The organism is Sinomonas terrae (assembly GCF_022539255.1).
Classification (GTDB): domain Bacteria; phylum Actinomycetota; class Actinomycetes; order Actinomycetales; family Micrococcaceae; genus Sinomonas; species Sinomonas terrae.
The window spans coordinates 2,220,761-2,275,451 of the sequence record NZ_JAKZBV010000001.1; the positions used below are offsets into that span (position 1 = coordinate 2,220,761).

The 54,691-nt window shown below is 68.8% G+C and carries 54 protein-coding genes, 1 tRNA gene, 1 pseudogene and 1 other annotated feature (2 of these 57 cut by a window edge); of the genes and pseudogenes, 18 read left to right on the plus strand and 38 right to left on the minus strand.

The features are described 5' to 3' along the window. The 15 genes from L0M17_RS10350 to L0M17_RS10420 all read right to left on the minus strand — a co-directional run. Positions 1 to 1,422: the 5' end (the start) of a DEAD/DEAH box helicase gene (locus L0M17_RS10350; RefSeq protein ID WP_241053886.1), read on the minus strand. It extends 1,512 nt beyond the left edge of the window; the window shows 1,422 of its 2,934 coding nt (coding positions 1-1,422); its start codon is at positions 1,420 to 1,422; its stop codon lies off the left edge, out of view. Between the two features lie 9 nt (positions 1,423 to 1,431). Beyond that, positions 1,432 to 2,226 (minus strand): twin-arginine translocase subunit TatC, encoded by a 795-nt coding sequence (gene tatC, locus L0M17_RS10355; protein ID WP_241053887.1) that lies wholly within the window; start codon positions 2,224 to 2,226, stop codon positions 1,432 to 1,434. Positions 2,227 to 2,270: 44 nt separating this feature from the next. After that, positions 2,271 to 2,579, minus strand: a complete 309-nt coding sequence (gene tatA / locus L0M17_RS22295) for a Sec-independent protein translocase subunit TatA (RefSeq protein WP_308196853.1) — start codon at positions 2,577 to 2,579, stop codon at positions 2,271 to 2,273. A 392-nt stretch (positions 2,580 to 2,971) separates the two neighbouring features. Further along, complete coding sequence (locus L0M17_RS10365) at positions 2,972 to 4,945, minus strand: helix-turn-helix transcriptional regulator (RefSeq protein ID WP_241053888.1); 1,974 nt, start codon at positions 4,943 to 4,945, stop codon at positions 2,972 to 2,974. 73 nt (positions 4,946 to 5,018) lie between these two features. After that, positions 5,019 to 5,414 (minus strand): FKBP-type peptidyl-prolyl cis-trans isomerase, encoded by a 396-nt coding sequence (locus tag L0M17_RS10370; protein WP_241053889.1) that lies wholly within the window; start codon positions 5,412 to 5,414, stop codon positions 5,019 to 5,021. A gap of 67 nt (positions 5,415 to 5,481) precedes the next feature. Further along, positions 5,482 to 6,417 carry an FKBP-type peptidyl-prolyl cis-trans isomerase gene (locus L0M17_RS10375; RefSeq protein WP_241053890.1) on the minus strand — a complete coding sequence of 312 codons (936 nt, stop codon included), beginning with the start codon at positions 6,415 to 6,417 and terminating at the stop codon, positions 5,482 to 5,484. A gap of 102 nt (positions 6,418 to 6,519) precedes the next feature. After that, positions 6,520 to 7,896, minus strand: coding sequence for a Pup--protein ligase (gene pafA / locus L0M17_RS10380; protein ID WP_241053891.1), 1,377 nt, complete (start codon positions 7,894 to 7,896; stop codon positions 6,520 to 6,522). Positions 7,897 to 7,939: 43 nt separating this feature from the next. Next, positions 7,940 to 8,638, minus strand: coding sequence for a proteasome subunit alpha (gene prcA, locus L0M17_RS10385; protein WP_241053892.1), 699 nt, complete (start codon positions 8,636 to 8,638; stop codon positions 7,940 to 7,942). Between the two features lies 1 nt (position 8,639). Next, positions 8,640 to 9,449, minus strand: a complete 810-nt coding sequence (gene prcB, locus L0M17_RS10390; protein WP_241053893.1) for a proteasome subunit beta — start codon at positions 9,447 to 9,449, stop codon at positions 8,640 to 8,642. 7 nt (positions 9,450 to 9,456) lie between these two features. Next, positions 9,457 to 9,660, minus strand: a complete 204-nt coding sequence (locus L0M17_RS10395) for a ubiquitin-like protein Pup (protein ID WP_043128138.1) — start codon at positions 9,658 to 9,660, stop codon at positions 9,457 to 9,459. 93 nt (positions 9,661 to 9,753) lie between these two features. Further along, complete coding sequence (dop, locus tag L0M17_RS10400) at positions 9,754 to 11,403, minus strand: depupylase/deamidase Dop (protein WP_241053895.1); 1,650 nt, start codon at positions 11,401 to 11,403, stop codon at positions 9,754 to 9,756. A 23-nt stretch (positions 11,404 to 11,426) separates the two neighbouring features. Further along, positions 11,427 to 13,178, minus strand: a complete 1,752-nt coding sequence (gene arc / locus L0M17_RS10405) for a proteasome ATPase (RefSeq protein WP_241056400.1) — start codon at positions 13,176 to 13,178, stop codon at positions 11,427 to 11,429. Between the two features lie 161 nt (positions 13,179 to 13,339). Next, a complete protein-coding gene (locus tag L0M17_RS10410; protein ID WP_241053896.1) occupies positions 13,340 to 14,356 on the minus strand; it encodes a tRNA (adenine-N1)-methyltransferase in 1,017 nt (338 codons plus the stop codon). A gap of 39 nt (positions 14,357 to 14,395) precedes the next feature. After that, a complete protein-coding gene (locus L0M17_RS10415; protein WP_241053897.1) occupies positions 14,396 to 15,565 on the minus strand; it encodes a site-2 protease family protein in 1,170 nt (389 codons plus the stop codon). Then, positions 15,562 to 16,308 carry an HAD family hydrolase gene (locus tag L0M17_RS10420; RefSeq protein WP_241053898.1) on the minus strand — a complete coding sequence of 249 codons (747 nt, stop codon included), beginning with the start codon at positions 16,306 to 16,308 and terminating at the stop codon, positions 15,562 to 15,564. Before L0M17_RS10420 ends, L0M17_RS10415 begins: the two co-directional genes overlap by 4 nt. A gap of 107 nt (positions 16,309 to 16,415) precedes the next feature. Between L0M17_RS10420 and L0M17_RS10425 the strand changes: the two genes are divergently transcribed. Continuing rightward, positions 16,416 to 17,315, plus strand: a complete 900-nt coding sequence (locus L0M17_RS10425; RefSeq protein ID WP_241053899.1) for a proteasome assembly chaperone family protein — start codon at positions 16,416 to 16,418, stop codon at positions 17,313 to 17,315. Positions 17,316 to 17,336: 21 nt separating this feature from the next. Here L0M17_RS10425 and mshC read toward each other — a convergent pair whose 3' ends face one another. Both mshC and L0M17_RS10435 read right to left on the minus strand, forming a co-directional pair. Next, positions 17,337 to 18,611 (minus strand): cysteine--1-D-myo-inosityl 2-amino-2-deoxy-alpha-D-glucopyranoside ligase, encoded by a 1,275-nt coding sequence (gene mshC / locus L0M17_RS10430; RefSeq protein ID WP_241053900.1) that lies wholly within the window; start codon positions 18,609 to 18,611, stop codon positions 17,337 to 17,339. Between the two features lie 53 nt (positions 18,612 to 18,664). After that, entirely contained in the window at positions 18,665 to 18,880 is a 216-nt protein-coding gene (locus tag L0M17_RS10435) for a hypothetical protein (protein ID WP_241053901.1), read from the minus strand. A 91-nt stretch (positions 18,881 to 18,971) separates the two neighbouring features. On the opposite strand from L0M17_RS10435, the gene L0M17_RS10440 reads away from it, so the two are divergent. Next, positions 18,972 to 19,199 (plus strand): DUF5703 family protein, encoded by a 228-nt coding sequence (locus L0M17_RS10440; RefSeq protein WP_043128125.1) that lies wholly within the window; start codon positions 18,972 to 18,974, stop codon positions 19,197 to 19,199. Here the strand turns inward: L0M17_RS10440 and L0M17_RS10445 are convergent. Together L0M17_RS10445 and L0M17_RS10450 are read right to left on the minus strand one after the other, a co-directional pair. After that, positions 19,196 to 20,362, minus strand: a complete 1,167-nt coding sequence (locus L0M17_RS10445) for an acyl-CoA dehydrogenase family protein (RefSeq protein ID WP_241056401.1) — start codon at positions 20,360 to 20,362, stop codon at positions 19,196 to 19,198. The two genes, L0M17_RS10440 and L0M17_RS10445, sit on opposite strands and share 4 nt — an antisense overlap. Positions 20,363 to 20,398: 36 nt before the next feature. Beyond that, entirely contained in the window at positions 20,399 to 21,721 is a 1,323-nt protein-coding gene (locus L0M17_RS10450; protein ID WP_241053903.1) for a M20/M25/M40 family metallo-hydrolase, read from the minus strand. A gap of 162 nt (positions 21,722 to 21,883) precedes the next feature. Between L0M17_RS10450 and L0M17_RS10455 the strand changes: the two genes are divergently transcribed. Continuing rightward, positions 21,884 to 21,967 (plus strand) — tRNA-Leu (locus L0M17_RS10455). Between the two features lie 78 nt (positions 21,968 to 22,045). Here the strand turns inward: L0M17_RS10455 and L0M17_RS10460 are convergent. Together L0M17_RS10460 and L0M17_RS10465 are read right to left on the minus strand one after the other, a co-directional pair. Next, positions 22,046 to 23,317 (minus strand): tyrosine-type recombinase/integrase, encoded by a 1,272-nt coding sequence (locus tag L0M17_RS10460; protein ID WP_241053904.1) that lies wholly within the window; start codon positions 23,315 to 23,317, stop codon positions 22,046 to 22,048. A 48-nt stretch (positions 23,318 to 23,365) separates the two neighbouring features. Beyond that, positions 23,366 to 23,926: a helix-turn-helix domain-containing protein gene (locus L0M17_RS10465; RefSeq protein ID WP_241053905.1), complete on the minus strand. Its 561-nt coding sequence runs from the start codon at positions 23,924 to 23,926 to the stop codon at positions 23,366 to 23,368. A gap of 107 nt (positions 23,927 to 24,033) precedes the next feature. On the opposite strand from L0M17_RS10465, the gene L0M17_RS10470 reads away from it, so the two are divergent. Next, entirely contained in the window at positions 24,034 to 24,261 is a 228-nt protein-coding gene (locus L0M17_RS10470) for a helix-turn-helix domain-containing protein (protein ID WP_241053906.1), read from the plus strand. Positions 24,262 to 24,519: 258 nt separating this feature from the next. Here L0M17_RS10470 and mobF read toward each other — a convergent pair whose 3' ends face one another. The 4 genes from mobF to L0M17_RS10490 all read right to left on the minus strand — a co-directional run bounded on the left by mobF (position 24,520) and on the right by L0M17_RS10490 (position 31,027). Then, positions 24,520 to 27,993: a MobF family relaxase gene (gene mobF / locus L0M17_RS10475; RefSeq protein ID WP_241056402.1), complete on the minus strand. Its 3,474-nt coding sequence runs from the start codon at positions 27,991 to 27,993 to the stop codon at positions 24,520 to 24,522. A gap of 705 nt (positions 27,994 to 28,698) precedes the next feature. After that, positions 28,699 to 30,078: an FAD-binding oxidoreductase gene (locus L0M17_RS10480; RefSeq protein WP_241053907.1), complete on the minus strand. Its 1,380-nt coding sequence runs from the start codon at positions 30,076 to 30,078 to the stop codon at positions 28,699 to 28,701. Between the two features lie 85 nt (positions 30,079 to 30,163). Then, on the minus strand, positions 30,164 to 30,589 hold the full coding sequence (locus tag L0M17_RS10485) for an ester cyclase (RefSeq protein WP_241053908.1): 426 nt from the start codon (positions 30,587 to 30,589) through the stop codon (positions 30,164 to 30,166). A gap of 270 nt (positions 30,590 to 30,859) precedes the next feature. Beyond that, positions 30,860 to 31,027 (minus strand): hypothetical protein, encoded by a 168-nt coding sequence (locus L0M17_RS10490; RefSeq protein WP_241053909.1) that lies wholly within the window; start codon positions 31,025 to 31,027, stop codon positions 30,860 to 30,862. A gap of 161 nt (positions 31,028 to 31,188) precedes the next feature. Here L0M17_RS10490 and L0M17_RS10495 point away from each other — a divergent pair, with 161 nt between their 5' ends. Then, a complete protein-coding gene (locus tag L0M17_RS10495; protein ID WP_241053910.1) occupies positions 31,189 to 31,656 on the plus strand; it encodes a heavy metal-responsive transcriptional regulator in 468 nt (155 codons plus the stop codon). Here the strand turns inward: L0M17_RS10495 and L0M17_RS10500 are convergent. Further along, positions 31,647 to 32,033 carry a heavy metal-responsive transcriptional regulator gene (locus L0M17_RS10500; RefSeq protein WP_241053911.1) on the minus strand — a complete coding sequence of 129 codons (387 nt, stop codon included), beginning with the start codon at positions 32,031 to 32,033 and terminating at the stop codon, positions 31,647 to 31,649. The genes L0M17_RS10495 and L0M17_RS10500 overlap by 10 nt on opposite strands. 142 nt (positions 32,034 to 32,175) lie before the next feature. Between L0M17_RS10500 and merA the strand changes: the two genes are divergently transcribed. The 5 genes from merA to L0M17_RS10525 all read left to right on the plus strand — a co-directional run bounded on the left by merA (position 32,176) and on the right by L0M17_RS10525 (position 36,916). Further along, positions 32,176 to 33,609, plus strand: a complete 1,434-nt coding sequence (merA, locus tag L0M17_RS10505) for a mercury(II) reductase (RefSeq protein WP_241056403.1) — start codon at positions 32,176 to 32,178, stop codon at positions 33,607 to 33,609. A gap of 184 nt (positions 33,610 to 33,793) precedes the next feature. Then, complete coding sequence (locus tag L0M17_RS10510) at positions 33,794 to 34,342, plus strand: carboxymuconolactone decarboxylase family protein (RefSeq protein ID WP_241053912.1); 549 nt, start codon at positions 33,794 to 33,796, stop codon at positions 34,340 to 34,342. A 36-nt stretch (positions 34,343 to 34,378) separates the two neighbouring features. Next, positions 34,379 to 35,053, plus strand: a complete 675-nt coding sequence (locus L0M17_RS10515) for a haloacid dehalogenase type II (protein ID WP_241053913.1) — start codon at positions 34,379 to 34,381, stop codon at positions 35,051 to 35,053. Positions 35,054 to 35,132: 79 nt separating this feature from the next. Continuing rightward, a complete protein-coding gene (locus L0M17_RS10520) occupies positions 35,133 to 35,279 on the plus strand; it encodes a hypothetical protein (RefSeq protein ID WP_241053914.1) in 147 nt (48 codons plus the stop codon). Continuing rightward, positions 35,279 to 36,916 carry a permease gene (locus L0M17_RS10525; RefSeq protein WP_241053915.1) on the plus strand — a complete coding sequence of 546 codons (1,638 nt, stop codon included), beginning with the start codon at positions 35,279 to 35,281 and terminating at the stop codon, positions 36,914 to 36,916. The genes L0M17_RS10520 and L0M17_RS10525 overlap by 1 nt, the downstream gene beginning before the upstream one ends. Before the next feature lie 28 nt (positions 36,917 to 36,944). Here the strand turns inward: L0M17_RS10525 and L0M17_RS10530 are convergent, their stop codons facing one another. From L0M17_RS10530 to L0M17_RS10575, 10 genes are all read right to left on the minus strand, one after another. After that, a complete protein-coding gene (locus L0M17_RS10530; RefSeq protein WP_241053916.1) occupies positions 36,945 to 38,315 on the minus strand; it encodes a cytochrome P450 in 1,371 nt (456 codons plus the stop codon). A gap of 58 nt (positions 38,316 to 38,373) precedes the next feature. After that, the gene (locus L0M17_RS10535; RefSeq protein ID WP_241053917.1) at positions 38,374 to 38,844 is read right to left on the minus strand and encodes a hypothetical protein; all 471 of its coding nucleotides are present in this window, start codon (positions 38,842 to 38,844) and stop codon (positions 38,374 to 38,376) included. A 92-nt stretch (positions 38,845 to 38,936) separates the two neighbouring features. Continuing rightward, positions 38,937 to 39,872: an ABC transporter substrate-binding protein gene (locus L0M17_RS10540; protein WP_241053918.1), complete on the minus strand. Its 936-nt coding sequence runs from the start codon at positions 39,870 to 39,872 to the stop codon at positions 38,937 to 38,939. Then, entirely contained in the window at positions 39,869 to 40,735 is an 867-nt protein-coding gene (locus L0M17_RS10545) for a class I SAM-dependent methyltransferase (RefSeq protein ID WP_241053919.1), read from the minus strand. Before L0M17_RS10545 ends, L0M17_RS10540 begins: the two co-directional genes overlap by 4 nt. Beyond that, complete coding sequence (locus L0M17_RS10550; RefSeq protein WP_241053920.1) at positions 40,732 to 42,342, minus strand: radical SAM protein; 1,611 nt, start codon at positions 42,340 to 42,342, stop codon at positions 40,732 to 40,734. Before L0M17_RS10550 ends, L0M17_RS10545 begins: the two co-directional genes overlap by 4 nt. Then, positions 42,339 to 42,734: a hypothetical protein gene (locus tag L0M17_RS10555; protein ID WP_241053921.1), complete on the minus strand. Its 396-nt coding sequence runs from the start codon at positions 42,732 to 42,734 to the stop codon at positions 42,339 to 42,341. Before L0M17_RS10555 ends, L0M17_RS10550 begins: the two co-directional genes overlap by 4 nt. Further along, positions 42,731 to 43,051, minus strand: a complete 321-nt coding sequence (locus L0M17_RS10560; RefSeq protein WP_241053922.1) for a DUF427 domain-containing protein — start codon at positions 43,049 to 43,051, stop codon at positions 42,731 to 42,733. Before L0M17_RS10560 ends, L0M17_RS10555 begins: the two co-directional genes overlap by 4 nt. Before the next feature lie 11 nt (positions 43,052 to 43,062). Next, positions 43,063 to 43,854, minus strand: coding sequence for a Crp/Fnr family transcriptional regulator (locus tag L0M17_RS10565; protein WP_241053924.1), 792 nt, complete (start codon positions 43,852 to 43,854; stop codon positions 43,063 to 43,065). Continuing rightward, positions 43,851 to 44,309 (minus strand): hypothetical protein, encoded by a 459-nt coding sequence (locus L0M17_RS10570; protein WP_241053926.1) that lies wholly within the window; start codon positions 44,307 to 44,309, stop codon positions 43,851 to 43,853. The genes L0M17_RS10565 and L0M17_RS10570 overlap by 4 nt, the downstream gene beginning before the upstream one ends. A gap of 103 nt (positions 44,310 to 44,412) precedes the next feature. Next, entirely contained in the window at positions 44,413 to 44,565 is a 153-nt protein-coding gene (locus L0M17_RS10575) for a hypothetical protein (RefSeq protein ID WP_241053927.1), read from the minus strand. 103 nt (positions 44,566 to 44,668) lie between these two features. Between L0M17_RS10575 and L0M17_RS10580 the strand changes: the two genes are divergently transcribed. After that, positions 44,669 to 45,888 (plus strand): IS3 family transposase gene (locus L0M17_RS10580; protein WP_241053928.1). Its coding sequence is split into 2 segments (ribosomal slippage): positions 44,669 to 44,948 and positions 44,948 to 45,888, totalling 1,221 coding nucleotides; the frame shifts between segments, so codons are not numbered across the junction. Beyond that, positions 44,947 to 45,060: a sequence feature (AL1L pseudoknot), on the plus strand. (Overlaps the previous gene by 114 nt.) Positions 45,889 to 45,921: 33 nt before the next feature. Here L0M17_RS10580 and L0M17_RS22915 read toward each other — a convergent pair. After that, positions 45,922 to 47,085: pseudogene (locus L0M17_RS22915) on the minus strand (dihydrolipoyl dehydrogenase family protein); the annotation flags it as partial. Positions 47,086 to 47,156: 71 nt separating this feature from the next. Here L0M17_RS22915 and L0M17_RS10590 point away from each other — a divergent pair. The 5 genes from L0M17_RS10590 (at position 47,157) to L0M17_RS10610 (ending at position 51,551) form a co-directional block, all read left to right on the plus strand. Continuing rightward, positions 47,157 to 47,810 carry a class I SAM-dependent methyltransferase gene (locus L0M17_RS10590; protein WP_241056404.1) on the plus strand — a complete coding sequence of 218 codons (654 nt, stop codon included), beginning with the start codon at positions 47,157 to 47,159 and terminating at the stop codon, positions 47,808 to 47,810. 133 nt (positions 47,811 to 47,943) lie between these two features. Further along, positions 47,944 to 48,321 (plus strand): DUF427 domain-containing protein, encoded by a 378-nt coding sequence (locus tag L0M17_RS10595; protein WP_241053929.1) that lies wholly within the window; start codon positions 47,944 to 47,946, stop codon positions 48,319 to 48,321. A gap of 47 nt (positions 48,322 to 48,368) precedes the next feature. Then, complete coding sequence (locus tag L0M17_RS10600; protein WP_241053930.1) at positions 48,369 to 49,724, plus strand: dihydrolipoyl dehydrogenase family protein; 1,356 nt, start codon at positions 48,369 to 48,371, stop codon at positions 49,722 to 49,724. 64 nt (positions 49,725 to 49,788) lie between these two features. Then, positions 49,789 to 50,676 (plus strand): prolipoprotein diacylglyceryl transferase, encoded by an 888-nt coding sequence (gene lgt / locus L0M17_RS10605; RefSeq protein WP_308196855.1) that lies wholly within the window; start codon positions 49,789 to 49,791, stop codon positions 50,674 to 50,676. An 86-nt stretch (positions 50,677 to 50,762) separates the two neighbouring features. Then, complete coding sequence (locus L0M17_RS10610; RefSeq protein WP_241053933.1) at positions 50,763 to 51,551, plus strand: DUF427 domain-containing protein; 789 nt, start codon at positions 50,763 to 50,765, stop codon at positions 51,549 to 51,551. Positions 51,552 to 51,865: 314 nt separating this feature from the next. On the opposite strand, the gene L0M17_RS10615 is transcribed toward L0M17_RS10610, so the two are convergent. Then, the gene (locus tag L0M17_RS10615) at positions 51,866 to 52,069 is read right to left on the minus strand and encodes a trehalase-like domain-containing protein (RefSeq protein ID WP_255731871.1); all 204 of its coding nucleotides are present in this window, start codon (positions 52,067 to 52,069) and stop codon (positions 51,866 to 51,868) included. Positions 52,070 to 52,541: 472 nt separating this feature from the next. On the opposite strand from L0M17_RS10615, the gene istA reads away from it, so the two are divergent. Then, on the plus strand, positions 52,542 to 54,065 hold the full coding sequence (istA, locus tag L0M17_RS10620; RefSeq protein WP_241053337.1) for an IS21 family transposase: 1,524 nt from the start codon (positions 52,542 to 52,544) through the stop codon (positions 54,063 to 54,065). A gap of 81 nt (positions 54,066 to 54,146) precedes the next feature. Further along, on the plus strand, positions 54,147 to 54,691 hold the 5' portion of the coding sequence (gene istB / locus L0M17_RS10625) for an IS21-like element helper ATPase IstB (RefSeq protein ID WP_255731779.1). It continues 241 nt past the right edge of the window; 545 of the gene's 786 nt are visible here — the first part of the coding sequence; it begins with the start codon at positions 54,147 to 54,149; the stop codon falls past the right edge of the window.

The window sequence follows — 54,691 nt, forward strand, 5'->3', positions numbered from 1 at the left end:
GAGCTGCGTGTACTCCCCCGCCGTGATATCGACGTGGGCCTCGCCGTTGAACTTCTCGAGCTTCTCGATAAGCACGCTGCGCGCTGGCATGTTGATTCCGAGGGCGAGGGTCTCGGTCGCGAAGACGGCTTTCACGAGTCCCGCTGCGAACAGCTTCTCGACGACCTCCTTGAAGGCTGGGAGAAGTCCGGCATGGTGCGCCGCGAGTCCCCTGAGGAGGCCCTCCCGCCACGACCAGAAGTTGAGGACCCCGAGGTCCGCGGGCGGCAGGTCCTTCGCCGACTCCTCGACGACCGTTGAGATCTCGGCCCTCTCTGCGGGCGTTGTGAGGTCGAGACCCGCGTCCACACACTGCTGCACAGCAGCGTCACAACCCGCGCGCGAGAAGATGAAATCGATACAGGGCAGAAGTCCTTGGCGCTCGAGGGCCTGGATCATCTGCGGCCGGCTAGCCCGAGTGCCTGCCGTCTGCATACCGGGTGCGCCCCGACCAGGGCCAGCCTTGACGCCGCGTTGGCGTTCCTCCCGCCGGTTGGCCCGCCCCCCGTGAGAAAACCGGGAGCGGTGTTGGGCGTGCACCTCTCGACGTGCAATCTCGACCAGCTCGGGGTTGACGGCGGTCAGTTCTCGGGGCTCTTCGGACGAGCCGAGCCCGACGGCCTCGGCGCCTTCCGCTGCGTCTCCCACGTGATCATGAACGTCGGCCAGATCTTCGAAGGACTGCCGGGTCGCGAAGAGGTCGACGAGTCGGCGGCCGACCATGACGTGCTGCCAGAGCGGCACGGGACGGTGCTCCGACACCACGATGTCGGTCTCGCCGCGGACCGTGTCGAGCCAAGCCCCGAACTCCTCGGCGTTCGAAACAGTCGCGCTGAGCGAAACGAGGCGCACGCCCCGCGGAAGGTGGATGATGACCTCTTCCCAGACGGCGCCTCGGAAACGGTCCGCGAGGTAGTGGACCTCGTCCATCACGACGTAGCCCAGCCCTTGCAGGGTCGACGAACCGGCGTACAGCATGTTGCGCAGCACTTCGGTCGTCATGACGACGACGGGTGCCTCGCCGTTGACGGTCACATCGCCGGTCAGCAGCCCGACTCGGTCCTGCCCGTAGGCTTCTGCGAGTTCGGTGTACTTCTGGTTCGAAAGCGCCTTGATCGGAGTCGTATAGAACGCCTTCAGGCCCTTGCGGAGAGCGAGATGGACGGCGAACTCGCCCACGACCGTCTTCCCCGCGCCGGTCGGGGCCGCGACGAGGACTCCCCTGCCAGCTTCAAGTGCTCGGCAGGCCTCCCGTTGAAAGGGATCGAGAGGGAACGGCAGCTCCGCCGAAAACGCCCCTAGCTCCGTCTTGGCGAAGGCCCGGCGCTCTGCATCAAGTGCAAAACGCTCAGCCGGGGTCAGGTTCTCGGGGGCGGTGGACATAGGTCCAGCCTAGAACTTGTCGAGGTCCTCGCGTGACGTCGGCGTATCGGCGATGGCCTCGGTCTCCTGCATGGCCTTGATCTGACGGCGGGCCTTCCTCTTGTCCTGAAGCAGGCAGAGGCCGATCGCCGCGAAGAACAGCGCGAGCAGGGGGACGGCGAGCATGAACATCGAGATGGCGTCAGCCCCGGGGGCAGCCACTGCCGCCAGCACGAAAACGAGCAAGACGGTGATGCGCCACGCTTTGAGAATGACCCGCCCCGGCAGGACGCCCGCCGCGTTGAGGCCCACGAGGACAACCGGCACGAGGAACGCGAGACCCAGGAAGAGGACCATATGGGTCACGAAGTCGATGTACTCACGCCCGTCGATGAGGTTGGAGAATCCCGACGGCGTGAACTGCGTGAGGGCGCGGACCACATTCGGTGTGACAATCCAGCCGATCCAGACACCCGCGAGGAAAAGGGGAACCGCAGCCCCCATGTAGCCGAGCGTGTAGCGGCGCTCCTTGACCGTGAGCCCAGGCATGATGAAGGCCCAGATCTGATAGATCCAGATCGGGCTCGAGATCACCAGCCCGATCTGGATTGCAAGCTGCAGCTTGAAGTCGAACGGTGAACCGACCGTCGAGAAGTTGACCCCAGAGATCCCGCCGGTCCGCTGCGCGATGTCGCGGACCGGCTGCTGAAGCGCTTCGAGAATCGGGTCATACAGGAACCAGCCGATGACAGCGCCGACGAGCACACCTGCTGCTGACTTGATGAGGCGGTTCTTGAGCTCCCGAAGGTGCTCCATGAGGGGCATTCGGCCTTCGGGGTTGGCCTTCCGCCCCTTGGGCGCGGCCACGCTCAGGCGCGCTGGGACGGGCCGGCGGTACCGCCGTCGCCCTCTTCAGCGCCCTTGGGCGGGATGACCTTGCCCTCCACGGGAGGCTCTCCAGCCTCAGGGGATTGGGGCGAAGCCGAGGACGAAGAAGTCGACGACGAGGACTGCGGTTGGTTGCCCTCGCTCCTCATCTCCTTGACCTCGGAGCGGAGGATCCGCATGGATTGGCCAAGGCTCCGGGCCATGGTCGGAAGCTTTGGCCCCGCGAACAGCAACAGCGCCACAACAATGATGATGACGATAGGCCATGGGCTATCGAAGAGTCGTCCCACAAGAAGTCCTTTCCTTCTTAACCAGTCTAGATGAGTCCTAGGTCACGGAGGGACTGCGCTTGCCCTCTCTCTGCGCGCCGCGCGACTCTCCGCGCCCGCCGCGCTTCGCGACGCTCCGCCCTGCCGTGTTCGTAGGCCCTGCGCACTTCGTCGGGTCGGGCAAAAACCCCGTCTCCCGCCACCTGACGGCCACCCTCAGTGCCGAGATCGGTGTGCGAGCGCGACTCGGTTGTTAGGGGCGCGACCACTTCCCCGAAAGCTGAACTGGCGTCACGGAAGACCCGGAGAGCCTTGCGGGCAAGCCAGAAGCCTGCCGCGGCGGCCGCAACAGCACTGAGGAAAAGCAAGGCCGCCCAGAGCAGGACCCAGAACCACCACGGCATGTGAAGAGCCTATCTGCTGAGAGCCGTTTGAAGCGCGCGGGTCAGCCAGGCGCGACTTCCTTCGACCGCCTCCTCTGGCCCCTCCAGGGCAACGGAGCCGCCGAACTGGGCAAGGAACCGCGGAAGCCAGTCGAGACTGGAGACTCGCATCCTCACCCGGCGGCTGCCGTCCTCGAGGTCTAAGCCGTCCTCGGCCGCGTATTCGTGCTCGACCCATAGCGCCTCCGGAGCAAGCCGCAGGGTTGCCTCGATGTCGGTGTCTCGGGGTTCGAACATCGGTTGCTGCGTGGGAGCCTCAAAGTCTGCAGGAAGTGGAATGGGAGCCGAGGGCTCGAGACTCACAATGCGGTCCACCCGGAAGACACGCCGCTCCTCTACCCGGTGGCAATAGGCGTCGACGTACCACCGATCGCCATCGGAACGGAGGCCCAGCGGATTCACGAGGCGCTGGGTGCGTTCGTCCTTCGTGGGGTTCAAGTAGTCGAGCCGTAGGGTGCGTCCTTCGGCAACCGCGGCACGTAGTTCAGGAAGAAGCTCGGCGTTGCGCTGGGGCTCGGTCTTGAGGTCGATTTCAGGAATCGAGCCCATGCCCTTCAGCGTCGCCGCACTCACCTTCTCGGCAAGGGAACGGATGGCTGGCTGCTCGTCCACCGAAGCCATCGGCAGGAGGGTCTGCAGCCCAAGCTGCAACGAGAGCGCCTCTTCGATGCTGAGCCGGCGGGGGCGCGCAAGCTCGGGAGCGTTTGCCAGGCTGACGACGCCGTCCCGCACCTGAACCTCGATGAAGTCCTGCCATCCCCCGAGGTCGGTGGGGCCCGAGAACTCGAGCGCAGTGAGTTCCTGGAGGAGCACGCGAGGAGTGACGCCATACCGAGCTGCAGCCTCGTCCACCCTAACTGGCCCCTGCATCAGGAACGGCACGAGGTCGACAATGCGGCTGAGGCGTTCGTCGGAGGTCATGGTCCGGCGTGCGGTGGGGGCCGGGGCAACGGGAGACGCTCCCTGCGTCCCCAGCGCCGAAAGGGCCCCCTCGAGGCGGCGTACGACGGCGTCAGCAAGCTCGCGAGGAGCCTCGACGATGAGAGCGTCCCCGAAGCCTGCAAGATAGTCCGCGGCAACGCTCAGGTCCTGATAGGGGTACTCGCCCACGTCCCAGCCCTCGGGGGCGTCTGGCGCAGGAAGCGGAGTCCACGCCATCCTGAGCTCGAGCGCGCGGCCCTCTGCGACGCGGAGACGGGCCCTCTGCACCGGTATCGCCATGAGCTCTTCGAGCTGTTCGTGCACCATCCCCGGGGGAGCTGGCTCGAAGGAACCATCGGCTCCGGCCAGAATCCGCCCCCGGATCCTCGAGAGGCGGAAGACGCGGGCTGCGTTTCGTGCCATATCGAATCCCACGAGATACCACTGTCCATAGCGCTGCCCTAGGCCCCACGGCTGGACGCGCCGCTCCTCCTCCCGCCCGGTGCTGGTCGCGTAGTACTGGAACCTGATCTCGGCCTGTCTGGAGGCGGCGTCGGCGAGGATTGCATAGCGGGGATCGGCGATGCGGACGCGCGGCTGCACGAGCGACGGGGGCGAGTCCGGCAGCGCACCTGCCGCTTCGAGCCGCCGGAGGGCGGCACGGGCTGGCGCGGCGGCGAGGGCGCCCTGACACGCAAGGCCAGCGAGGGCGAGCAGCGACTGCTCCTGCGGCGTGAACTCCAGCTCGGGGAGCCGGAAGAGCCGGGGATCGATCCGATAAAGCGAGGTCGTGGCCGAGCTGTCCTCACGTTCGTAGCCCTGGCGCTCGCTGATCTCCGCGCCGAGCGCCCGCAGATCAGCTTTGTCCCGTTCGAATTGACGTTCGACGGTCTCCCGGTCCCGCCCCGCACCGGGTGCCCACTCGTAGACGTCCCGGAGCAGCCGATCGCGGGAGATCCCACGCTCCGTGTGGAGGAGGGCGATCAGGAGGTTCAGGAGACGTTCGGTCTTCTTCTGGGACACATGTGCAGGCTACCCGGAACACGACACTGGCCGCGGACGGTTGAACGTCCGCGGCCAGTGTCGCCAGCAAGCGTCAGCGGATCCCGACGAGGTCCACGACGAAGATGAGCGCTTCGTTCGGGCCGATCGCTCCGCCCGCGCCGCGCGAGCCGTAGGCCAGATCGGACGGGATCTCGAGCCGGCGTCGGCCGCCGAGCTTCATCCCGAGGAGCCCCTGATCCCACCCCTGGATGACCTGCCCGACGCCAACTCGGAAGTCGAGTGGCGCCCCGCGGTTCCAGCTCGCGTCGAACTCCTCCCCCGTCGACCAGGCTACGCCCACGTAGTGAGCAGAGACCGTGTCGCCGGGTGCGACCTCGCGCCCGTCGCCCTCGACCAGGTCGACAATGTTGAGTTCGCTGGGCGCTGGGCCCTCAGGGAAGTCGATCTCCGGCTTCTGCCGGTCGTACTTGCGCTGTCCAAAGGACATGGCTGTTCCTCTCTCTGGGCGAAATCTCTCGGCGAATCTCTGAGCGGAAGTGGCTCGATGCGGAATCCTACTGGACGCCGAGAATATCGACGACGAAGACGAGGTCACCCTTCGCGCCGCCTTGGCCTTGTTCACCGTAGGCCTGCGCGGCGGGGATGACGAGTAGAACGCGGGATCCGACCGTCTTGCCAGCCAGTCCGTCTGTCCAGCCTTGGATCACCTGGCTCAGCGCGAAGGTCGCCGGCGTGCCGCGGTCATAGCTCGAGTCGAATTTGGTGCCATCCGACAGGTTCACGCCCACGTAATTCGCCACGATGGTGTCGCTCGACTGCACCACGGCCCCCTTGCCCTTAATGAGGTCCTGGGAGATGAGCTTGGTGGGCTTGGCGACGCCCTTGACGTCGATCTGCGGAACGCCCTTGGAATCGGTCGTAACCTTGGGGAGCCCCGGCGGAGGTGTGACGGTGTCGCCCTGCGGCCCCGAGAGCGGCGCCGGGACATCCTTGGCGTCGGTGACCTTGAGGATGAGGAGCGTGGTCGTTCCGTCGCCTCCCTGCTCTGCGCTCACGGGCGGCGTCGCGTACGCGAGGTAGGAGCCGATCTTCGAACCCACGAGCGCGTTGTAGAGCGTCGCATTCTGCTGCTGGAGACTGCTGTCGACAGGCACCTTCTCCGGCTGGCCCGATGAGAACGTGTCGCCGAGGACGCTGCCGTCAGTCCCCTTGAGGGCGAGGACATTCACGACGGCGGACTGGCCCGCCTTCACGGCGGCCCCCGTTCCCTGCTGAACCGTCTTCACGGTGAGGGACGAGACGGTGAGCGGCTTCTTGAAGTCGACCGTGGGAGCCTTGTCCGTGGGCGTGACTTTGAGTGAGCTGAGAGCGCTCACGTCGCCGGCATCCTGACTCGTCGGCTGCGTCGTGGGCTGGCTCGAGGAGCCTCCGGAACTGCACCCGGCAAGGAGCAGGGCGAGGGGCAGCAAGAGCGCAAAGAGTCGGCGCACTGATCAACTTCCTGTGGGGGTGTCCGCCACGTCCGTGGCGGCGGTCGGGGCCCTCTGGCCCCCTCTAGGGTAGCGGCTCTGCCTGTGAGGGGTCGGTGGCCCCTACCCGGCGAAAGGACGAAGCGTGTCGAGGAGCTCGTCGACCCTCGGATCCTCGTTTGCGAACGGGTCCTTGCACAGGATGGTGTGGTGGGCCCGGTCGTTGAGCTTGAGGTGCACCCAGTCCACCGTGTAGTCGGCCCCCGCGGCCTGCGCTGCCTGCACGAATCTTCCCCGAAGCCGCGCGCGCGTAGTCTGGGGCGGGGTGTCCATTGCCTCCTTGATGGCGGCATCGTCGACCAGTCGCGCCGCGCCTCCATGATGCTGCAGAAGGAAGAAGAGTCCGCGCTCCGGGCTGATGTCGTGATACGTCAGGTCAAGCTGGGCCACGCGTGCGGAATCGAGGTCGACGTCGTGGCGGGAGCAGTAGGAGTCGATCAGCTTCTTCTTGATGGCCCAATCCACTTCGGTGTCGATCTTCGACGTGTCACCCGTTTCGATGGCCGTGAGGGTGCGGTCCCAGAGGTCGAGGATGCGAGGCACATGCGGAGTATGCGCGCCGTAGTCCTGCACGAACTGGCTGACCTTCTCGAGATAGATGCGCTGCATGTCGATGGCGGTGACTTCTGAGCCATTGGCGAGACGGACGACGGCGCGTCCCGAGAGATCGTGGGAGATTTCCCGAATGCTGCGGATCGGATTCTCCATCCGCAGGTCCCGCATGATGATCCCGGACTCGATCATCCGCAGAACGAGATCGACCGTTCCCACCTTCATCATCGTCGTCGTCTCAGCCATAGTCGAATCACCGACAATGACGTGGAGCCGCCGGAAGTGCTCTGCGTCGGCATGTGGCTCGTCCCGCGTGTTGATGATGGGCCGCGACCGGGTCGTGGCCGAGGAGAGTCCCTCCCAGATGTGGTCGGCCCGCTGGGAGAAGGCGTAGATGGGCCCATGGGGAGTGCGCAGCACCTTCCCGGCCCCACACAGGAGTTGGCGCGTCACAAGGAACGGAATGAGGATCTCCGCGAGGCGCGAGAACTCGGTGCGTCGCGGGATGAGGTAGTTCTCGTGGCTCCCGTATGAATTGCCGGCCGTGTCCGTGTTGTTCTTGAACAGGTAGACACTGCCGTCGAAGCCTTCCTCGCGGAGACGCTTCTGGGCCTCGTCGATCAGGTCGACGAGGATCCGCTCCCCGGCCCGGTCGTGAGCCACGAGTTGGGCGACGTCATCGCATTCAGCCGTTGCGTACTCGGGGTGGGACCCTACGTCGAGATACAGCCGCGAGCCGTTGCCCAGAAAGACGTTGGACGAGCGTCCCCAGCTCACGACCTTGCGGAACAGATAACGCGCTACCTCTTCAGGAGCGAGCGGACGTCCCTGAGGGCTCGAATACGCGATGCCGAACTCAGTCTCGACACCGAAGATGCGGCGGTCCACGCGGCTCCTTTGAACTAGTTGCTGGTCCGGGTCGAGGCCGGCCTCAGGTCGATACGGCCAGGAGCTCGTCGAGCTCCTCGCCCGCAATCCGCCTGAAGGCTCGGCGAACGCCGCGCTCGGTCTCGGAGTGGCGGTCGAGGACCCCCACTTCAAGGCTCAGGGGTGCCTCGGCACGCTCCTCGCGGAGAGCCTTCGCGGCGAGCTGGATCGCCTCCGTGAACGAAGCGTCCGCGCTCCAGCCGGCGACGACGGATTCGGCAACACGGTCGGCGGCGCCGCCCATGACGACGAATCTCTTCTCATCGGCGATCGAGCCGTCAAAGGTGAGGCGGAAGAGGTGGTCCGTGCCGACGTCGTGCCCCACCTCTGCCACGGTGAGCTCGACCTCGAAGGGCTTCTGTTCGGCAGTGAAGACCGCCCCTAGACTCTGGGCATACACGCTCGCGAGGCCTCGTCCTGTCACGTCGACCCGGTCGTACGAATAGCCCCGAACGTCGGCGTACCGAACGCCCGCCTGCCGAAGGCTCTCGAACTCGTTGTACTTGCCCACGGCGGCGAAGGCGATCTTGTCGTAGATCTCCCCGATCTTGTGGAGCGACGGCGAGGGATTCTCCGCGACGAGGGCAATCCCCTCCCGGCAGCTCAGCACGACGACGGAGCGGCCCCGGCCGATGCCTTTCCGAGCAAAGTCGGCCCGGTCCTTCATCACCTGCTCGGGCGAGACATAGAACGGCTGGGTCATCTCAGGCCTCCCGTCCGGCGATGCTGCGCTGCTCGAAGATGTCGCCGGCGATCTGGCTCAGCTCGTGCTCGGAGGCCCGACGGTGCCCCGCGCGGGTGACGGTGTAGACAACCGGCCACAGCTGACGCAGGGGGTCAGGGCCCCCGGTGGCCGAATCGTCGTCGGCTGCGTCGAAGAGCGACTCGACGGCGATGCGCACCGCGTCCTCCTCTGCAAGGCCCGGCCGCCAGAGCTTCTTGAGCGCGCCACGCGCGAAGACTGATCCGGAGCCCACCGAATGATGCTCCGGCTCCTCGTACCGGCCGCCAGTGACGTCGTACGAGAAGAGCCGGCCCACGCCCTGTTCAAGGTCGAATCCAGCGAACAGCGGGACTACCGCGAGTCCCTGGAGGGCAAGGCCCAGATTCCCACGGATCATCGCACCGAGTCGGGTGGCCTTCCCCTCAAGGCTCAGCCGAGTGCCCTCGATCTTCTCGTAGTGCTCGAGTTCGACCTGGAAGAGCCGGACGATGTCGATCGCGAGGCCTGCCGTTCCCGCGATGCCGAGCACGGAATAGCGATCGGCGGGGAAGACCTTCTCGATGTGACGGCTCGCGATCATGCTCCCCATCGTCGCGCGCCGGTCCCCGGCCATGACGACTCCGCCGGCGAAGGCCATGGCGACGACGGTCGTGCCGTGCGGCGCGAGATGGGACGCGTCGGTGGGAAGGACCCTATTAGAGGGAAGCAAGTCGGGACGGGCTGAGGCAAGGTGCTCGGTGAAGGACGACGTCGACTGAGCGGCGACGCGTTCTGCGAGGAAATCGTTCATCCCGGGCCTACTGGCCGCCCTTCTGGACGAACCCACGCACGAACTCCTCGGCGTTGCTTTCGAGCACGCCGTCGATCTCGTCAAGAAGGTCGTCTACACCCTCCGTCGCTTCGGACGCCTGAGGGGCGGCAGGCGCGGGCGCGGGCGTGCCCGGGTCGACGTCCTCGTTCTCGTCCCGTGACTGGCTGCTCTTCTGCTCCTGACCGGCCATGGCCGCCTCCTTGCGTCGAGCCCGGCGCCCCTGCGACGGGCTGTGGAACCTATACTGTCACTCTTTCATGGCCGCGACCCGGCCGCGGGAACCTTATGTGTGGTGTTCCCCGAGCAGGGCATCGAGAAAGCCCTGGATGTCCTTGTGCCCCTCGAAGAGCGGCTCCGTGAGGGCACGCGTTCCGCGCAGCGGTTCGCGAGTCGGAACCCGTTGGAGCCGGTAGCTGCCGGGAGGTGAGAACACGACCGAATCCCAGCTTGCACTCGCGACGTTGGCCGGGAACCGCTGAATGCTCTTGCCGCGGAACCACGCGCGCGTGTCCGACGGCGGATCGATGGCCGCCCGCGCGATGTCGCGATCGTCGACGAGCCGCTCGAGGCTCCCCTTCGAGATGAGACGATAGGCGAGTCCCCGCTCGGGCCGCACATCAGACCACTGGATGTCGATGAGGCCCAAGCGAGCGTCGTTCCACCCCAGGCCATCACGTGCCCGGTAGCCCTCGAGCACCTTCTGCTTCGCCGCCCACTCGATATAGCCGGCCGCCGCGTCATGATCCGTTTCGAGATCGGTGAGCGCGCGCTCCCAAAGGCGAAGGACGGTGGCAGTGTGCCCGTCCCCACCGTGCTCGGCGGCCACGCCGGCATCCGCCGCGAGCTTCGCCGCAGCCTCGAGATACAGCCACTGAACCTCCAATCCCGTGAGGTGCCTGCCGTCAAGGAGGCGGACCGTCTCGCGGAGGTCGGTGTCGTGGCTCAGACGGTGCATGGCGCCGACGGGCTCGTGGACCTCGATCTCGGGTGCGACGCCCGCCTCGATGACGCTCAGGACCAGAGCTGTCGTGCCGAATTTAAGGTAGTTGGCGACGTGGCTGCAGTTCGCGTCGCCGACGATGACGTGCAGCCGGCGGTACTTGTCGGCCACAGCGTGCGGCTCATCCCGCGTGTTGATGATCGGGCGCCGCATCGTCGTCTCGAGCCCGACTTCGGCCTCGAAGAAGTCCGCCCGCTGGCTTACCTGATAACCGGGGGTCCGGCCGTCCTGACCCAACCCGACGCGGCCCGCCCCGCACACGAGCTGGCGCGTGACGAAGAAGGGGGTCAGCCCTCGGACTAGGTCGATGAACGGCACGGCTCGCGGCACGAGGTAGTTCTCATGTGAGCCGTACGATGCGCCCTTGCCGTCCGTGTTGTTCTTGTACAGGTTGATCGGTCCGCGTTCGGAATCTGCGCTCAGGGCACGGACCGCAGTCAGCACAACGGCATCCCCCGCCGAGTCCCACAGCACCGCGTCGAGGGGATTGGTCACCTCCGGGCTCGAGTACTCCGGATGCGCGTGATCGACGTAGAGCCGGGCTCCGTTGCCGAGCACAAGGTTCATGAGCGCCGGTTCTTGGTCCCCGTCGAGCTCGAGTTCCGCCGGACCGTGTGCGAGAGCAACGCCTTCCGCGGTCAGGACCGGCTCCAGATCCGTCAAGAGGTCCGGGTGGGCCTGGTTTCGCCGCACCGACCAGCCTCGGGCGTCCCGCAACGGAGATTCGTCGGTATAGTCCCAACCGGCCCCCGGCGAAGCGTGGAGCCGCTCCCGCGTGAGCTTCGCGTAGGCGGCAATGACCTGCGACGAGAGATACGTTGCATTGGCGCTGGGCGTCGCCGGCGCGTGGATTCCGTACTCCGTCTCCGAGCCCATGACGCGCAGGGCACCTCCCGCGGGAAGGGCCTCGGGTCCGTGCTCCGTGCTCGGCATGTCATTCCCCTTCGCGGCTGGGGTCACAGGTACTGGCCCGTGCTCTGCGTCGTCTCGATCGTGCGTCCGGGCTCACTTCCACCCTTGCCCTGGATGATCGTGCGGATGTACGTGATCCGCTCGCCCTTCTTGCCCGAAATCCGTGCCCAGTCGTCCGGATTGGTCGTGTTGGGCATGTCCTCGTGCTCGCGGAACTCGTCGGCCACGGCGCGGAGGAGGTGGTCCACTCGGATGCCCTTCGAACCAGTCATCAGGAGGTCCTTGATGGCGGACTTCTTCGCGCGGTCCACCACGTTCTGGATCACGGCCCCCGAGTTGAAGTCCTTGAAGTACAGGATTTCCGTGTCCCCGTTGGCGTAGGTGACCTCGAGGTACTCGTTCGCCTTGTCGGTCGAGTACATCGCCTCGACCGTCCGCTGGATCATCATGTTCACGGTCGCAGCCCGATCGCCGCCGTGCTCTGCAAGGTCAGCGGGATGGATCGGCAGCTCACCGGTGAGGTACTTCGAGAAGATGTCGGCCGCGGCCTCAGCGTCGGGACGCTGGATCTTGATCTTCACGTCGAGGCGCCCAGGACGCAGAATCGCAGGGTCGATCATGTCCTCGCGGTTGGACGCGCCGATCACGATCACGTTGTCGAGGCGCTCCACGCCGTCGATCTCGCTCAGCAGCTGTGGGACGATCGTCGTCTCGACGTCCGACGAGACACCTGTTCCACGCGTCCGGAACAGCGAGTCCATCTCGTCGAAGAACACCACGACCGGACTTCCGTCCGAGGCCTTCTCCCGTGCCCGGGAGAAGATGAGGCGGATATGCCGCTCGGTCTCGCCGACGTACTTGTCGAGGAGCTCGGGACCCTTGATGTTGAGGAAGTAGCTCTTGATGTCCTGGGTTCCTGCGCGCTCCATCGCCCGCGCCGCGAGGGAATTGGCCACAGCCTTGGCGATGAGGGTCTTGCCGCAGCCTGGAGGGCCGTAGAGGAGGATGCCCTTGGGCGCCTTGAGCCCGTGCTCCCGGTAGAGGCCCGGATGCAGGAACGGCAGCTCGACGGCGTCTCGGATCTGCTCGATCTGGGACGCGAGGCCGCCGATGTCGTCGTAGCTAATGTCCGGGACTTCCTCGAGCACGAGGTTCTCAACCTCGGAACGGGGCACCTTCTCAAGAGCGGTCTGTGTCCGGTTGTCCACGGACACGGCGTCGCCGACGCGCAGCTGTTCGAGCTGGAGTGGGCCTGACAGGCGCAGGACCCGCTCTTCGTCACCTCGCCCGATGACGAGGACGCGGTCGGCGCCGAGGAGCTCCTTGATCGTGACGAGTTCACCCGAGCGCTCGTAGCCGAGCCCTGCAACGACCTCGAACGCCTCGTTGAGGAGGACCTCCTGGCCCACACTCAGTTCGGAGAGCGAGACGAGCGGGCTCAGGCCCACCCGGATCTTCCGTCCGGCTGTCACAACGTCTGCACTTTCGTCGGTGACGGCGGCAGCCGACCCACCGGCGGGGCGACGGCGATTGAGTTGGACGATTGTTCCGTAGCTGTAGGGCGGCTGACCCTCGTGCTCGAGCGCCGACTTCAGGCGGACGATCTCGCCCTTGGCGGTCTGAAGCATCTCTGCCATGCGAGTGTTGTTCGACGTGGCCGCCGAGAGCTGCCGGTCCACCGTCCGGAGCTTGTCCCGGAGGACATTCACCTGACGCTCAAGAACGCTCAACTGCTCAGCGTGTGCTCGTGCGGTGGCGTCCTCACGACCCGTTCCGGTGCCGTCACGCTCTTCCATCACTCTCACACCCTCTCGTGCCTCGGAACATTCCGATACTTCGACACTAGCCCTCCTTAGCCGTGCGCAAACCGCTTTGAGCACCAGAGAAGCTAAGCGTTACATTCACGCAATGTTCGGGGCGAGAGAAAGGTTGCGCACGGGTAATTCACCCGCAGCAGTCAGGACTCCTCAGTCCTCCCCGCGCGCGCGTCACGGGCGGCGCGACGCAGCTTGCGATCCGACACCGGGCGTTCCCCCACCGACTCGGGCGTCCAGGCGTTGAGGTCCTCCTGCGCGAACTCGCCTTTGGCCCGCTTCCTGCGCACCAAGGGGGCGACACCGCCTGCAAGACGACGGGTCACCAGCAAGAATCCGGTGTGCCCCACCATGCGGTGCTCGGGGCGCACTGCGAGGCCCTCGAGGTGCCAGCCGCGCACCATGGACTCCCACGCATCGGGCTCGGTGAACCGCCCGTCTGCGCGGATGGCTTCGGCGGTCCGCGATAGCTGGGTTGCAGTGGCCACGTAGTTGATCCAGACGCCGCCAGGGGCCAGCACGGTGGCGACGGCGTCAAGGCATTCCCACGGGGCGAGCATGTCGAGCACGACCCTGTCGACTGTGCCCGGCTCCTCCGCCTTCACGACCTCGTCCTGGAAGTCGCCCAGCGAGATCCGCCAGGCCGGGTGCGGACCGCCGAAGATGGTCTCGACGTTCCCGCGCGCAATGTCCGCGAATTCCTGGCGACGCTCGAACGAGTGGAGGTAGCCGCCGTCGCCCACTGCGCGGAGAAGCGAAATCGAGAGCGCGCCGGAACCGACGCCCGCTTCGACAACGCGCGCCCCGGGAAAGATGTCTGCCATCGTGATGATCTGGCCGGCGTCCTTCGGATACACCACTGCCGCACCGCGCGGCATCGACAGCACGAAGTCCGAGAGGAGCGGGCGAAGAGCCTGATACTGATGTCCCGCCGTATTGGTCACGACAGAACCGTCGGGCTCGCCGATGATCACGTCGTGGTTGAGGAACCCCTTGTGCGTGTGGAACGCCCCGCCTGCCTCGAGGGTGATCGTGTTCATCCGGCCACGCTCGTCGGTGAGCTGGACGCGCTCGCCTACCCGGAAGGGGCCACGACGATTGACTGCGCCGGTCGGCTCGGGCACGAGCTCGGGCGAGATCGGGGTGCTGCTCTCGGTCATGGGTCCCTTCTTAGGTGTGGTGAGGTGAGCTGGGCAGGGCTAGCGTGCCGGGCGGCCCGAGATGGCGGAGACCACCGCGCGCTGGCTGAGCAGGCCGACGACCCGACCCCCCGCGTCGATGACGGCGTACTCAGTGCCCTGAAGCTGGGCGAGGTACTGCACCAGTTCCTGGCCGGCCGCGCTCTCGGGCACGTAGGCGCCCGGGGCGAGCGCGTATCCAACGGCAGTCACGGGCGTGCTCCCCCGGGCCTCGTCCGGCACGCGGGCGATGGCTGCGGGATCGACAACCCCCTGCGGTTTGCCGTCGGGTGCACAGAGGACGACGACGACGCCCTGGCCCGCGCCCGCCTGCACGGCTTCATCGACGGAGGCGAAGTTGGGCACGCCGACTGCGGGGACTGCCAGCCGGCCGGCCACGATGCTGGGAAGGCGGCTCCGGAAACCGGCGTTCCGAATCGAGGCCGAGGCGCCCTGCCACAGGAACGCGGCGACAAGGAGCGTGACCAGCGTGAACGAGATGTCGAGAGATTCGCCTTGGAGCCATGGGAGGACGAGACCGAAGAAGACAATGCCTGCCACGACAATCCGACCCGCCCAGCCTGCGGCGATTGTGCCCTTCTCCTGGGAACCGCTCACCTTCCAGACGACGCTCTCGACGAGGCGTCCGCCGTCGAGAGGGAGCCCCGGAAGCACGTTGAAGAGGCCGATGAGGAAATTGGCCCACATGAACGTATTGAGAAGAATCCCCGGCACCTCCGGCAGCCCCACCGACGTCACGAGAGGCCAAGCTCCCCCCGCAAGAATTAGGTTCGCGGCGGGTCCCGCTAGGGCGACGACGACGGAACGGCCAGGGGAGGCAGTGAAGGCCTCGAACTGTGTGTGGCCGCCCCACAGGTTCAACACGATCTTCTGGCTCGGCCAGCCAAATGCCCGCGCGCTGAGTGCGTGTGCCAGCTCGTGGACGAGCACTGACAGCAGCAGCAGGAAGGCGTAAGCGAGTGCTACAAGATAAGCGGCGTTGCCAAGCTGCGGTAACAGCCTCGGGCCGCCCACCACGACCGTGAACCCGGCGATCAGGAACCAGGAATAGGCAAGGAAGACGGGAACGCCCGCGATGCGACCCAGCCTGATACCGCCGCGCCCGCGGCTTTCGGAAGCATGACTGTGGCCGCCCCCGTCGTGCTGGGGACTTTGGCCGCCGGAGGTCATTCGCGCCCCTGACCGACGAAATCAGCCGAGTTCCGGACGAGGACTCCGGCCAGGTCCGCAGGCGTGTGCCCCACGAGCGTCTCCCACTGCTCCGCACCGAGGTGCGCCGGAACGGCAACGGCGCTCGGGACGACAATCGTGGTGAGGCCGGCGGCCTCGGCCGAAGACGCTCCGGGAGCGGAATCCTCGATGGCGACGCACTCGCTCGGGGCCAAGCCACCGACGTCGCTCGTGAGGCGTGCGAGGCCCTTGAGGTAGGGCTCCGGGTGCGGCTTGCCGTTCGCCACGGCGTCGCCAGTGACGACCGCGCGAAAAGTCCCAATCGGCAGGTGCTCGAGGATCTTCTCCACCATCGGCCGCTCGGACATCGTGACGAGGGCGCAGGCGATGCCCGCCTCGACCAGGGACGCGAGAAGCTCCTGCGCACCCGGCCGCCACGGGACGGCGTGGCCGAACTGTTCGATCACGCGCGCCGTCAGCCGATCGATGATCTCGCGCTTGTCCAGGGCCACCCCCGCTTCCTGGAGGATTCCCGCGGAAGTGGGAAGGGCCTGCCCGACCAAACGCATCGCCTGCTCGTGGCTCCATGTGCCGCCGAAAGCCCCGACCAGCTCCCCCTCGGCGACGATCCAATACGGCTCGGTGTCCACGAGCGTTCCGTCCATATCCCACAGGACGGCACGCAGCGGTGCTGTGTTGGCTTCGGCGTCGGGCTCGGCGTCGGTTTGGGCGGGAAGGCGCATATGGACCAGTCTACGTGGAGCGCAGGCCTGTCCTCCGTGCGCGAAACTTGCCCGCGACTGCCGCCACAGGCCCTGCGAAGCGGCTCGCTTGGTCATAGTCTGGAGCGATGAATGAGTTCGACGCCGACGCTCCGGCTCCCCATCCTGGCCTCTTTCCGGCGCCTGAAGAGGGCGAGCGGGTCACCGTCATGCTCGCGGCCTTCGAGGGTTGGAACGACGCCGGCGAGGCGGCGAGCGAGGCAATCCGGGCCATCAAGCGCCAGTTCGGTGCGCAGAAGGTCGGGGCCATCGACGCCGATGACTACTACGACTTCCAGTTCACGAGGCCCACCGTTCGGCGCTCCGGCTCGGGCCGTCGCCGCATCCGCTGGCCATCGACCCGAGTGTCGACGGCACGGCTCGAGGGCTACCCGATCAACCTCGTGTTCGTGCAGGGCACGGAGCCTTCCTATCGTTGGCGCGGGTTCACGGAAGACCTCATGGAGTATGTCGAGGATCTCGACGTTGACTACCTGATCGTCGTCGGCGCGCTCCTCGCCGATGTCCCGCACAGCCGGCCCATTCCGGTCACCGCCACGAGCGAGGCGGGCGACCTCCGGGAGCGGCTCAATCTCGAAGCCTCGCAGTACGAGGGACCGACAGGCATCGTAGGGGTGTTCGCCGACGCGGCGGACCACCACGGCATTCCGACGGTATCGCTCTGGGCGGCCGTCCCGCACTATGTCGCGCAGGCCCCCTCCCCCAAGGCTCAGCTTGCACTGATGCACCGCATCGAGGAGCTCATCCAGGTACCGCTCGAGACCAACGAGCTCGCCGAAGACGCGGAGGCCTGGGAGCGCGGCGTCAACGAGCTCGCAACTGAGGACCCTGAGATCGCTGCGTACATCCAGCAGCTCGAGGAGGCGAAGGACACCGCCGACCTGCCCGAGGCGACCGGAGAATCGATCGCGCGGGAGTTCGAGCGCTACCTCAAGCGTCGCGGCAAGGACGGTGGCGCGTCCAACTGAGCCAGGCGTCCAGCTGAGGCCTCAGAGGCGCACGCCCAGCAGCGCGTCGACGGCCGCGGCGACCAGCGCGCCGTCGGACGCTTCTCCTTCGCCGCTGGCGAGGGCGTCGTCCGCCCACTTGTCGACCGCTGCAAGGGCTCGAGGAGCGTCGAGATCATCTGCGAGGGCGCCACGGATCTCGGCGACGAGCAAGTCGGCCGAACCGCGTCCCGCGCGGGGAATCGCCTCGCGCCAGCGGCTCAACCGAGTCTTGGCGATTTCGAAGAGCTCCTCAGTCCATTCCCAGTCAGACCGGTAGTGGTTGGCCAGGATGGCCAAGCGAATGGCCTCCGGCGCCTCTCCGGCAGCCCGGAGCTTCGAGACGAGCACGAGATTGCCGAGCGACTTGCTCATCTTCTGCCCGTCGAGACCCACCATCCCTGTGTGGGCGAAGTGGCGCGCGAGTGGCACGCGGTGAAGGGACCAGGCATGGCCCGCGCCCATCTCATGGTGTGGGAACTGGAGATCCGAACCGCCGCCCTGAACGGTGAACGGCGCTGGAAGGAAGCGCTGGGCGATGACGGTGCACTCGATGTGCCAGCCCGGGCGGCCGCGGCCAAGAGTGCCCCCATCCCACCGTGGCTCCCCGAGCCGCGCCTCGCGCCACAGGATCGGATCCAACGGGCTGTGCTTGCCCGGACGCTCAGGATCTCCACCGCGCTCACCGAACACGTCGATCATCTCGGCGACCGTGAGGTGTGAGACCTGGCCGAGGCGCCAAGCCTCAGGCGTATCGGCGCGCCGCGTCGCCTCGGTGACGTCGTAGTAGATGTCGCCGTCCGGCTCGCCTTCCGCACCCGCGAGCTGATAGGCCAGCCCCTCCTCGAGGAGGCGCTCGATCTCAGGCACGATCCAGGGAATCGACTCGACGGCCCCGATGTAATGATCCGGGGGAAGGACGTTGAGGGCTTCCATGTCGCGTTGGAAGAGGGCGATCTGCTCCTTCGCAAGCGTCCGCCAGTCCACGCCCGTCGCATCAGCTCGCTCGAGCAGCGGGTCGTCGACGTCGGTCGTGTTCTGGACGTAGGCGACGGTGCTCCCAGCGTCGCGCCACACGCGGTCGAGGAGGTCGAAGGCAACGTAGGTCGCGGCGTGGCCCAGATGGGTGGCGTCGTAGGGCGTGATACCGCAGACGTACATCGACTGCTCGGCCTCTACCGGGAGCTCCGCCATCTCGTTCCGCGCCGAGTCCCACAGTCGAATCGCCCCGCTCTGGCCGGGGACGGACGGAACGGGAGCCTGACGCCAAGTCTTCACGCCCTCAAGCCTAGTGCCCCTCGCGATGCGGTCGGCACAGGGCGTATGCGCTCCTAGCCTTCGTCCCCGTCGTCGAGAAGGTCCATCGGCAAGTCCTCGCCGTAGGCGTCGTAGAGCGCGTCCGCGTAGGCCTCGAACGCATCGGCAATGGCGAAATAGGCAGCCTCGACGGCCGGATCGTCGTCACCACGCCGGGAGGCCGCGGCCACGAGGTGCTCCTCGAGTGCCGCCGTCAGCGAACCGAGGGCCACGCGTGGGTCGATGCTCATGGCCCCACGGTAATCTGAATGCGGGGGACCTGCCTAGACGGGCATTGCGCCCGGTCTAGGTCTTGGAACGGCACGTCAGAAAGCGAGGGCCATGAAGGAGATCCTCAGCTCGAGCCCGGCCCGCAGCGCCGCGCAAGGGAAGTACGAGTACCTCGTCCTATCGGTCAACCCCGGAGAATCGATCGCGGCCGCACGACAGCGGGTGCGCGAACACTCCGAATACGGCAAATGGGAACTCGAGCGGAGCCGGCTCTATATGGGCGGGGTGCGGCGCTATTGGCTGCGCCGCAAGGTGATGGTCGTCGAAAGGACGGCCTAGCTTCCTGCCGGATCCTCGATGGGACCGAGGAGGGCGGTCGCAACAGTTGCGTGCGCAGATTCGGGATCCGAGGGGTGGTAGAGCCCGGCAAGCACGTCCCTGTAGAGGCGCTGCAGCTCGCTTGACCGAAAGTAGCCGCCTCCGCCTCCCACCCGCATCGCGGCCTCGACCACCTGACGAGCGGTCTCCGTCGCCCGATGCTTGAGTCCGCTGAGGGCCGCGAACCAGGCGCTCCCCCGGTCTACGCATCCGTCTATGTCGTCCGCGATGCGCTCGAGCTGCGGCAGGACGCCGTCGAGCGCAATCGCGGCATCGGCGATCTGCCAGCGGATGTCCGGATCGTGCGAATACGGCCGGCCCCCATTCCTGAGGGATTTTCGCCGATGGGCCGCCTCGACGGCCAACTCGAGCGCGCGCTCTGCGATCCCCGTGTAGACCGCGGCGAGCAATGTCTCGAAGACGGCAAAGATCCCGAAGATGAGCAGGTCCGGATTGGGCCCCACAGGGAGGGTGCGGATGATCCGGTCGGCGGGCGCCAAAGCACCCTCGAGGATTGTGGTGCACGATTGGCTCGCGCGCATGCCCAGCGTGTCCCAGTCGTCCAGATGCCGCCACCCCGGCTGATCCCGCTGGATGAAGCCATAGACGAGCCGAGGCTCCGTCCCTGTCTCGTCCTTGCCGAAAGTGCCCATCCGGGTCCACACGGGGGCGAGGCTCGTGAACACCTTCACACCGGTGAAGGAGTAGGCGCCGTCTGGGAGCGGAGCGGCGGTTGTGACGGAATCGAGGAGCACTGAGTCGTTGCCGGCCTCGGAGATCCCGAACGCGAAGACTTCCCCGGCCGCCGCCTCTTCCAGGACGAAGTCGAGCGACGAATCCCCGCGGGCTTGGAAGACCCGCGCCACGCCCGTCCAGACGAGGTGCATGTTGATGCCGAGAGCTGTGGCAGGAGCTGCGGCAGCGAGGCGTCGCTGGAGGCGGACGACGTCGGCAAGGCTGGCTCCCAGCCCGCCGTCCTCCTTGGCGACGAACGCCCTGAGATATCCCGCGGCAGTCAGCTCCTCGAAGTCCTCGCGGAAGAACTCGTTGCGTTCGTCGTAGCCGGGCGCACGCGACCGGATGCGCTCGAGAAGCTCATCGGGAAGCACAGCGGACGGATCCAGGACCAAGCCAGGCTCCTCTCTGGAAGGGCCGTTCCGTCAGTAGGTGGTGAGCAGCCGCCGCAGGACACGGGCACCGAAGCGCAGCGACTCGGCGGGTACCCGCTCATCGACGCCATGGAACATCCCCGCGAAGTCGAGCCCAGCGGGAAGCTGGAGCGGCGCGAAGCCGTACCCGGTGATGCCGAGGCGGCTCAGCGACTTGTTGTCGGTCCCGCCCGAGAGCGTGTACGGCAGGACCCGAGCCCCCGGATCCTCGGCCTCGAGCGCGCTCACCATGGATTCGACGAGGGCGCCCTCGAAAGGCGTCTCGAGCGAGACGTCGTGGTGAACGAAGGCAAAGTCGATGCCCTCGCCCGCGAGCTCCTTGATCTTCTCAAGCACGAGCTCGTCCTGACCGGGGAGCGTCCGGACATCGATGCGCGCCTCGGCGCTCCCCGGAATGACGTTGTCCTTGTATCCGGCCTTGAGGACGGTGGGGTTCGAGGTGTTCTGGAGGGTGGCTCCCACGAACCGCGCGAACGTCCCGAGTTCCTTGAGGAGGATCTCGGGATTCTCCTGATCGAACTCGACCCCGGTCAGTTCGGTGACCCCTTCCAGGAAGCGGCGGGTGGTATCCGTGAGTTCGATGGGCCACTCGTGGGCCCCGATGCGGCTCACGGCGCGCGCGAGTCGCGTTACGGCGTTGTCCGTGTTCGTCTGGGAGCCGTGCCCTGCCCGTCCGCTCGCTGTGAGCTTGAGCCACGAGAGGCCCTTTTCCGCCGTCTGCAGCATGTAGGTCCGCTGGCCCCCGATCTCGGCAGAGAACCCGCCGACTTCGCTGATGGCCTCCTTGGCGCCCTCGAAGAGCTCCGGGCGGTTGTCCACCGCCCAACGTGCCCCGTAGGCGCCGCCCGCCTCCTCATCGGCAAACATGGCGATCACAAGGTCGCGCTTGGGACGCTCACCGGTCCGCTGCAGCTCCCGGACCACCGAGAGGACCATGGCATCCATGTCCTTCATGTCGACGGCGCCACGTCCCCAGATGAGACCGTCGCGGAGTTCGGCCGCGAAGGGGTCGACGCTCCAGTCCTCCTTCTGTGCAGGGACCACGTCGAGATGCCCGTGGACGACGAGCGCGCTCGCGCTCGGGTCGGTTCCTTCGATGCGGGCCACGACGGACGCGCGGCCGGGCGCCGACTCGAAGATCTCGGCCTCTAGGCCCACTTCCTCGAGAAGCTCGGCCGTGTACTCCGCCGCCGCGCGCTCCCCCGGGCCCGAACCGTCTCCGTAATTGCTGGTGTCATAGCGGATGAGGTTCTGGCAGATGTCGACCACTTCGTCCTCGGCGCGAAGCGACGTCTCAAGCGGGTGGTCAGACATGGGAGTTCCTCCTCGGCTGCGACGGATCGGTGAGGCCAGCCTATCCCTCGCCCTGACGGTCCTCGGGTGCCTCATCCGATTTCTCCAGGGGCAACAGATCGTGTACAGTCTTACTCGCTGCCCGGGAGGGAACCGCAGACGTGGACCTTCCGGTGATCACCTGCGCGGGTGGCGGAATGGCAGACGCGCTAGCTTGAGGTGCTAGTGCCCGATTAGGGCGTGGGGGTTCAAGTCCCCCTCCGCGCACGAAGGGGAAATGGCTCCTGACCTGGGATTACGTCCTTAGGTTGGGGGCCGTTTCCGCGTGAAGTGCTAGAAAAAGTGCTAAGCCCTGTCGAGGTACTGGGCGAAACGGTCTGCCGCGGCCTTCTGCATGGTCGGAGTGACGTGGCTGTAGATGTTCATCGTGGTCGTGATGGTCGAGTGCCCGAGGCGTTCCTGAACCACTTTGGGATGCTCGCCGAGTTCGAGCAGCAGGGTCGCGTGGGTATGACGGAGCCCCTTGATCGTGACGCGGGTGAGCGTGTCGTACTTCGCCGTGGCCCAGTCGAGACGGCGCGCCCAGCGGCTGGTCATCGCGTCCGGCGACCGCAATTTGCCGTCGTCGTCTCCGAAAACGTAGGCGTCGGCTTTCGCCAGTTCGAAGGCGAGTTCAGCGCGAGCGACCTTGTGCGCGGCGAGCACCTTGAGCGTTTCGGCATCGATGTCGATGACGCGGGCATTGCCGGTCTTGGTCGTCTTCGTCTCGGCCCAGTCCTCGGTATTGACGGCACGTCGGATGCTGATCCGCATGGTCTTCGTGTTGATGTCGTTCCATCGGAGCGCGAGGGCTTCGCTGCGTCTCATGCCGGTGTAGGCGATCAGCCGCCACAGTGGGAACAGCTCGTCATTCAGTTCGTCACGGTTCCAGGTGAGGAAGGTGTGAAGCTGTTCGCCGGTCCAGGTGACGATCTCGGGTTTCTGCGCCCGTACCTCGCTCGACGTGGGCGCTTTGACAGTGCGGCGCTTCTTCGTCGGGTTGACGGTCAGATGCCCATCCTCGATCGCGGCGTCGAGGATCGCGCCGAGCACCACGTGGATCTTGTGGACGCTGTTGGCTGAGAGCGGCTGGCCCTTGCCGAGCTTGTCGGCGCGGCCGTGCTTCTCCAGGTCGCGGTAGTGGCGGGCGATCCGTGTCGCAGTGAGCTTGTCGAGCCGAATCGTGCCGAGCTGCGGTTTGATGTGGTTGCGTATGATCTTCTTGTAGCCCTTGACGGTGGAGTCCGCGAGCTTGAGCCCTTCGGCCCACTCTTCCGCGTACACACCGAGGGCGGGAACCTTGCCAGAGAACTTCTCGTTCTGCGCACGCTGCTTGAGCGCGTCTTGCAAGGCGTCATTCGCTTCGGCGGTGTCCTTAAATCCGGAGCGGGTGAGGCGGCGCATCCCCTGCTCGGGGTACTCAGGATCTTTCAAGACGTAGATCTGGAACCGCCACCGCTTGCCCTGTGCCGTCTGGTACTCCTGGATTGAGCCCGGCCGTCGGGAGCGGGAGCGCCGCTGCCTCCTGGCCTCATTTCCGCCCGGATCATCCGGCGGTTCTCGTCGCCGTGATGTCATGGCCTGGCTCCTCCCTTTCGTCGTTGTGCTTCGGCGTTTGTGGGCGGGTCAATCGAGGTTGGGGATCGCCAGCGGGTCGAGTTGCACCAGCCTGCCGGTTGCGAGTTCCAGTCGGGCCCGTTGTGTCGCCAGGCGTTCCTCGTAGACCTCGCGCGGCGTGAGTCCGAGCTGGCCCTGGTCGTACTGGGCCAGTGCGTCTTCGAATCGCTTGACGTATGAGGAGGCGTTGAAGCGCTCTTCCTTCCAGTACCGCAGCAGGTCGTCGGGCGTGAGCTTCACCCGGCCGGCGACCCAGGCCTGGATCTCCTCAGGAAGGAACCTTGAGGAGACCCCCGTCACCTCGACGCCATCGCTTGGCGGGGTGAGGAGTGCCGCCGGGGTGGTGCGGAGCAGGTAGGCGATCGCGGTGAGGTCGTCCACATCCACGCGACGGTCGCCGTTTTCGATCTTGCTGATGCCCGAGGGCGAGATCTTCCGGCCCACCTCAGTGAGCTTCACGGACATGGTGCGCAAGTCCATGCCGATGCTCTGCCGCGCTGCGCGAATATTGGTCGCGACGTGCATGTTCGTGATCCCCGCGGGATTGCCCCGCACCCTCTCGTTCTCCATATTGAGAACATACAACGCGATAATTGACAACACAAGCGGCGAAGCTTACCGTGTTGAGAACACCGCTCCTCGGGGGCTCAGCGGCAGACGAAGGCGAAGGTGGAGTGATGAGACAGGGCACACTCGGCATCGACGACCTCCGTGCACGCCGGAGCCTCGTCATCAGCCGCAAGGAAGCCGCAGAAGCGCTCGGAGTGGATCCCCGTACTATCACGGTCGGAATCCAGGACGGCACGATTCCCTCGGTCAAGCTCGGCCGCAGAATCGTGATTCCGCGCGAGAAGTTCCTCAGCCTCTTCGAATCGGCCGACGGTGCCCCGCGCGATCACGAATAGCTCAACCACCCGCAGGATTCTGGGGCAACGCCGATCTGCACAGGCCCACCGGCGAGCCTGCGTCCGGCTGGCAAACTCGAGGTGTCACCCGCGACCGTTAGCCCTGGAGTGAGAACTCGACGCCGCTGCCCGAACGCCGCTCCCCGGCTCCCCCGACCTCGGCGCTACCGGCATTGCCGGCCCACCGCGTTGCAGTGGTCGCGGGCCGCACGAAGCCTCTGACTTGCGCGCACAGCCATTGGGACGGCACCGGTGGGATCAGAGGCTGCTCAGAGGGCCTTGCCGCTTTGAGGTGCCTCCCTTTCGCATCCGTTCAGCTTCCCGGTGCTGGAAGTCTTCGCGCACCTGCTCGGTGGCCTCTCGACGCTGCGCCTCCCGCACCGCTGCTGCGTCGTGTTGCGCTTGAACCCGGGCGGCAGCCTGATCGGGCGGCAAGGCCCGGAGGGCGGCGATCTGGTCGCGAGCCTGCTCTGCGGTAGTCGTCCACTTTGCGGCTTTGCTGCGGGCATTGGTGAGTTCGTACCGGACCGGGTCGCGACGGACTTGCTCGGGTCCGTAGAGCTTGGCGAGGAGGGTCCGCCGCTCGTCCCGGTGCCGTCTGATCATCTCCTGCTGCTTCCGCGTCGCGACGGCAAGTGCCTGCTCGGACTGGACGACTCGCGGGTCGCTTGCGGTTGCTCGATCCGCCACCTGCGCCGTCCATGCTTCGGTGGCCTGCCCGATGTTCGGTGTTTTGCCCCAGCGTTCGCGTAGCCGTGCCTGTGCCCGCTCTGCTCGGTCAGTTGCCGTGCGGTGTGCGCGGCGGGCCTTCGGCTTCCTTAGCCGGGAAGCGGCACGGAGCTGCGCGCTCGTCTCGGCGACACTGCTCACTGCGTCGTCATGATCGTGCCTGTCAGCTTCCGCGGCGGCAAGGATCGGAGCCTGGACCTCGAATCGCACCTGCTCGACGTGCTCACGCAACGCCTCGACTTCTGACGCTGCCTCATCCGTCTCGGCCCGGTGCACTTCAGCCTGTGCACCGAGGTGCTCTGCGATCATCAGCCACCGTGCCGCGCGCCGTTCGGCGTCCTGGGCTTGCTTCGCGAGCGCAGCGATCTCCGCGTTCACGAGCTTCACAGGCCCGTCATCGACCAGACCGGTGATCTCCTCGGCGGCACGTGTGGTGGCGTCGGTGAGGCCGCGGTCGGCGCGGTCACGCTTCATCGCTTGAGTGAACTGCTCACGCGCATCGGCCACGCTCTCGGCGACGACATGCAGCAGGTTCTCTTTGCGGCCCCTGGTCATGCCGACGTACACCGCTGCGGCGCTGGTCATGTCGGTGAGGACAGTGTGTGACCTCGCGACGGTTGAACCTTGGACACCATAGGCGGTTGTGGCGTAACACAGGTGCACGTGCTCGCTCACGTATTCGGCGGGAAGCCGCACCGACTGCTCGGCTCTGTGTTCATGACTCGCCTCATGCACCCACAGCGCCCCATCTGCCTCGGTGCGCTGGACGATCCAGGTCTGACGGTTCGCAACCCCAAGGCTTGCGTCGTTGCGCCGCGTCTGCACCCTGTCGCCACGCCCGATCGGCAGGCCATCGCTGCCAATGACGGTCACGACGTCGTCGATCAGGCCACGGTTCACTCGTTCCTCCCGGATGCGGGCGTTCAGCGCGCGGGCATCGTCGTTCGAGCTGACCGTGATCGCTTCATCGTCGCGGAAGGCGTCGGCGACATGCACGCGCATGCCGTCGCCGGCGTGGAGGCGTACCAAACCGAGGGCCTGCAACTGGTCGAACACCCGCCCGGGGTCCGCCCCGGCGCGCATGTCGAGAGTCAGGTCCGCGTAGTCGGGGTCAGTGAAGCGGTGCACCTCGGCCATGTCGAAGACCTGGCCCCGGAGTTGTGCGGCGATATCGAGCACGCCGCCGCGCCCGACCGCGGCCAGCTGCGCCCGGTCTCCCACGAGCGCGACCGTCGCCCCGCTCTCGGCACAGACTGTGAGCAGCGCGACGGCGGTGTCCTGGTCGAGCATCCCCGCCTCATCCACCACCACGCGTTCACTGGCCGCGAGTCGCGCCCATTGGGGCGGGCCGGCGTAGGCGTGTCCGGTGTCCGGGTCGAGGTCGCCCAGGCCGAGGCGGGTCCAGACGCCGTCTCGGTTCCACCGCCATCCATGGGCATGCACGAGCGCCGCAACGGACTCGGCAGGCACCCCGAGTTCTTGGTGGGCGACGTCGGCGGCCTTCCTCGTCGGAGCCACCACCAGCACGCCGCGCCCTGCTGCCTGGCTTGCTCGGATCGCGGTGGAGAGCATCGTTGTCTTCCCGGCGCCCGCGGCCCCCTCCACGACAACGAGGGGGTCGGCGGAGGCGACCGCGGCGGCAGCGACGAGTTGTCCGCTATCGAGCTGCAGCTCGAGCGCGGCGGCGTGCGCGGCCACGTCCGGATGCTCCGCCTCGTCATCGGGCACGCGGGCGGTGAGGAGGTCGCGGAGGTTTGTCTCTGCCCGGAGAACGCCTACCGAGGTGAGGTGCGCGACATGCTCCGGTGTGGGGCTGCCGGGCGGGAGGATCGAGAAGCAGTCCTCCATCGCCAGGGCGGTCGCAACCGTGATGAAGTCCCGCAACCTGTCGGGGGTTGCACGGACCCCGTACTCGGTCACGATCCGGGTGACGTGCTCCTGCACCGTGTGTCGGGGCCATGCCGACGCTCCAGCAGCGCACCTGTCCAGGGCACGCGAGGCGACCACCTGCGCCCGCAGATCATCCACCGACACCGGCTCCCGGGGCGCCGGCCGGCGCAGAGTATCGGGGGCGTAGCCGGCGTCGCGGAGTTCGGCTTGCCAGGCGTGTTCTTCGCGGAGCGTTGTCGGCTTCTTCGCCGGACGTCCCAGCGCCCACGCCTGCGCCACCAGTCGAGCTGACACCACCGGCCCCGCCGTTTCGCCCGGATGCACGGCCTCCCACTTCGATTCGAGACGGGCGAGGTTGCGGGCGACCTGCTCCCCGCGCTTGCTCATCACCGAATTGAACGGCTCCAGCTCGACCACCTCCCCCGTCCGTGGGTCGAGCGTCAGCCGGTGACGGTCCAGCGCCTCGGCCAGCTGTGGGTGTGCCGCGATGACGGCCGTGCCGAGAGCGCGGATCGCTCCCTGCTGCCTGAACAGCGCTCCAGTGTCCAAGGCGCGCCACTTCCCGGCCGCCCACACGCGGGTGCCGATCTGGAAATGGATATGTCGGTGCGGGTCACCCGCCCGCGAGGTCCGATGCGTGACGGCGACCGTCTGCAACGACTCGACCGGAACCACCTCCTGAAGGCCGCGGGGGCCCGCCCTGGTCACCGAATGGGTGGCGAGCCAACGTTGGATCTCGGCCGCGGCGTCATGCTGCGCCGCATCGAGCGCGGCCGACACCTCCGGGTGGAGTGCGGCAGCGATCGACAGACTCTTCGGCGCGTTCACGACCATCTCCGCGAACCGGGGGGAACCGCGACGCGCCTCGCCCGGCAGCCGCGGGGTGCCCATGGACTCCCCGGTGAGTGGATGCGTCCAGTCCACCCACTCCGCGTACACCTCCGGTGCCAGGCTCGCCTCGCCAGCCACAGCACCGCTGCCGTCGAGCTGGACGAACTGAGCCACGGCCGAGTCCGCCCCGAGGTAGTAGTCATCAGCGCGGGAACGATCCGCCTCCACATACCGGCGCGCGTCAGCTCCGTTTCCGCGGAACAGGATCACGCCGCCATGCATCACATCACCATGTTTCTTATAGCGAGTATGGTGTATCTACCATGGTAGCATACGTCCATTCAATCGTGAATGGGTACGGCGAGCTGCGAAGGTGGATCCTCCTTGTACCGTCCCAGCTATCCTCCGTCTTCACAGCCCTTGCCCCACATGCCTAGAAAGGACTCCGAGACGAAGTCGCGTTCTCGGACGGGGTCACGCTAAGTAGCCGGAAGTTGAGGTGGCGCGACGTCATCCGAGCGTGCTGCCAGGATCGCGTGCCCTCATCCCTAACCTTGCAGGAGGCCGTTCAGCAATTGGTGCTCGATGTTGCAGACCCGGGGTCGGCCCATACCAGCCGAACGACATCGGGCGCGAGTTCTTTCCGCGTATCCACCGCGGCCACCGCAGACTTCTCGATCAGCTCGTCCACGCCCACGTCGCGGATCCCTCGCCGGGCGAACAGCTCCTAGGCGACCGTGAGAATCCTCTCCCGCGCCCCTGGGCAGGGAGGGGTCGCGCGCTTCGGGCATGTGCTGGATTTCCACGCGCGCACCATAGCCGCCAGCGGCGGCGGACCCGGCGCAGCCGTGCTCTCAGCACTCGCCGTCCTGATGGCCCGATCCTGCGCGGTGACGATGCGTCCAATCGCGGATCCAGGGCTGAATTCCGAAAGAGCCATACTGCCCAATTCCTCACGAGCGCCGCGCGGACGGAGCAAGGGCGGGGTCATGTCTGCTCGGCTGGTGAGGGTTTGATGTTCTGGTTCGATTGGAAGACGTTGTGGGGGTCGTATTTGGCTTTGATTTGGGTGAGGCGGTCGTAGCGGCTGCCGTAGGCTGCGCGGATCCGGGCTTCGCCCTCGTCGTTGTGGAGGAAGTTCACGTAGACCCCGCCGGTGGCATGGGGCTCCATCGCGGCGAAGTAGTCCCTGCACCAGGCGATATCGGGGTGGGTCGGGCCTCCGGCGGGCCAGGCGGCGTTGATGTTCATCGCGTGCGCCGCGTCGCGCCCGCTGGCCGCGGAGCTGTCCTGGGAGCGTGAGGCGATGGCGCCGCCCATGTGGAACAGCAGCGTGTAGGAGGCCGGGGAGCTCTTGGCCCACGAATGCTCGAGCAGGACCTCGATTGCGGCGTCGGTGAGCGGGGGCAGGTAGTGCGATTTCCAGTAGTAGCCCCAGTGATGGGGGACCCCGGCGTCGAACATGGCCTGGTGCTCGACGTACGGTTTGTAGCGGACGAGGTCGGCGGCGGGCGGGCCGAAGGCGCGCAGCGGCCGCAGCAGCTCCTCGCCCTCCCGGGGGTCGCCGACGAAGAAGGGGATCACCAGCAGTATGTCGGTGCCTCGCAGGTGTTCCGGGACCCAGTCGAACGGCGGAGCCGTGCGGAGGTTCAGGTAGACGGAGAGCTCGTCCAGGGCTTCGGCGATGAATTCGCGGTAGAAGGCGAGGACCTCCGGCGCCTGCTCGGCGCGGAACAGGATGGGGCCTGCCAGGACGTGGGTGCCGAGGCGGTGGGCCTGGAAGCGGAATTCGGTCGCGATACCGAAGTTGCCGCCGCCCCCTTGGACGGCCCAGAAGAGATCGGGGTTCTCGTCCTCGGATGCGTGGACTCGGCTGCCGTCGGCCAGGAGCATCGCGACGGAGAGCAGGTTGTCCGAGGTCAGCCCCCACCGTCGGCTCAGCCAGCCGAAGCCGCCGCCCAGGGTCAGCCCGGCCACCCCGGTATGGGTGACGATCCCGGCCGGCATGGCCAGACCGTGCTTCTGGGTCGCGGCGTCGACGTCGCCCCACAGGGCGCCGGGCTGCACCCGGGCGCTCGTGCTGTCCGGGTCGACGACCACGCCCCTGAGGGCCGAGAAGTCGATGACGACCCCGCCCTCGGCCAGCGCCGAACCGGAGACGTTGTGGCCGCCTCCGCGCACGGAGAGCGGCAGCTTCCGGCTCAGCGCGTATTTCAGCGTGGCGGACGCGTCCTCCTCGTCGAGGCAGCGCGCGATCAGGGCCGGGCGCCGATCGATGGCCCCGTTCCAGATCCGCCGGGATGCCGAATACCCTTCATCCCCGGGCCTTAGCAATTCGCCCTGAAAGCCCGGTACGTCACTGTTCATGTCGGCATGATCAGAGGAAGCACCCATTCTGTCCATACGTGGCCGCCTAGAGTTCGACCCTCCGGCGGTAGCGACAGGGTCCGGGTCAGCCGTTCGGGTCGGGAATCTTCATGCTGGCGCCCAACTGCTGCAGTAGTCCGAACATGTCGATCAGCGCCCAGCCCTCCACTCGGTGGCCGTCGACCACCTTGTCGATGGCGATCCCACCAAAGCTGACTCGGCGGCCGGTGGGGGCGATCCCGCGGAACGCGCCTCGGTGCACACCGGTCGCGGTCCACTGCGTCGTGACGAAATCGCCGTCGGCGAGCATCTGGTCGACGACCATGGTGAAATCCGCGAACGCCTCACGGAATGATGCGATGCGGGCGAGGAACTCGTCCCGGTTCTCCTCGCCGAACGGCGTATGGTTCACGAACTCAGGGGCGAGATGCTCCCGCGCCTGATCGAATCGGCCGTTGTTCCAAGCGTCCTCGATGAAATGCCGGGTGCCGGCCTTGCCGTCTTCGCCCATGATCGCCCCCTCGCTCGGCTCGCTGAAACGATAGCCGGGCGGGAGGAGCCAACGCTACAGCCAAAGTGCCGGCTTGATCGCTACGCAGACTCTGGAGACCGTCAACGCACCATGCGAGTTGGGCCTCGTGGGCCAGTTTGCACTCACGCCCGACCGGCTCAGGCCCGGATGGAGCAGGGCGTCAAAAGGTTGGGCCGAGGGTCTTTCTACTTCGAAGCAAGACGATAGGGTGCGGGCTGCCGGGGCTGAGCGAGGAGCGGCGGCAGTCTTTCAGCCCGCTGCAGCCGTTTCGGCTTCGACCTTCTGCATGGTCATTCCGCAGCAGCAGGTGGGGCTGCGGTCGCCTCCCTTTCCCGGGGCTGCTCCCTTGGTGACGGTCAGCTCGCAGCCGCACTCGGGGTCGGGGCAGCGGTAGATGTCTCCCGCGTGGAATGCCATGGCCGATCCTCTCGTCGTCGCTTGTTCTTGATGCCCTTCCAGACTGGCCCCTGCCCTTGGGTCCGGGTCAAGGGGTCCTGGCCATTGGCCCCCAAGTCTTGAGGCTGCCCTTGGGGCAGGGTTGACACTGGAAGTCGGAGAGGGAGTTCTGGGAGGTGCGCATGCTGGTCGAGGAGGTCGCTGGCTATACGGTCGGGGAGGCGGCGCGGAGGGCCGGGGTGAGCCGGAAGGCGATCCGGGTGTATGAGGCGAGGGGGCTGCTCCTTGAGCCGGCGCGTACCTCGGGGGGCTACAGGCTGTTCACGGACGAGGATGTGGCAGTTCTGCAGTTCATCCGCCGGGCGAAGTCGCTGGGGCTGAGCCTGTCGGAGATCGCCGAGGTCCTGGACCTCCAGCGCGGGGGCGCCCAGCCGTGCGGGCTGGTGATCGGGCTCCTGGATGCTCATCTGGCCCAGATCGAGCGCACCCTGGCCGAGCTCGGGGCGCTGCGCGAGTCGCTGCTGGCAGCCCGCGACACCGCCCAGGCGTCGCTCCAGTCGGGGCAGGAGGCGGTCTTCTGCCGCATCATCGAGGGCCCGTGGGACCGTGAAGGTGGAGGCGCCGGGAACCTGCGGGCAGGTCAGAGGTAGCTGCAGATCTCCCCGGAGTCGCAGCCTTGCGCCCCGGACGCGGATGCCTCGAACTGTTCGGCGAGGGTGCTGCGGAGGTCCTGGAGCTCGGCGATGCGGGCATCGATGGCATCGAGCTGTTCGGCGAGCCGGTCGCGGACATGGGCGCATGGCCTGGCCCCGGCGTCGTGCACGGCCAGCAGCGCACCGGCCTGCTCGAGGCTGAGGCCTGCGGCGCGGGACCGCCGGATGAAGGCTGCCCGCCGCACGGCGCTCTCGGGATAGTCGCGGTAGCCCGCTGGCGTCCTTCCGATGCCGGGCAGGAGTCCGATGTCCTCGTAGAACCGGAGGGTCTTGTCGGTGGTGCCCGCGGCGGCCGCTGCCTCTGAGATGCGCATCGTGGTTCCTTCCCTGTCGGCCGTTCTGGAAGTTCCAACCGTCTGGGCCGCCCGGGTATGCCCGCCTTGACCTTCCAGCGGCTGGAAGGCGGAGAGTCGTGGACGAAGGCAGCATAGCGAAGGGGAGGAGACGAACGTGCCGATTGCCGAGGAGTACGACCTTGTTGTCGTCGGGTCGGGAAGCGCCGGGTTCGCCGCTGCGATCCGGGCCACGACCATGGGGTTGCGGGTGGCGATGGCCGAGAGTGCCACTGTGGGCGGCACCTGCGTGAATACCGGGTGCGTCCCGTCCAAGGCCCTCCTGGCAGCCGCACAGGCCCGCCACGCGGCCGCCGACGCCGGCAGATTCCCGGGCCTGGCACCAGCCCCGGTCGGCCTGGACATGCCGGCTCTGGTGGCGGGCAAGGACGCCCTGGTGGGGTGGATGCGGCAGCAGAAGTACCTGGACCTGGCCGATGACTACGGCTGGGACATCCACCGCGGCCGGGCTGTTTTCTCCGGCGTCGCGGACGATCCGGTCCTTGACGTGGCCGACGGGGACCGGGAGGCGGTGCGACTGCGCGGGCGGCACTACCTGGTCGCCACCGGATCCGCCCCGTGGGTGCCAGAGCTGCCCGGGCTCGCCGAGGCCGGGTACCTGACCTCGCAGACCGCGATGGAGCTGGAGGAGGTGCCCGAGTCACTCCTGATCGTCGGCGGCGGGTACGTCGCGGTCGAGCAGGCCCAGCTGTTCGCCCGGCTCGGCTCCAGGGTCACCGTGCTGGCCCGCTCCCGCCTGCTCTCCGGCGAGGAGCCCGAGGTCTCCATGGCGCTGGCCTCCGTCTTCCATGAGGAGGGCATCACGGTGGCCCGGCGCGCCGTCCCCACCGCGGTCCGAACCGAACCGGACACCGGGGAGGCGGTCGTCACGGCCGCCGTCGCCGGCGGCGCAGCCCAGGACTTCCGGGCACAGCGGGTGCTGATGGCGACCGGACGCCGCCCCGTCACCGAAGGACTGGGCCTTCCCGGGATCGGCGTCGCCACCGGCGACCGGGGCGAGGTCCTGGTCGACCCCGGCCTGCGGACCACGAACCCCCGGGTCTGGGGTGCCGGGGACGTCACCGGGCACCGCGAGTTCGTCAACGTCGCCGCCGCCCACGGCGCCCTGGCCGTGGAGAACGCCTTCGCCGCGGCCGGTCTGGAGGTCGACTATTCGCAGCTGCCGCGGGTGGCGTTCACGAGCCCCGCCGTGGGAGCGGTCGGGCTGACCGACCGGCAGGCCAACGGCGCGGGCCACGCTTGCGAGTGCCGGGTGCTGCCCCTGGAGTTCGTGCCCAGGGCGCTCGTGAACCGGGACACCCGGGGGTTCATCAAGATCGTGGCCGAGGAGGGCACCGGGAGGATCCTGGGCATCACCGCCGTCGCCCAGGACGCCGGCGAGCTTGCCGCGGCCGGCGTGCATCTGATCGCCTCGGGCACCACGGTCCACGAGCTCGCCTCCCGGTGGGCGCCCTACCTGACGATGGCCGAGGGGCTGAAGATCGCCGCCCAGTCCTACACGGCCGACGTCTCCCGCCTCTCCTGCTGCGCCGTGTGAGCCGCAGCGGGGCCGGGTACCGGCCCCTTGGATGTTCTGTGCGCAGGCACACAGAACGCGGCCCCACCGGCCCGTAGCGTTGGAAGACCGCCCGAAGGGCATCGACAAGACAGAGACCGTGCGGCGCGCAGACCGGAACCGACCCTGGCGCCGCCGACGAAGAACGAGAAGAAGGAGCCTCACCATGCCCCGCATCCCCGCCCACACACTCGACACTGTCCCCGACGCTTCCCGCGAGCACGCCGAGCGCCTCGAGAGGAGGATGGGCCGGCTCATGAACATCCACGCCGAGATGGCCCACTCCCCCGTGGTGATCGGCGCCTACCAGGGCATGCAGAAGGCCATCGCGGAGCACGGCACGTTCGACGCCCGAACCCGCGAGGCGATCGCCCTGGCCGTGGGCAACCAGAACGGCTGCGACTACTGCCAGGCCGCCCACACGCTCTCGGCACGCAAGGCCGGGCTCGCCGACGAGCAGATCCTGGCCCTGCGCGCCGGGGAGGTCGGCTTCGATGCCCGGCTCGCGGCCCTGACCGAGGTCGCCCGCGCCGCCGCCGCGGATACCGGCAACGTCCCCGAGCCGGTATGGCAGGCGGCGCTGGATGCCGGGTGGACGGACACCGAGCTGGCCGAGGCCTTCGCCCACATCGCAGTCAACCTGTTCACGAACTACTTCAACCACTACGCCCACACCGAGCTCGACGTCCCAGCCGCCGAGCCCCTCACGGCCTGAACGGCAGACCCGGCCCCACCACGAGGAGGAACAGCCATGGCACGAGCACCCGAAGTGATCGTCTTCGACGTCAACGAGACCCTCTCCGACATGTCCCCGATGGGGGGCCGGTTCGCCGAGGCCGGAGCCCCGGCCGATCTGGCCAGGCTCTGGTTCGCGACCCTGCTCAGGGACGGGTTCGCCCTGGCCGCTGCCGGAGACGCGGCCCCCTTCGGCGAGATCGGGGCCGAGGTCCTCACCGGCCTACTGGATTCGTCAGGGGTGCCCGACCCGGAGGGCACCGCCCGGCGACTGGCCACCTCGGTGGCGGAGCTTCCCCTGCACCCGGACGTCACCGACGGGATCCGCGCGCTGCGGGCGGCCGGGAACCGGCTCGTGACCCTGACCAACGGATCCGCCCAGGTCGCCCAGAAGCTCTTCGACGCCGCCGGGATCCGGGACGAGTTCGAGGCGCTGCTCTCCGTCGAGGACGCCCCCGCGTGGAAGCCCCACCCCTCCTCCTACCGGTACGCCGCCCAGCGGTGCGGGACCCGGGAGGAGGACATGCTCCTGGTCGCGGTGCACCCCTGGGACATCCACGGAGCCGCACGGGCGGGCCTGCGCACCGCCTGGGTCAACCGCATCGGGGGCGCCTACCCTTCCTACCTCGCCCGCCCCGAGCTCACCGTGGCCTCGCTGACCCACCTCGCCACGGAGCTCGCTGCAGGCTGACCGGGACTTGACTTGGCCCCGAGGGCCAGGTCCTAACGTACTGGGGTCCGGGGAAACGTCCCGGACGGAGGGAGGCGAAATGCGCACGGGCAAGACCTGCAGCATCGGACAGCAGGACAGAGAGATCCCGGGCTGCGGCAGCGGACCCCTGCAGCGGTGGGGCTTTGCGCTCCGCGAGCTGCGCCGTGCCCTCCTTGCTCGCAGCGGAGAAAGGGAGCAGCGCTGATGGCGTTCTTGGACACGGCCTGGCGGAGCGTGCTGGAGGGATTCTTCATGTTCTGGGGGACGCTGTGGGCGCTCGTGCTGGGCTTCACGCTCTCCGGGGCGGTGCAGGCCTTCGTCTCCCGCCGGGAGATGCAGAAGGCGATGGGCGACCACCGCCCCGCCACGGTGGTGCGCACGGGCCTGCTGGGCGCGGCGTCCTCGAGCTGCTCCTACGCCGCCGCTGCACTGGCGAAGTCGCTGTTCCAGCGCGGGGCCGACTTCACCACCTCGATGGTGTTCATGCTCGCCTCGACGAACCTGGTCGTCGAGCTCGGTCTCGTGCTGTGGCTGCTTGCCGGGTGGCAGTTCGCCCTCGCCGAGTTCGTCGGAGGGGCGATCATGATCGCCCTTTTCGTCCTGATCGCCCCCCGCGTCTTCCCCGCCTCCGAGCTGGAGGCGGCACGGGCCCGCCTCGCGGAGCGCGCCGCCGCCCAGGGCAGCCCCGATGAGGCCGACGAGGCCGAGCGGCACGGCAAGGGGCTGTGGGCGAGGATGCGGTCAGTGTCCGGGTGGGCGGACGCCGCCGGGTACGCGGTCTCGGACGCGACCATGCTCCGCCGCGAGCTGCTCATCGGCTACCTCGTCGCCGGGATCCTGGCCGTCGCCGTACCGCCTGCTGTCTACTCGGCGCTGTTCTTCCCCGGCCATGGGCTCCTCACCGACGCCTGGGACGCCCTCGTCGGCCCGCTCGTGGCGTTCGCCAGCTTCGTCTGCTCGATCGGCAACGTCCCGTTGGCTGCGGCCCTGTACAGGGGCGGGCTCGGCTTCGGCGGCACGGTCGCCTTCGTTTTCGCCGACCTGATCGCCTTCCCGCTGGTCGCCGTCTACGCCAAGCTCTATGGCCGGCGCATCGCCGTGCGAGTCTTCCTGTCCTTCTGGGCGGTGATGAGCGCCGCGGGCCTGGCCACCGACCTGCTCTTCCGCGGCCTCGGCATCGCTGCCCCGGCCCGCCCCGCCGAGATCGTCCCGGCCCGGTTCGAGTGGAACTACACGGCCTGGCTGAACCTGGCCGCGATCGCCGCAGCAGTGGTGCTCTACTGGCTCTACCGCGGGCGGGACCGTTTCGGCACCGCCGGGCGGTACGCGAAGGACCCCGTGTGCGGGATGCAGGTCGAGAAGGCCCACGCCCCCGCCACCCACACCCATGCCGGGCACATGTACTGGTTCTGTTCGGACCGCTGCCACGAGAAGTTCACCGCAGACCCGGACCACTACGCCGCAGAACCCGGCAGCGAGCCCATGGGCACCGAGGACGCCTCGCCGCCGATCGCGGTGGACCCGGTGTGCGGGATGCGTGTGGACCCCGGGAACCCCGGCGGGGGAACCCTCGCCCACGACGGCACTGAATACGCCTTTTGCTCGCCCGGGTGCAGGGAGGCCTTCGCCAGGGACCCCCAGGCCTACCTCGGTGCCGACGGCGGCAGCCCCAGCCATGGGGGCCCGGCCGTCCGCGATCCGGTGTGCGGGATGGAAGTCGACTCCGAGCACGCAGCGGCCCGTTGCCAGCACGAGGGACGGGAGCATCTCTTCTGCTCCACCGGCTGCCGTGACGCCTTCGCCGCTCGGCCGCACGAATTCTCCCAAGGGCACAGGGGCTGAATCCGGGGCGGCGTCCGCAGGGCACTGCTCAGGGCGGGGAGCCCTGCCCAGGGCGTCCGCCGCGCGCGGCCGTGTGCATTGGGGCCCTCCGGCGCCGGATGACGGCGGCGCTTCCCCGCGACGGGACCAAGACCGTGCCCAGGAGTCTCGCCGTCTCGACGCAGGGCGAGGCCGGCGAGAGGGTGACTGCGCTGACCACCTCGGTGAGCACGGCCTCCATCTGCACTGCCGCGAGCTCTGCGCCGAGGCAGTGGCGGCGCCCGCCGCCGAAGGGGACCCAGTTCCGTCCTCCCCGGTGGCGGGCGCCGAGGAAGCGGTCTGGCCGGAAGGCGTCTGGGGCGTCCACCCGCCCGTCGTTGTCGTGGACCAGCAGGGGCGCGACCACGACCAGCGTCCCGGCGGGGACGCGGAAGCCTGCGAGCTCCATCGGCGTGGTGAGCTCTCGGACCGCATCTAGGACGGGCGGACGCCAGCGCAGCACCTCCCGCACGAACGCGTCGAGGTGACGGGAGTCCTGCCCGTCAACGGAGCCGGCGAGGAGCCGGGCGGCTCCCGGGTGGCGGGCGAGGCGCTCGAGCGCCCAGCCCAGTGCTGCGGCTGTGGTCTCGTAGCCTGCCAGCAGCAGGGCGGTCAGTTCGTCGTTCATCGCCTCCTGGCCGATGCGGGACCCGCTGTCCCGCTCGTGCCCGATGAGCAGCGAAAGCACGTCGCTGCCTCCAAGGGGCTCCGCCGAACGGCGGGCATCGATGATCGGTGCGAGGATGGCGTCCACCCGGGACTGGCGGCGCCGCGAGCGGCGCGAGAGCCAGGAGCGCACTGCGCCGTCGCCCACCGGCGACATCCAGGTCCGTGCCAGGGCGGATGGGCCGTTCATGCCGGTAATCGCACGATGCAGCCTCTGGACCGTCTCGGAGTCATCGATGCCCAGGACGGCGGTGGCCATCGTGGCGAAGACCACCTCCTGCATGCGGGGAAGCAGCGCAATCGGCCTTCCCTCTGCCCAGGTCCGGATCTCCCGCCTGGCGTTCTCGGCGGCGAGGGTCCGGAGCCGCTCCAGGCTCTCTCCGTGGAATGCCGGTCCCAGGAGGCGCCGGCGGTCCTGATGGGCGCTGCCGTCCTGCCGCAGGACGCAGGCGGGTCCGAGTACGGGCAGCACCCGCCCGGTCGCGGTGCCGGCCTCAGCCGCGCGCGGGTCGCTGAGGAGGGCCTGCCGCGCCGTCGAAGGATCGCCGAGGACCAGGATCGGCCCGACGGCCGGGAGCCTGACCGTGAAGGCGTCCCCGTGCCGCCTGGCCCACCTCCGCAGCTGCCCGACGGGGTCGTACCAGAGCAGCACGTCCTGAATGAGCGCCGGCAGCCGGACGGCCGGGACCCTGCCGATGGATTGCGGTCGGCCCATGGGGAGGTGTCTCCGGACTCCGTTCAGGGCGCCGGCGCCCGCGCGCAGGCAGGGCACCCTAGGGTTCCAGTGCGCGCAGGACGGCGTCGGCGGCGATCGCGTAGCCCAGGTGCGGAAGGATGTCGCTGGCCCAGTCGGCCGCGGACCAGGTCCTGGGATCGGTGACCTTCAGCACGGTCATCGGCGCGTTGGCCGCGAGCAGGACCACACCGGTGGTTGCCGCGATCCCCACTGCCCTTCCGGGCCTCCAGCCGAGGGCACGGGCGCCGGCGGCCAGGACGCCGGTGCCGACGCCCGCCGCGAGGCCCAGGAGCGGCCCGATCCCGGCGGCCCTGTTCTGCTGCTGCTCTTCGTCGCCGGGGATGTGCATGCCCACTGCACGGGCGAGGCGCCGGGCGGACTCCTCCGGGGTGCTGCTGGCGGGCCTGGCCCTGACGGCCATGTCCAGGTAGGTGATCGCGTTCAACACGGTGGTGCCGGCCGCCCCGGCCGCGGCCCCTGCAGCGACGGTCCGCAGGATGGCGTTCATCGTCTTCTCCTCTCGCCTGAAGGCCCACACAGCCGCGCCCCCGCGGTGATCGGGCCCGTCTCCCCAGGACCCAAATGGCTGCCCCGGACTCCTCAGCCGGCGAGCCCCTTCTCCTTCAGCCACGCGTCCGCGGCAGCCTTCGGGTCCTGCTTGGCGCTGCCCGAGACCTCCTCGTTGAGCTTGACGAGGTCCGCCGTGGTCAGCGTCGCCTGGACCTTGTCCAGCACGCCCTTCGCCTTGTCGTTGACCCGGTCGGTGCGCACGAGGGGCACGACCTGCTGGGCGGCGAAGTCGTTCTGCGGATCCTCGAGCGTCACGAGGTGGTTCTGGGAGGTGAGCGGCGAGGTCGTGAACACGTCCGCGGCCTGGATCTGGTTGTCCAAAAGCGCCTTGATGGTCACGGGGCCGCCGCCATCGCTGAGAGGGACGAACTGCTTCGGCGTGCAGCCGTACTTGGCCTTGAGCCCGGGCAGGCCCTGCGGGCGGTCCTTCGCCTCGGGCGGCATGCCGAGGGCGATCTGGTCGCAGACCTTCCCGAGGTCGGCCAGCGTCTTGAGGCTGTACTTGTCCGCAGTGGCCTGGGTGACCACGATGGAGTCCTTGTCCTCCGCGTTGGCGGCATCCAGGACGGCGAGCCCCTTGGGGGTCACGGCGGGGAGCGCCTGCATGACGTCCGCCGCGCTCACGGCGGTGGCGTTCTTGTCGAAGTAGCGCAGGAGGTTGCCCGAGTAGTCCGGGACGAGGTCGATGGAGCCGTCCTGGAGCGCCTTGACGTACACCTCGCGGGAGCCGATCCCGGTCTTCGTGGTCGCCTGCACGCCGGCGCCGTTGAGCGCCCCGGCGTAGACGTCGGCGAGGATCTCGCTCTCGGTGAAGTTGGCCGAGCCCACCACGATCGGGCCGCCCGCGACGGCCTGGCCGGAGGCGGGGGCCGTGGAGAGGGGGCTGCTCGACCCGCCGCACGCGGACAGGACGAGGGCTGCAACGGGCACGGCCGCGAGGGCGGCTAGGCGTGTAGAGATGGTCACGGGCGGGTTCCTCCTGCGGTCGGGCGGCTGGGCTGGGTCGTGCTCGTCTGGGGTTTGCGGGCGGTGATGAGGCTGTAGCCGATCGTGCCGGAGCTGATCTCGGCCCGCACTGTGCGGGCGTACGGGCGCACGGCCGCGGGTTCGATGCCGGCCGAGGCGAGTGCGTCCGGGGCCGCCATGGCCAGGACGGCGAGGCGGGCCTCGATCTGGTCGAGCATCCGGGCGATGGCGGGGCTCTGGTCCTCTGGGCGGTCGGCGGCGAGCCCTGCCGCTTCGAGCAGCCCGGCGTAGCCTTCGGGGCTTCGGGCGTCGGCGATGCAGGCGACCCATGCGGCCATCCCGGTCAGGGGCTCGGGGAGGCGGCCCCCGCGGACGGTGACGTCGGTGATCCCGGCTTTGCCTCCGGGGACGAGGACGCGGGCGAATTCGGCTGCGGCGCGGGACTTGTCCGGGAAGGTGCAGAGGGCGCACTCGCATACGAGCGCGTCGAACGATCCGTCCTCGAACGGGAGGTCCTCGGCGTCCGCGACCGAGAAGGTCGCCAGATGGCCCAGGCCTTCCCGGGCTGCTGCCGACCTCGCCTGCTCGACCTGCCGGGCACCGAGGTCGATCCCGGCCACGGTGCAGCCGAACTCCCTGGCGAGCAGCAGCGCCGTCGTTCCCTGCCCGGAGGCGACGTCCAGCACCCGGGTCCCGGGTCCGAGGCCCAGGGCGCGGGCGAGGCGGCGGGTGAGCGCCGCGCCGCCGGGGTGGTAGCTCGGCCCCAGCAGCAGCGCGACCGCGTCGGCGCCGTACCCGGCGGCGCAGCAGGCCTTCGCGGCCTCCGGGTCGGCGGCGGGCAGCTGCCCGCCGGGGGTCGTCATCGGCGCACCGCCGGCATCCCCAGGTTCGTCTGGGACGGGTGGCTCCCTGTCCCCGCTCCGTCGGCTGAGGGCCGTCCGCCGTCGGCGGCGGTCTTGGACCCGTACGGTGTCGGGGCGAGGAGGTGCTGGATGCCGGCGGCGTTGGGGGCGACGTCGGCGACCGCGACACCGGACATCTGGGAGCGGACCTGTTCGCGGTAGCCGACCGAGTTGTAGGCGCAGAACGGGATGAGCCTCCCGTCGGGGGTGATCTCCTCGACGCAGCACTTCATGAGCTGCTTGACGTTGAGGGTGTAGGGGTCCTGAAAGTCCTGGACGACGATCATGAACGCCTTCTCTCCCAGGTCCTGGGCGGCGGCGGGGAGGTCGATGCCGCAGCTGGCGCATTCGAGCTCCGCGGCCGTGGTCGCCAGGCTCCGGGCGGTGGTGTCGGAGCCCATGCCGGCCGACGCGCTCCAGAGGGCCTCGAGCGCGGCGCGGACATCGGGGTCGGGCAGGACCCGGTTGGTGACGTAGTCCATGTACTCGTCGAGGTCGATCAGCCGCGGGATCGGCACCACGTTGGTCCCCTCCTCGGTCCTGTCCACCAGGAGGTAGGTGATGGAGCGGCAGGTCGGGAAGCAGCACGGGACGGGGAAGAAGTCCTCGGGGACGAACCAGTCCGAGCACTGCTCGGCCACGAGCCGGATCACGTCCGGGTTGGTGAGCCGGTTCAGCGGGTCGAACTCGTGGTGGCGCCCGGAGTGGGTGACCGGCTGGAAGGCGACCGAGCGGACCGCGGGGTGCTCGATGCCGAACCGGACGATGTCCCCGACCTCGTGCTCGTTCAGCCCCCGTTCGACGGCCGCGACCAGGGTGACCGGGAGTCCTGCCTCGGCGCAGTTGTCCAGGGCGCGGCGCTTGCGCTCTAGGAGGTTCTTCCCCCGCAGGGCGAGATGGGTCTGCTCGTCGAATCCGTCGAACTGCAGGTAGACGCTCACGGTCTTCCCGGGCCTGCGGTTGCGCTCCCCGAGCGCGGCGACGAAAGCCTTGTCTGTGGCGAGGCGGATCCCGTTGGTGTTCAGGGTGACGGTGCGGATGGGACGCTCCTGGGCGAGGTCGATGAAGGCCAGGATGTCCCTGTGGATGGTCGGCTCCCCGCCGGAGAGCATGACGACCTCGGGCTCGCCCTCGGCGGCGACGAACGCGTCCAGCATGGTGGCGCACTGCTCCCGGGTGATCGAGTAGCCGTCGGGCTGGTGGCCGGAGTCCGCGAAGCAGATGGGGCAGTCGAGGTTGCAGCCGGTGTTGACCTCGATGATGCCCAGGCAGGCGTGCTGCTTGTGCGCCGGGCACAGGCCGCAGTCGCTGGGGCAGCCCTCGGCGACCTCGGTCTGCGTGGTCAGGGGCAGGGTGCCGGGCTTGTTGTACTTGCCCGAGGAGAGGTAGGCCTCGGCGTCGCTGTAGACGAGCGCCTCGAACTCGCCGTGCTCCCGGCAGCGCTTGCGGAGGTAGACCTTCCCCTCGCGGATGTTGACCTCGGCGTCCAGAACGGTCTTGCAGACCGGGCAGATGCTCTTGGTGTACTCGACGAAGACTTCGCTGCGGGTCGTGCGTTCGATGCTCATGAGGCGAGGTTTCCTAACCAGGTCGTGATCCAGTACAGGGCGGTGTAGGTGGCCAGGCCCGCGGCGAGGGCGGCGGCGATGCCCTTCCATGCGGCGCGGACCCCCGTTCGGGTGCAGGCCCGGCGGCGGCGGAGGATCCACCAGACCAGGCCCGCGGTCACGGCGAGGCCGGCGATGCGGAAGGCCCAGCTCCAGCTGTCATAGAGGTCCGTAGCGAGCGCGAAGGCCGTGGCTGCGCTCATCGCGCCGGCCAGGGCCAGGACCGTGGGACCGACGCAGCACAGGATCGCGGCCACGCCGCCGGCTACCCCTGCCCACCACAGCCCCTTCCCCGGCGAGGGGGCGCGGGCGACGACGCGCTCGGCGGCGTCCGCCGCTCGGGGCCCGCTCACCTGGCGTCTTCCCGGACGGTGATCCCGGTGCCCTGCTCGAAGGCGACCATGCCCTTGATCCGGCGGGCCAGCGGGGAGGGCTTCGGGTAGGACCACGCGGCGTTGGGCAGGCGGATGCCGTCGACGGTGGCGTGGTGGTAGCGGGCGATGCCCTTCCAGAAGCACAGGGTCCGCAGTCGGCTGTCCGAGAGGACGCCGGACCGGAGGGAGTCGGGAGGGAAGTAGAAGTTGCCCTCCAGGAACACAGTGTGCCCGGAACGGGCGATGCAGGTCTCCCCGTACCAGGCGGTGACCGTGGGCTGCGCTTCGGGTGCCACGGGGTCTCCTCTCATGCGGTGCCGCGGGCGATGGCCCGCAGCCTGACGGGGTCGATGAGGGTGATCCGTCCCCGGCCCTGGCGGATGAGGCCTCGGGAGGCGAAGTCGGAGAGGATCTTGCTCGTTGCCTCGCGGGTGGCGCCCAGGAGTCCTGCGACCTGCTCGTGGGTGAGCCGGATGGTGGGGGCGCGCCCGAACCGGGCCGAGGAGGGCCATTGGGCCATGCCGAGCAGGGTCGAGGCGACCCGGGCGGGCAGGGGGCGCAGGGCCAGGTCGGAGAGGCGGCCTTCGAGCTCGGCGACGCGTTCGCCCAGCAGCCGGGAGATCCGCACGGCGATGCGGGGGTCGGAGAGCAGGAACCGCTCGACGTCCTCCACGCCGAGGTGGCAGACCATGGAGTCCTCGATGGCCTCGGCATAGCTGTCGTACATGCGCTGGCCGACCAGGACCATCTCCCCGAACACCGCGCCGGGTTCGAGGATTGCCATGGTCAGGGCCTTGCCGTCCTCGGCCACGCGGAACACCCGCACTCGCCCGGTCTTGAGGATGAACAGGGCCTTGACCGGCTGGGCCTGGCTGTAGAGGAGCTCGCCGCGGCGGAAGAGCTTCGCGGGGGCCATCATGTCCATCTCGCGGATCTCTGCCGCGGACAGGTCGGCGAAGAGGTCCACTTCGTTCAGGCACGCGAACGTTCCGCCGTCGGCCAGGAGGGCCTCCAGCGGGTCGGTCTCGCGCGCCTCCGGGGACCAGGGCTTGGCCTTGGCGGCCCCGGAGGCGAGCTCGTCACGGCACTCGTCGTTCACGAGTGCGCCTTCCGGATCATCGCCGTGGCGACCAGGGCGAGGATGAGCCCGTAGACCAGGTGTCCCATGAGGGACATCATGACAGTCGCGTTCAGGGCGAACACGGGCATTCCGAGCATCATCGGCATGGCCAGGAGCGGGCCGATGATCCACAGCACGACCCCGTAGACGAGCCCGGTGATGGTGCCCTTGCCCCAGGAGCGCAGGTAGATGCTGAAGAACAGGGACAGGATCAGGCCGTAGACGACCGAGATGACCAGGTGGATCCCGAAGCCGACCCATGCGGAGTGGGAGCCGACCATGGAGGCGATGGTGGGGAGCATGCCCATCATGGCCATGAGCATCCCGAACACCAGGCCGCCGGCGAGGCCGCCGACGGCCCCGGCTGCCGCCCTGCGTCCCAGGGAGGTGTAGTCGGAGGAGGCTGCGCGGAAGATGGGGTGCGATGCGGACATTGTGTGGGCCGCCTTTCCGTTGGCTTGATTCGTTCTGACAGTGCCGACGCTACGCACCCGGGGGCGGGGCGTTCTGTGAACGAGTGCACACAGCGGACAGAGATCATCGGGTCCGGGCGATGGCCCGCCGCAGGGCGAGGAGAAGGCGGGCCGCTGCCCGCGCGGGCGGGGCGTCGAGGCCGGCCAGGCGGGCCTGGATCGCCGCTGACCAGAGGCCGTCGCTGTGTGTGGGGTAGGCGTGCACGGCCCCCGCCACGTGCTGGGCCTTCAGGCCCGCGTGCACGGCCAGGGAAAGCTCGCCGAGGGTTGATCCGCACCGGGTTTGATGGAGAGATCGATGACCCGGAAGGATTTCTCTCATGTCAGCACCGCGGAAGTACCCGGCCGAACTGAAGGAGCGCGCGACGCGCATGGCCTTGGAGGCCCGCGCCGATCCCGCGACCAGGGTCGGGGCGTACAAGCGGATCGGGGAACAGCTGGGGATCCATCCCGAGGCGCTGCGGACGTGGGTGCGCGAGACGGAGGTCGACGAGGGGCTGCGACCGGGGACGACCAGCACTGACGCTGCCCGGATCGCCGAGCTCGAGCGGGAGAACCGCGAGCTGCGCCGGGCGAACACGATCCTGAAGCAGGCCTCGGCTTTCTTCGCGGCGGAGCTCGACCGCCCGTCGAGGTGATGTGCGCCTTCGTCGAGGAGCACCGCGACGAGCACGGGGTCGAGCCGATCTGCCGCGTCCTGCAGATCGCCCCGAGCACCTACTACGCCCACCGCACCCGCCAGCCCTCCGCGAGGGCGCTGAGGGATGCCGGGCTGGCCGAGAAGATCCGCACCGTGCATGAGGAGAACTACGGCGTCTACGGGGTCCGCAAGGTCCATGCTGCCCTGAACCGTGAGGGCATCCCGGTGGCGCGCTGCACCGTCGAGCGGCTCATGCGCGCCGAGGGCCTGCGCGGGATCAGCCGCGCCAAGGGCCCGCGCACGACACGTCCGGCCCCCGAGACGGCCCGCCCCGCCGACCTGGTCGAGCGCCGGTTCACCGCGGAGGCGCCGAACCGGCTCTGGGTCGCGGACATAACGTATGTGCGCACCTTCGCCGGCTGGGTCTACGCGGCGTTCGTCCTGGACGTCTTCGCCCGCCGGATCGTGGGCTGGCAGGTCTCCACCAGCCTCTACACCGAACTAGCCCTCGACGCCCTGCAGATGGGCATCTGGGCCCGCACCAGGGACGGGGCCGACCTGGCCGGTCTGGTCCACCACTCCGACCGCGGGGTCCAGTACCGGGCCATCCGCTACACCGAGCGCCTCGCCGAGGCCGACGCGGTCGCCTCCGTCGGCTCGCGTGGGGACAGCTACGACAATGCCATGGCCGAGGCCCTGAACTCCCTGTTCAAGGCCGAGCTGGTCCGCAACAGAGGCCCCTGGCGCGACATCAACCACCTCGAGATCGCCGTGGCCGAATGGGTCGACTGGTACAACCACCGGCGCCTCCACGGCGAGCTCGGCCACGTCCCCCCCGCCGAATACGAAGCGGCCCATGCCGCACCAGCCCAACAGCCAGAACCCACGAAAACCAACTAAAAAGTACTCCATCAAACACGGGGCTTGACAGGTCTCCCCGGCGCGCGGGCCCACGATCGTTCCCCCGAGGATGCGTCCCGAGCGGTCCAGGGCGATCCGGGTGAACCCCCTCGGGTCGGCGTCGGCGACAGCGCGGTCCACGCGGGTGTGCGGGACCGTCAGGGTGCGCGGAGCACCTGCCGCTGTGGGCTGGCCGACTGCGGCGACCTCGGGGGCGGTGAATGCCACCCTCGGCTCGGGGATGGACCCGGCCTTCCGGCGGGTGCCCAGGACGGCGTTGGCCGCCGCGGCTGCCGCGTGCACCCCTGCCGTGTGCGTGTGCCGGCTCCTGGCGGTGACGTCTCCGGCCGCCCACACCCGGGGGTTGGTGGTCCGCAGTGTCTCGTCGGTGACCGCGTGGCCGCGCCCGTCGAGGCGGATCCCGGCCTCGACGAGCCCGATCCCGTGGGTCCGCGGGGCCTTCCCGGTCGCGGCGAGGAGATGTGTGTAGGGCACCTTGGTGCCTCCCGCGGTGCGCAGCGCCCAGCCTGCCCCGTCCTGGGAGACGGCGACGGCGCGGTCTCCGGCGAGCACCCGCACGCCGTCCGCTTCGAGGGCGTCCCGCACGAGGGCGGAGGCGTCCGGGTCCTCCCCCGGCAGCAGCCGGGGTGCCGAGGCGACGACCGTGACCTCGGACCCGAGGCGGGCGAAGGCCTGGGCGAGCTCGCAGCCCACGGGGCCGCCGCCGACCACCGCGAGGCGCTCCGGGAGCCCGGCAAGGGACCAGAGCGTCTCGCTCGTGAGGGCTCCGCAAGGGCCCAGACCCTCGAGGGAGGGGAGGGCGGGTGCTGCGCCGGTGGCCAGCAGGACCGTCAGGGAGGGCAGCCGCCGCCCCTCGAGGCAGACGGTCCCGTCCGGGTCCAGGACGGCGAGTCCGTGCAGGACGCGCACGCCCGCCTCCTCGAGGGCCTCGGGCGAATCGTGTGGCTCGATCGCGGCGATGGCGGCCCTCGCCCTTGCCATCGCGACGTCGAAGCCGAGCCCGTCGCGGGCTGCGGCGATGAGGGCCTTGGACGGCACGCACCCCGTGTAGAGGCACTCCCCGCCGGTCCTGGCCGCCTCCACCAGCGCCACCCTGGCACCGAGCCGGGCTGCGGTCTGAGCCCCGATCAGCCCCGCGGTCCCGCCGCCGACCACCACCAGGTCGAATCCCGCCATCAGTGCCGTCCCTTCATGCTCTCGCGATCCGTGCCCTGCCCCACCATGGCACGGGCGTGCAACGATGGCCTGTGACCGCCGCGGACCGCTACCAGTCCTTCGCCCGCCTGTACGACGTTCTCGCCGGCGAGCCCGTCTACCGGACTGGCCGCCTGCGCGGCATCGCCGGACTGCGCCTGCGCCCCGGCCAGGCCGTGGTCGACGCCGGCTGCGGGACCGGGCTGAACTTCGCCCACCTCGAGGCGGCCCTGGGCCCGGGCGGGCGCATCGTCGGCATCGACGCCAGCTGCGCGATGCTCGACCAGGCACGCAAGCGGATCCGGCGCGCGGGCTGGGCGAACATCGACCTCGTCCACGCAGACCTCACCGCCATCGCCCCGACCAACCTCGCCGACCTCGTCCACGAGGCCGCCCCGCAGGTCGACGCAGTGCTGGCCACCTACTCCCTCTCCGTGACGGGGGACGCCGCGGCCGCATGGGAGCGGATCCTGGCACTGTGCGCGCCCGGCACCAGGGTCGCCGTCGTGGACATGCAGCTGCCCACCGGGCCGGCCGCGGCCCTCGCACCCATCGCGGCCCTGGCCTGCCGCCTCGGCGGCTCCGATCCCTCCGCACACCCCTGGACCCTCCTCGAACACGACACCCCGGACACGGAGGCCTCCTCCCTGCGCGGAGGCCACATCCAGATCCGGGCGGGAACCCCCAGCCGGTCACCCCAGCCCTGAGCCGCCCAGCATCCGGCATCAGCGCACCACGGGCAAGGATCCTGTCTCTGCAATGCAGGACACAGACCACCCGCGCACGTTCAAGTACGGTCGCCGGGGAACAGAGCGCCGGCAGAGGAGAAGGAGCGAGACGATGAGCACCACCAACCGGACGTACCAGGCGGTCTGGAACGGGAAAGTGCTGGCCGAATCCGACCGCACGGTCCAAGTCGAAGGGAACCAGTACTTCCCGCCCGAGTCGATCAACGCCGAGTACCTCCGCCCCAGCACCCACACCACCGTCTGCCCCTGGAAGGGCACCGCGAGCTACTACACCATCGAGGCCGACGGGCGGAGGAACCGCGACGCCGCCTGGTACTACCCCTCTCCGAGCCCGGCGGCCCGGCAGATCAAGGACCACGTCGCCTTCTGGAAGGGCGTGCGCGTCATCGAAGCAGGGACGCGCCAGCCCGAGAAGGCGGCCTCTGGCAGCGGCCTCCTCTCCCGGCTGTTCGGCCACGGCGAGGACTGAGGCGGGGCGGGGAAATGACAGTTGAAGGCACGAGGGAGGAACTGAGCATGGCAGAGCAGGCAGACGTCATCGTCATCGGCATGGGACCCGGCGGGGAAGCCGCCGCGGCCCGACTGGCCCGGTCCGGGGCCTCCGTGGTCGGGATCGAGAAGAACCTGGTCGGAGGAGAATGCCCCTACTACGGGTGCATCCCATCGAAGATGATGATCCGCGCGGCCGACTCCCTCGCCGAGGCCCGCCGGGTCCCGGAGCTGGCCGGGACGTCCCAGGCAGTCCCCGACTTCGCCACCGTCGCCCAGCGCATCCGCGACGAGGCCACCGACGACTGGGACGACACCGTCGCCGTCGAGCGCTTCGAGAAGGCCGGCGGACGCTTCGTCCGAGGCACTGCACGGATCACCGGCCCGAAGACGGTCAGCGTCGACGGGCAGGACTTCGAAGCCTCCCGGGCGATCCTGCTCAACACCGGCACCGACCCCGCCGTCCCACCCATCCCCGGCCTGGCCGGCACCCCGTACTGGACCAACCGCGAGGTCATCGCCGCCAAGGACGCCCCCGAATCCCTGATCGTCCTGGGCGGTGGGCCCATCGGCCTCGAACTCGCCCAGGCCTTCGCGCGCTTCGGCACCCGCATCGAGGTCCTCGAAGCCCTCGACACCCTCCTTCCCCTCGAGGAGCCCGAAGCCAGCCGGCTCGTCGAAGACGTGCTCCCCGCCGAAGGTATCGGCATCCACACCGGAACCCGGGCCGAATCCATCGAGCACGACGGGACCGCGTTCACCGTCCGGGCCGGCGGCCGGACGTACACCGCCGAGCGGCTCCTCGTCGCCACGGGCCGCAGGGTCGACTTCGATGCCCTAGGGCTCGCCTCCATCGGGGTCGACACCGGCGCCCGCTCCGTCCCCACGGACGAGCACCTGCGCATCATCGACGGCGTCTACGCCATCGGCGACATCACCGGGCATGGCGCCTTCACCCACGTCTCCATGTACCAGGCCGGGATCGCCGCCAGCCACATCCTGGGCGAGGAGACCGCCGGGGCGGAATACCATGCCGTGCCCCGGGTGACCTTCACCGACCCGGAGGTCGGCGCCGTCGGCCTCACCGAACGTCAGGCGCGCGAGAAGGACCTCGAAGTCGCGACAGCGACCGCCCAGATCCCCTCCTCCGCCCGGGGGTGGATCCATAAGGCTGGCAACCAGGGCCTGATCAAGCTCGTCGCCGATGCGGAGCGCGGCATCCTCGTCGGCGCGACTTCCGCCGGCCCCACCGGCGGAGAGGTCCTGTCCATGCTCACCCTCGCCGTCCACGAACGCACCCCGATCCGGCGGCTGCGGGAGATGATCTACGCCTACCCCACCTTCCACAGGGCGGTCGAAGACGCCCTCGGGAGGCTGCCATGATGAGCCACCAACAAGCCCGGCCAGCAGGACCGGCTGAGAACACCCGGGTTCCCCGATGATGTCCATGTCGGTTCCCACGTACATCCCGTCGCCGAACGTCAACGCGGTCAAGATCGGCCCGCTCTCGATCCACTTCTATGCGCTGTGCATCCTCGCGGGCATCGCCGTGGCGCTCTGGCTCACGAGCCGCCGCTGGGTGAACCGCGGAGGCAGACCGGGCCAGGTCCTCGACATCGCGCTCTGGGCGGTGCCGTTCGGCATCGTCGGCGGGCGCATCTACCACGTCATCACCGACCCCGAGATCTACTTCCTGCCCGGCAGGAACCCGTGGAACGCGTTCGCCATCTGGGACGGCGGCCTCGGGATCTGGGGCGCCATCGCCCTCGGCGGCCTGGGGGCTTGGATCGGCTGCCGGCGAGCCAAGGCGAGCCTTCCCGCCTTCGCCGACGCGCTCGCCCCGGGACTCCTGTTCGCCCAGGCGCTCGGGCGCCTCGGCAACTGGTTCAACAATGAGCTCTACGGGGACCCGACCACGCTGCCCTGGGGCCTCCAGATCCATCAGATGGACCCAGCCACCGGCGCCGCCGCCCTGGGCTCGGACGGAACCCCGATCGTCCTCGGCTACTTCCAGCCCACGTTCCTCTACGAAGCCGTGTGGTGCACGCTCGGCGGATTCGCGATCATCTTCGCGTCCCGCCGGTTCCGCCTGCCGCGCGGGGCCGAGTTCTCGCTCTACGTCATGCTGTACACGGCTGGCCGCTTCGTCATCGAGCTCATGCGCTCGGACTACGCCAATCTGATCCTCGGGCTGCGGGTCAACACCTGGGTCGCCGGGCTCGTCTTCCTCGGCGGCGCGGCATTCGCCCGAGTGATGCTCAGGTCGCGGACGGCGCCGCGGGCCGAGACCGACGTGGCCGCGCAACCCGAGGAGCAGGGGGCTGGCCTTGCCTAGGGCCACCGCCCGAAGCCGGACGCAGACCCCATCCCACATGAGACGGGACGGACAGGAACCACCGACAGCGGAAAGGACCACCGGCCATGGCCGTTCAGATGCAGGAAGAGATGCGCAGGCTCCAGGGGCAGCTGCGCTACGAGCCGACGGCGAAGCGTATCCGCGCTGAGGCAGCGGGCCGAACCCTGGTCGACTCCCGCCGGGCAATCCTGGTCTGGGAAGCCCACCGGGTCATCCCTGGCTACGCTGTGCCCGAAGAGGACATTGCGGCCGAGGCGGCACCTGCCGCCGGCGCGGGGCCTGTCTCGGCATTCGGCCGGAGCCACGGCCCCGGGCAGGAACTGACCCTGTGGGGCTCCGGATTCGCCCTGCCTGCCGCCGCGTTCAGGCCCGACGACCCGGACCTCTCCCAGTTCCTGCTGCTGGATTTCGGGGCCTTCGACCGGTGGAGGGAAGACGGGCAGGACATCGAGGGCCACCCGCGCGACCCCTTCCACCGCGTCGACGCCCGACCGGGCTCCCAACGGGTTCGAGTCGAGTTCAACGGCATGGTCCTCGCCGAGAGCACCAGCCCGGTGCTGGTCTACGAGACAATGCTCCCCGTGCGGACCTACCTTGCGCGAAGCGACGTGGACTTCGCTCTCCTGGAGCCGTCTGAGCGCACCAGCCTCTGCCCGTACAAGGGACGCGCGTCCTACTGGTCCGTCCGCGGCGCCGACCCCCGGGGTCGGAACATCGCCTGGAGCTACGAGCAGACACTGCCCGACGCGGGACACCTCAAGGACCTGATCGCCTTCTACAACGAGCGCGCCGAGATCCGCTCCGAGGACGCGACGAGCCCAGAACAGGCCCCGGCCCGCAATACCGTTGCCTGAGCACCCACCCGCAGCGCCCGGCCGCCCCGCCATCGGCGGGGAGGTCACGGCTCCTTCCAGCCGCTCCGCCACCAACCGGCTCCTCCAAGGACTCAAAGACGAAGGCTGGGGCCCTGCCGCATGGGTGCGCTTCCTGGGCAGGGCCGCCCTGCGCTCCGGCCGGGAAGCAATCAACCATTCCCCGGCCCTGGCCGAGGCAACGATCCTGCACACCGCATTCGGCGCTTTCCGCCCCTCCGCGCGGCAGGCACTGGGTCGCCGCAAGCTGGCTCCTGTCCGTCACCCACCTCGGCATGCTCGAAGAACGCAGCAGCCTAGGAGTCGCGGGTTGTGCGCAACGTCTCGCGATCGGGACGGATGGACCAGAACCCTGCCCCGGCCCCAAGCAGTCGGCCGAAGACGGCGGGGCTGTCGAAATGGGGGAAGCACAGCCAGTCAATGGATCCGTCCGAGCTGACCAGGGCAGCGGACCGGCAGTCCGAGATCAGGGCGTAATCCGAGATGGGGCAAGGTTCCATCTATTCCGCCTTCCTTAGGGATCTCGGAGCTGACCAGGGCAGCGGACCGGCAGTCCGAGATCAGGGCGTAATCCGAGATGGGGCAAGGTTCCATCTATTCCGCCTTCCTTAGGGATCTCGGAGCTGACCAGGGCAGCGGACCGGCAGTCCGAGATCAGGGCGTAATCCGAGATGGGGCAAGGTTCCATCTATTCCGCCTTAGGGATCTCGCTCGCGGCAGATCTGTGGCCCAAGCCCGCTGCACCGCGCCCGGAATGCCAGACTGCACCCGCAGGTGTCGTCCGCCGCGTAATTCCTCACTCGTAGGTCGGTTCTCGCCACGGATTTCCCCACCTTGAGCGGTGGTTCGCCACGGAATTCCCATGGGGATGACGTCACGCGCCGCCGGTGCCTTGTCCGAGAGCCTTGCCTCGGGTCCGATGGTCGGGCCGGAGGCGGGGTTCGTGGTTTGGCGCGTAGGAGTGTGGCAGCGATGGATCTGATCGAACTGTTCATGCACTGGGACGCGGGCCGCTCGAAGAGCGAGCTGGCAGTGTCGTTGGGCATGGACCGCAAGACTGTGGCGAAGTACCTTGCCCCGGCCGAGGCCGAGGGCCTGTCCCCGGGGCTCGGGCTGAACGCCGAGGAGTGGCGGGACATGGTCGCGGGCTGGTTCCCGACGGTGGTGGACGGGAGGCTGCGGCAGGTCTCCTGGCCGGAGTTCGACGCCCGCATCGAGTGGGTCAGGGAGCAGCTGGAGGCCGGGGTCGCCGGGGCCGTGGTCCACCAGCGCCTCGTGGACGAGCACGGGGTGAACGCCTCGCAGCGCTCGTTCTACCGCTGGCTGGCCGCGACCCTGCCCGATGCCGGGCGGGCGGGGCGGAAGCCCACGGTGCTCAAGCCCCCGTCCGCGCCGGGAGAGCTCGGCGAGGTCGACTATGGCATGCTCGGGCACTGGCGCGACCCGGAGACCGGCAGGGGCCACCGGGTGTGGGCGTTCGTGCTCACGCTGCCGTTCTCGAAGCTGCCCTTCGTCTATCCCACGACCCGGATGGACCAGACGGTGTGGACGAACGCGCACGTGGCCGCGTTCGAGCTCTTCGAGGGCGTCCCGCGCCGGATCACCTCGGACAACCTCAAGGCCGGGGTCATCAGGCCCGACCTCTACGACCCCAAGCTCAACCGGGCCTACGCCGAGCTGGCCGAGCACTACGGGACCCTGCTGGACCCGGCCAGGGGGAACAGGCCCAAGGACAAGCCGCACGTGGAGCGGATGGTCCAGTACGTGCGCGGCTCGTTCTGGGCCGGCAGGTCCTTCACCTCGATGGCGCAGATGCGCGCCGAGGCCGTGCGGTGGTGCCGCGACGTCGCCGGGGCCCACAAGCCCAGGGCCCTGGCCGGGCAGACGTCCTGGGAGGTCCTGGCCGCGGTGGAGCGCCCGGCCCTGGTCCCGCTGCCGCCCCGCAGGCTCGAGCCCGCCGAGTGGCGCACCGCCATGGTCGGATCGGACTGCCACGCCTCGGTCAAGGGGGTGCTCTACTCGGTGCCCTACCAGCTCGTCGGGACCCGCCTGGACGTGCGGCTGAGCGGCACGACGGTCGAGTTCCACCTCGACGGGGCGATCGCGAAGGTCCACCCCAGGATCGCCAAGGGACGCCAGACCGACCTGTCCGACTACCCGCCCGCGGCCGCAGGGTTCTTCACCCGGGACGCGGCATGGTGCCGGGAGAATTCTTCCCTGATCGGCCCTGCCGCCGCGGCCCTGGTCGAGGGGCTGCTGGAGGAGCCGGCGGTGCACCGGATCCGCGCCGCGCAGGGCATCATCCGCCTCGCCGGCACCCACCGCCCCGAGGCGGTGGAGACCGCCTGCGCCGCGGCGATCGCGGCCGGGGACCCGACCCTGAAGACCGTCCGGGGCCTCCTGACCGCAGGCGTGACCGTCCTGCCCGTGCGCTCCAACGGCGACAACGGCGCCGGCGCCTACCTCCGCGGCCCCGGCGCCTTCACCGCCAGCTGAACCCCGCAGACGCGAACGCATGCCCCCGGCCGGCGTGCCGGCCGGGGGCGCGCGCCCATCACGACGAAGAGGAGAACCACCATGACCACCACGCCCAGCACCGCCCCGGCCCTTCCAAGCCCCGCGGGAGCCGACCGCACCCAGCTCGCCGCCTCCCTGCGCACCCTGCGCCTCTCCGGGATGCTCGACTCCCTCGAGAACCGGCTCGCCCAAGCCGCCGAGGGCCAGCTCGGGTTCCTGGACTTCCTCCAGGCCCTGTGCCTGGACGAGATCAACCGCCGCGACTCCGCGGCATTGGAGCGGCGCACCAGGGCCGCGAAGTTCGAATCCGACGGCAGGATCGAGAACTTCGACTTCACCGCCGACCCCGGCATCCCCGCCGCCCGGATCCGCGACCTCGCCAACGCCGAATGGGTCCGCACCGGCCAGCACGTGATCATCAGCGGCGCCGTCGGCTCCGGCAAGACCCACATCGCCACCGCGTTCGGGCACCAGGCCATCCGGGCCGGGCACACCGTCCGGTTCGCCGCCACCTCCCGGGTCCTGGCCGACCTCGCCGGCGGGCACGCGGACGGGAGCTGGGCCCATCGCCTGCGCGCCTACACCAAGCCCGACCTGCTGATCCT

What these genes read in the sequence shown, in the direction of transcription:
- tatC (WP_241053887.1), bottom strand. Translation starts at nt 2,226, where the DNA reads ATGCCCCTCATGGAGCACCTTCGGGAGCTCAAGAACCGCCTCATCAAG.
- L0M17_RS10370 (WP_241053889.1), bottom strand. Translation starts at nt 5,414, where the DNA reads ATGTCCTTTGGACAGCGCAAGTACGACCGGCAGAAGCCGGAGATCGAC.
- prcA (WP_241053892.1), bottom strand. Translation starts at nt 8,638, where the DNA reads ATGACCCAGCCGTTCTATGTCTCGCCCGAGCAGGTGATGAAGGACCGG.
- prcB (WP_241053893.1), bottom strand. Translation starts at nt 9,449, where the DNA reads ATGAACGATTTCCTCGCAGAACGCGTCGCCGCTCAGTCGACGTCGTCC.
- L0M17_RS10395 (WP_043128138.1), bottom strand. Translation starts at nt 9,660, where the DNA reads ATGGCCGGTCAGGAGCAGAAGAGCAGCCAGTCACGGGACGAGAACGAG.
- dop (WP_241053895.1), bottom strand. Translation starts at nt 11,403, where the DNA reads ATGCCGAGCACGGAGCACGGACCCGAGGCCCTTCCCGCGGGAGGTGCC.
- arc (WP_241056400.1), bottom strand. Translation starts at nt 13,178, where the DNA reads ATGGAAGAGCGTGACGGCACCGGAACGGGTCGTGAGGACGCCACCGCA.
- L0M17_RS10410 (WP_241053896.1), bottom strand. Translation starts at nt 14,356, where the DNA reads ATGACCGAGAGCAGCACCCCGATCTCGCCCGAGCTCGTGCCCGAGCCG.
- L0M17_RS10415 (WP_241053897.1), bottom strand. Translation starts at nt 15,565, where the DNA reads ATGACCTCCGGCGGCCAAAGTCCCCAGCACGACGGGGGCGGCCACAGT.
- L0M17_RS10420 (WP_241053898.1), bottom strand. Translation starts at nt 16,308, where the DNA reads ATGCGCCTTCCCGCCCAAACCGACGCCGAGCCCGACGCCGAAGCCAAC.
- L0M17_RS10425 (WP_241053899.1), top strand. Translation starts at nt 16,416, where the DNA reads ATGAATGAGTTCGACGCCGACGCTCCGGCTCCCCATCCTGGCCTCTTT.
- L0M17_RS10435 (WP_241053901.1), bottom strand. Translation starts at nt 18,880, where the DNA reads ATGAGCATCGACCCACGCGTGGCCCTCGGTTCGCTGACGGCGGCACTC.
- L0M17_RS10440 (WP_043128125.1), top strand. Translation starts at nt 18,972, where the DNA reads ATGAAGGAGATCCTCAGCTCGAGCCCGGCCCGCAGCGCCGCGCAAGGG.
- L0M17_RS10450 (WP_241053903.1), bottom strand. Translation starts at nt 21,721, where the DNA reads ATGTCTGACCACCCGCTTGAGACGTCGCTTCGCGCCGAGGACGAAGTG.
- L0M17_RS10460 (WP_241053904.1), bottom strand. Translation starts at nt 23,317, where the DNA reads ATGACATCACGGCGACGAGAACCGCCGGATGATCCGGGCGGAAATGAG.
- L0M17_RS10465 (WP_241053905.1), bottom strand. Translation starts at nt 23,926, where the DNA reads ATGGAGAACGAGAGGGTGCGGGGCAATCCCGCGGGGATCACGAACATG.
- L0M17_RS10470 (WP_241053906.1), top strand. Translation starts at nt 24,034, where the DNA reads ATGAGACAGGGCACACTCGGCATCGACGACCTCCGTGCACGCCGGAGC.
- mobF (WP_241056402.1), bottom strand. Translation starts at nt 27,993, where the DNA reads ATGCATGGCGGCGTGATCCTGTTCCGCGGAAACGGAGCTGACGCGCGC.
- L0M17_RS10480 (WP_241053907.1), bottom strand. Translation starts at nt 30,078, where the DNA reads ATGAACAGTGACGTACCGGGCTTTCAGGGCGAATTGCTAAGGCCCGGG.
- L0M17_RS10485 (WP_241053908.1), bottom strand. Translation starts at nt 30,589, where the DNA reads ATGGGCGAAGACGGCAAGGCCGGCACCCGGCATTTCATCGAGGACGCT.
- L0M17_RS10490 (WP_241053909.1), bottom strand. Translation starts at nt 31,027, where the DNA reads ATGGCATTCCACGCGGGAGACATCTACCGCTGCCCCGACCCCGAGTGC.
- L0M17_RS10495 (WP_241053910.1), top strand. Translation starts at nt 31,189, where the DNA reads ATGCTGGTCGAGGAGGTCGCTGGCTATACGGTCGGGGAGGCGGCGCGG.
- L0M17_RS10500 (WP_241053911.1), bottom strand. Translation starts at nt 32,033, where the DNA reads ATGCGCATCTCAGAGGCAGCGGCCGCCGCGGGCACCACCGACAAGACC.
- L0M17_RS10510 (WP_241053912.1), top strand. Translation starts at nt 33,794, where the DNA reads ATGCCCCGCATCCCCGCCCACACACTCGACACTGTCCCCGACGCTTCC.
- L0M17_RS10515 (WP_241053913.1), top strand. Translation starts at nt 34,379, where the DNA reads ATGGCACGAGCACCCGAAGTGATCGTCTTCGACGTCAACGAGACCCTC.
- L0M17_RS10520 (WP_241053914.1), top strand. Translation starts at nt 35,133, where the DNA reads ATGCGCACGGGCAAGACCTGCAGCATCGGACAGCAGGACAGAGAGATC.
- L0M17_RS10525 (WP_241053915.1), top strand. Translation starts at nt 35,279, where the DNA reads ATGGCGTTCTTGGACACGGCCTGGCGGAGCGTGCTGGAGGGATTCTTC.
- L0M17_RS10530 (WP_241053916.1), bottom strand. Translation starts at nt 38,315, where the DNA reads ATGGGCCGACCGCAATCCATCGGCAGGGTCCCGGCCGTCCGGCTGCCG.
- L0M17_RS10535 (WP_241053917.1), bottom strand. Translation starts at nt 38,844, where the DNA reads ATGAACGCCATCCTGCGGACCGTCGCTGCAGGGGCCGCGGCCGGGGCG.
- L0M17_RS10545 (WP_241053919.1), bottom strand. Translation starts at nt 40,735, where the DNA reads ATGACGACCCCCGGCGGGCAGCTGCCCGCCGCCGACCCGGAGGCCGCG.
- L0M17_RS10550 (WP_241053920.1), bottom strand. Translation starts at nt 42,342, where the DNA reads ATGAGCATCGAACGCACGACCCGCAGCGAAGTCTTCGTCGAGTACACC.
- L0M17_RS10570 (WP_241053926.1), bottom strand. Translation starts at nt 44,309, where the DNA reads ATGTCCGCATCGCACCCCATCTTCCGCGCAGCCTCCTCCGACTACACC.
- L0M17_RS10595 (WP_241053929.1), top strand. Translation starts at nt 47,944, where the DNA reads ATGAGCACCACCAACCGGACGTACCAGGCGGTCTGGAACGGGAAAGTG.
- L0M17_RS10600 (WP_241053930.1), top strand. Translation starts at nt 48,369, where the DNA reads ATGGCAGAGCAGGCAGACGTCATCGTCATCGGCATGGGACCCGGCGGG.
- lgt (WP_308196855.1), top strand. Translation starts at nt 49,789, where the DNA reads ATGTCGGTTCCCACGTACATCCCGTCGCCGAACGTCAACGCGGTCAAG.
- L0M17_RS10610 (WP_241053933.1), top strand. Translation starts at nt 50,763, where the DNA reads ATGGCCGTTCAGATGCAGGAAGAGATGCGCAGGCTCCAGGGGCAGCTG.
- L0M17_RS10615 (WP_255731871.1), bottom strand. Translation starts at nt 52,069, where the DNA reads ATGGAACCTTGCCCCATCTCGGATTACGCCCTGATCTCGGACTGCCGG.
- istA (WP_241053337.1), top strand. Translation starts at nt 52,542, where the DNA reads ATGGATCTGATCGAACTGTTCATGCACTGGGACGCGGGCCGCTCGAAG.